Annotated in this window: 52 protein-coding genes, 1 tRNA gene and 1 pseudogene; 35 read left to right on the top strand and 19 right to left on the bottom strand. The window is 72.2% G+C overall.

The features are described from left to right. Nucleotides 1–76: 76 nt before the first annotated feature. The 8 genes from AQI94_RS15120 to AQI94_RS15085 all read left to right on the top strand — a co-directional run bounded on the left by AQI94_RS15120 (nt 77) and on the right by AQI94_RS15085 (nt 8320). Nucleotides 77–1219 (top strand): sensor histidine kinase, encoded by a 1143-nt coding sequence (locus AQI94_RS15120; RefSeq protein WP_031057857.1) that lies wholly within the window; start codon nt 77–79, stop codon nt 1217–1219. Between the two features lie 182 nt (nt 1220–1401). Then, nucleotides 1402–2034 carry a helix-turn-helix domain-containing protein gene (locus AQI94_RS15115; RefSeq protein WP_031057862.1) on the top strand — a complete coding sequence of 211 codons (633 nt, stop codon included), beginning with the start codon at nt 1402–1404 and terminating at the stop codon, nt 2032–2034. Nucleotides 2035–2105: 71 nt separating this feature from the next. Then, the gene (locus tag AQI94_RS15110; protein WP_031057865.1) at nt 2106–3464 is read left to right on the top strand and encodes a M24 family metallopeptidase; all 1359 of its coding nucleotides are present in this window, start codon (nt 2106–2108) and stop codon (nt 3462–3464) included. Continuing rightward, nucleotides 3451–4428 carry a thiamine pyrophosphate-dependent dehydrogenase E1 component subunit alpha gene (locus AQI94_RS15105; RefSeq protein ID WP_031057868.1) on the top strand — a complete coding sequence of 326 codons (978 nt, stop codon included), beginning with the start codon at nt 3451–3453 and terminating at the stop codon, nt 4426–4428. Before AQI94_RS15110 ends, AQI94_RS15105 begins: the two co-directional genes overlap by 14 nt. Beyond that, nucleotides 4416–5396, top strand: a complete 981-nt coding sequence (locus AQI94_RS15100; RefSeq protein ID WP_031057871.1) for an alpha-ketoacid dehydrogenase subunit beta — start codon at nt 4416–4418, stop codon at nt 5394–5396. The genes AQI94_RS15105 and AQI94_RS15100 overlap by 13 nt, the downstream gene beginning before the upstream one ends. Before the next feature lie 22 nt (nt 5397–5418). Continuing rightward, nucleotides 5419–6765 (top strand): amidohydrolase family protein, encoded by a 1347-nt coding sequence (locus AQI94_RS15095; RefSeq protein ID WP_031057874.1) that lies wholly within the window; start codon nt 5419–5421, stop codon nt 6763–6765. Further along, nucleotides 6762–7634: a cupin domain-containing protein gene (locus AQI94_RS15090; RefSeq protein WP_031057877.1), complete on the top strand. Its 873-nt coding sequence runs from the start codon at nt 6762–6764 to the stop codon at nt 7632–7634. Before AQI94_RS15095 ends, AQI94_RS15090 begins: the two co-directional genes overlap by 4 nt. Beyond that, the gene (locus AQI94_RS15085) at nt 7631–8320 is read left to right on the top strand and encodes an SDR family oxidoreductase (RefSeq protein WP_031057879.1); all 690 of its coding nucleotides are present in this window, start codon (nt 7631–7633) and stop codon (nt 8318–8320) included. Before AQI94_RS15090 ends, AQI94_RS15085 begins: the two co-directional genes overlap by 4 nt. Nucleotides 8321–8336: 16 nt before the next feature. On the opposite strand, the gene AQI94_RS15080 is transcribed toward AQI94_RS15085, so the two are convergent. Genes AQI94_RS15080 through AQI94_RS15055 form a run of 6 tightly spaced genes read right to left on the bottom strand, consistent with a single transcriptional unit; the run spans nt 8337 to nt 11764 of the window. Then, entirely contained in the window at nt 8337–9131 is a 795-nt protein-coding gene (locus AQI94_RS15080) for an SAM-dependent methyltransferase (protein WP_031057880.1), read from the bottom strand. 44 nt (nt 9132–9175) lie between these two features. Further along, a complete protein-coding gene (locus AQI94_RS15075) occupies nt 9176–9823 on the bottom strand; it encodes an HhH-GDP family DNA glycosylase (RefSeq protein WP_031057882.1) in 648 nt (215 codons plus the stop codon). Further along, complete coding sequence (locus AQI94_RS15070) at nt 9820–10152, bottom strand: DUF3140 domain-containing protein (RefSeq protein WP_031057885.1); 333 nt, start codon at nt 10150–10152, stop codon at nt 9820–9822. The genes AQI94_RS15075 and AQI94_RS15070 overlap by 4 nt, the downstream gene beginning before the upstream one ends. 33 nt (nt 10153–10185) lie before the next feature. After that, complete coding sequence (locus AQI94_RS15065) at nt 10186–10665, bottom strand: Dps family protein (protein ID WP_031057888.1); 480 nt, start codon at nt 10663–10665, stop codon at nt 10186–10188. Beyond that, complete coding sequence (locus tag AQI94_RS15060; protein ID WP_031057891.1) at nt 10662–10919, bottom strand: WhiB family transcriptional regulator; 258 nt, start codon at nt 10917–10919, stop codon at nt 10662–10664. Before AQI94_RS15060 ends, AQI94_RS15065 begins: the two co-directional genes overlap by 4 nt. A gap of 44 nt (nt 10920–10963) precedes the next feature. Continuing rightward, the gene (locus AQI94_RS15055; protein ID WP_031057894.1) at nt 10964–11764 is read right to left on the bottom strand and encodes an alpha/beta hydrolase; all 801 of its coding nucleotides are present in this window, start codon (nt 11762–11764) and stop codon (nt 10964–10966) included. Nucleotides 11765–11948: 184 nt separating this feature from the next. Here AQI94_RS15055 and AQI94_RS15050 point away from each other — a divergent pair, with 184 nt between their 5' ends. Continuing rightward, nucleotides 11949–12722 carry a sulfite exporter TauE/SafE family protein gene (locus tag AQI94_RS15050; protein WP_031057895.1) on the top strand — a complete coding sequence of 258 codons (774 nt, stop codon included), beginning with the start codon at nt 11949–11951 and terminating at the stop codon, nt 12720–12722. Here the strand turns inward: AQI94_RS15050 and AQI94_RS15045 are convergent. Beyond that, nucleotides 12708–13502, bottom strand: a complete 795-nt coding sequence (locus AQI94_RS15045) for an HAD-IIA family hydrolase (RefSeq protein ID WP_031057900.1) — start codon at nt 13500–13502, stop codon at nt 12708–12710. The two genes, AQI94_RS15050 and AQI94_RS15045, sit on opposite strands and share 15 nt — an antisense overlap. A gap of 139 nt (nt 13503–13641) precedes the next feature. On the opposite strand from AQI94_RS15045, the gene AQI94_RS15040 reads away from it, so the two are divergent. After that, nucleotides 13642–14388 carry a cobalt-precorrin-6A reductase gene (locus AQI94_RS15040; protein WP_062229761.1) on the top strand — a complete coding sequence of 249 codons (747 nt, stop codon included), beginning with the start codon at nt 13642–13644 and terminating at the stop codon, nt 14386–14388. Between the two features lie 32 nt (nt 14389–14420). On the opposite strand, the pseudogene AQI94_RS15035 reads toward AQI94_RS15040, so the two are convergent. The 3 genes and pseudogenes from AQI94_RS15035 to AQI94_RS15025 all read right to left on the bottom strand — a co-directional run. Then, nucleotides 14421–14777, bottom strand: a pseudogene (locus AQI94_RS15035) (MFS transporter); the annotation flags it as partial. Nucleotides 14778–14835: 58 nt separating this feature from the next. Next, entirely contained in the window at nt 14836–15609 is a 774-nt protein-coding gene (cobF, locus tag AQI94_RS15030) for a precorrin-6A synthase (deacetylating) (protein ID WP_031053814.1), read from the bottom strand. Between the two features lie 92 nt (nt 15610–15701). Continuing rightward, complete coding sequence (locus AQI94_RS15025) at nt 15702–16220, bottom strand: DUF309 domain-containing protein (protein ID WP_062229760.1); 519 nt, start codon at nt 16218–16220, stop codon at nt 15702–15704. A gap of 100 nt (nt 16221–16320) precedes the next feature. Here AQI94_RS15025 and AQI94_RS15020 point away from each other — a divergent pair. Continuing rightward, a tRNA-Pro gene (locus AQI94_RS15020) sits at nt 16321–16394 on the top strand. A 224-nt stretch (nt 16395–16618) separates the two neighbouring features. Here AQI94_RS15020 and AQI94_RS15015 read toward each other — a convergent pair. After that, nucleotides 16619–18496, bottom strand: coding sequence for an acyltransferase (locus tag AQI94_RS15015; RefSeq protein WP_031059166.1), 1878 nt, complete (start codon nt 18494–18496; stop codon nt 16619–16621). A gap of 143 nt (nt 18497–18639) precedes the next feature. Between AQI94_RS15015 and AQI94_RS15010 the strand changes: the two genes are divergently transcribed. Next, nucleotides 18640–19302 (top strand): NUDIX domain-containing protein, encoded by a 663-nt coding sequence (locus tag AQI94_RS15010; protein WP_031059164.1) that lies wholly within the window; start codon nt 18640–18642, stop codon nt 19300–19302. Between the two features lie 87 nt (nt 19303–19389). Next, a complete protein-coding gene (locus AQI94_RS15005; protein WP_031059163.1) occupies nt 19390–20373 on the top strand; it encodes an aldo/keto reductase in 984 nt (327 codons plus the stop codon). 40 nt (nt 20374–20413) lie between these two features. Here the strand turns inward: AQI94_RS15005 and AQI94_RS15000 are convergent, their stop codons facing one another. After that, nucleotides 20414–21148, bottom strand: a complete 735-nt coding sequence (locus tag AQI94_RS15000) for a TetR/AcrR family transcriptional regulator (protein WP_037945301.1) — start codon at nt 21146–21148, stop codon at nt 20414–20416. Nucleotides 21149–21319: 171 nt separating this feature from the next. Here AQI94_RS15000 and AQI94_RS14995 point away from each other — a divergent pair, with 171 nt between their 5' ends. Genes AQI94_RS14995 through AQI94_RS14970 form a run of 6 tightly spaced genes read left to right on the top strand, consistent with a single transcriptional unit; the run spans nt 21320 to nt 29807 of the window. Further along, on the top strand, nt 21320–24043 hold the full coding sequence (locus tag AQI94_RS14995; protein WP_031059159.1) for a DegT/DnrJ/EryC1/StrS family aminotransferase: 2724 nt from the start codon (nt 21320–21322) through the stop codon (nt 24041–24043). Next, nucleotides 24043–25095 (top strand): LCP family protein, encoded by a 1053-nt coding sequence (locus tag AQI94_RS14990; RefSeq protein WP_078902971.1) that lies wholly within the window; start codon nt 24043–24045, stop codon nt 25093–25095. The genes AQI94_RS14995 and AQI94_RS14990 overlap by 1 nt, the downstream gene beginning before the upstream one ends. A 4-nt stretch (nt 25096–25099) precedes the next feature. Further along, nucleotides 25100–26269, top strand: a complete 1170-nt coding sequence (locus AQI94_RS14985) for a glycosyltransferase family protein (protein WP_051832948.1) — start codon at nt 25100–25102, stop codon at nt 26267–26269. Further along, nucleotides 26260–27738 carry a Wzz/FepE/Etk N-terminal domain-containing protein gene (locus tag AQI94_RS14980; RefSeq protein ID WP_031059153.1) on the top strand — a complete coding sequence of 493 codons (1479 nt, stop codon included), beginning with the start codon at nt 26260–26262 and terminating at the stop codon, nt 27736–27738. Before AQI94_RS14985 ends, AQI94_RS14980 begins: the two co-directional genes overlap by 10 nt. A gap of 31 nt (nt 27739–27769) precedes the next feature. Further along, a complete protein-coding gene (locus AQI94_RS14975) occupies nt 27770–29044 on the top strand; it encodes an O-antigen ligase family protein (RefSeq protein WP_031059151.1) in 1275 nt (424 codons plus the stop codon). Between the two features lie 4 nt (nt 29045–29048). Then, on the top strand, nt 29049–29807 hold the full coding sequence (locus AQI94_RS14970) for a TylF/MycF/NovP-related O-methyltransferase (protein WP_031059148.1): 759 nt from the start codon (nt 29049–29051) through the stop codon (nt 29805–29807). 47 nt (nt 29808–29854) lie between these two features. Here AQI94_RS14970 and AQI94_RS14965 read toward each other — a convergent pair whose 3' ends face one another. Beyond that, nucleotides 29855–31351: an oligosaccharide flippase family protein gene (locus tag AQI94_RS14965; RefSeq protein WP_031059145.1), complete on the bottom strand. Its 1497-nt coding sequence runs from the start codon at nt 31349–31351 to the stop codon at nt 29855–29857. A gap of 7 nt (nt 31352–31358) precedes the next feature. Further along, complete coding sequence (locus tag AQI94_RS14960) at nt 31359–32363, bottom strand: glycosyltransferase family protein (protein WP_031059143.1); 1005 nt, start codon at nt 32361–32363, stop codon at nt 31359–31361. A gap of 54 nt (nt 32364–32417) precedes the next feature. On the opposite strand from AQI94_RS14960, the gene AQI94_RS14955 reads away from it, so the two are divergent. From AQI94_RS14955 to AQI94_RS14930, 6 genes are all read left to right on the top strand, one after another. Continuing rightward, nucleotides 32418–33257, top strand: a complete 840-nt coding sequence (locus AQI94_RS14955; RefSeq protein WP_031059141.1) for a hypothetical protein — start codon at nt 32418–32420, stop codon at nt 33255–33257. Nucleotides 33258–33281: 24 nt separating this feature from the next. Beyond that, nucleotides 33282–34523: a right-handed parallel beta-helix repeat-containing protein gene (locus tag AQI94_RS14950; protein WP_159050636.1), complete on the top strand. Its 1242-nt coding sequence runs from the start codon at nt 33282–33284 to the stop codon at nt 34521–34523. A 123-nt stretch (nt 34524–34646) separates the two neighbouring features. Beyond that, nucleotides 34647–35708 (top strand): glycosyltransferase, encoded by a 1062-nt coding sequence (locus tag AQI94_RS14945; RefSeq protein ID WP_051832946.1) that lies wholly within the window; start codon nt 34647–34649, stop codon nt 35706–35708. Next, nucleotides 35708–36673 carry a glycosyltransferase family 2 protein gene (locus AQI94_RS14940; RefSeq protein ID WP_051832944.1) on the top strand — a complete coding sequence of 322 codons (966 nt, stop codon included), beginning with the start codon at nt 35708–35710 and terminating at the stop codon, nt 36671–36673. The genes AQI94_RS14945 and AQI94_RS14940 overlap by 1 nt, the downstream gene beginning before the upstream one ends. Before the next feature lie 41 nt (nt 36674–36714). Next, nucleotides 36715–37404, top strand: a complete 690-nt coding sequence (locus AQI94_RS14935) for a sugar transferase (protein ID WP_051832942.1) — start codon at nt 36715–36717, stop codon at nt 37402–37404. Continuing rightward, on the top strand, nt 37404–38384 hold the full coding sequence (locus AQI94_RS14930; protein ID WP_063760215.1) for an NAD-dependent epimerase/dehydratase family protein: 981 nt from the start codon (nt 37404–37406) through the stop codon (nt 38382–38384). Before AQI94_RS14935 ends, AQI94_RS14930 begins: the two co-directional genes overlap by 1 nt. Here AQI94_RS14930 and AQI94_RS14925 read toward each other — a convergent pair. Continuing rightward, nucleotides 38347–39303, bottom strand: coding sequence for a class I SAM-dependent methyltransferase (locus tag AQI94_RS14925; protein ID WP_062229759.1), 957 nt, complete (start codon nt 39301–39303; stop codon nt 38347–38349). The genes AQI94_RS14930 and AQI94_RS14925 overlap by 38 nt on opposite strands. A 153-nt stretch (nt 39304–39456) precedes the next feature. On the opposite strand from AQI94_RS14925, the gene AQI94_RS14920 reads away from it, so the two are divergent. The 4 genes from AQI94_RS14920 to AQI94_RS14905 all read left to right on the top strand — a co-directional run bounded on the left by AQI94_RS14920 (nt 39457) and on the right by AQI94_RS14905 (nt 44988). Continuing rightward, nucleotides 39457–40722 carry a glycosyltransferase gene (locus AQI94_RS14920; RefSeq protein WP_051832288.1) on the top strand — a complete coding sequence of 422 codons (1266 nt, stop codon included), beginning with the start codon at nt 39457–39459 and terminating at the stop codon, nt 40720–40722. 44 nt (nt 40723–40766) lie between these two features. Then, entirely contained in the window at nt 40767–42080 is a 1314-nt protein-coding gene (locus AQI94_RS14915; protein ID WP_031047338.1) for a UDP-glucose dehydrogenase family protein, read from the top strand. Between the two features lie 89 nt (nt 42081–42169). Continuing rightward, nucleotides 42170–43189, top strand: coding sequence for a dTDP-glucose 4,6-dehydratase (locus tag AQI94_RS14910; protein ID WP_031047335.1), 1020 nt, complete (start codon nt 42170–42172; stop codon nt 43187–43189). Beyond that, entirely contained in the window at nt 43186–44988 is a 1803-nt protein-coding gene (locus AQI94_RS14905; protein ID WP_031047332.1) for a glycoside hydrolase family 15 protein, read from the top strand. The genes AQI94_RS14910 and AQI94_RS14905 overlap by 4 nt, the downstream gene beginning before the upstream one ends. On the opposite strand, the gene AQI94_RS14900 is transcribed toward AQI94_RS14905, so the two are convergent. The 3 genes from AQI94_RS14900 to AQI94_RS14890 all read right to left on the bottom strand — a co-directional run bounded on the left by AQI94_RS14900 (nt 44978) and on the right by AQI94_RS14890 (nt 48693). After that, complete coding sequence (locus tag AQI94_RS14900) at nt 44978–45763, bottom strand: GntR family transcriptional regulator (RefSeq protein WP_031047329.1); 786 nt, start codon at nt 45761–45763, stop codon at nt 44978–44980. The two genes, AQI94_RS14905 and AQI94_RS14900, sit on opposite strands and share 11 nt — an antisense overlap. Nucleotides 45764–45791: 28 nt before the next feature. Further along, nucleotides 45792–47666, bottom strand: a complete 1875-nt coding sequence (gene iolD, locus AQI94_RS14895) for a 3D-(3,5/4)-trihydroxycyclohexane-1,2-dione acylhydrolase (decyclizing) (RefSeq protein ID WP_031047326.1) — start codon at nt 47664–47666, stop codon at nt 45792–45794. 103 nt (nt 47667–47769) lie between these two features. Then, complete coding sequence (locus tag AQI94_RS14890) at nt 47770–48693, bottom strand: PfkB family carbohydrate kinase (RefSeq protein ID WP_031047322.1); 924 nt, start codon at nt 48691–48693, stop codon at nt 47770–47772. A gap of 259 nt (nt 48694–48952) precedes the next feature. Between AQI94_RS14890 and AQI94_RS14885 the strand changes: the two genes are divergently transcribed. The 6 genes from AQI94_RS14885 (at nt 48953) to AQI94_RS14860 (ending at nt 55053) form a co-directional block, all read left to right on the top strand. Further along, a complete protein-coding gene (locus AQI94_RS14885; RefSeq protein WP_037942708.1) occupies nt 48953–49972 on the top strand; it encodes a sugar ABC transporter substrate-binding protein in 1020 nt (339 codons plus the stop codon). Further along, entirely contained in the window at nt 49972–51051 is a 1080-nt protein-coding gene (locus AQI94_RS14880) for an ABC transporter permease (RefSeq protein ID WP_031047315.1), read from the top strand. The genes AQI94_RS14885 and AQI94_RS14880 overlap by 1 nt, the downstream gene beginning before the upstream one ends. Nucleotides 51052–51058: 7 nt before the next feature. Beyond that, nucleotides 51059–51976 (top strand): ATP-binding cassette domain-containing protein, encoded by a 918-nt coding sequence (locus tag AQI94_RS14875; RefSeq protein ID WP_031047312.1) that lies wholly within the window; start codon nt 51059–51061, stop codon nt 51974–51976. Nucleotide 51977: 1 nt separating this feature from the next. Then, the gene (locus AQI94_RS14870; protein ID WP_031047309.1) at nt 51978–52880 is read left to right on the top strand and encodes a sugar phosphate isomerase/epimerase family protein; all 903 of its coding nucleotides are present in this window, start codon (nt 51978–51980) and stop codon (nt 52878–52880) included. A 10-nt stretch (nt 52881–52890) separates the two neighbouring features. Continuing rightward, a complete protein-coding gene (locus tag AQI94_RS14865) occupies nt 52891–53910 on the top strand; it encodes a Gfo/Idh/MocA family protein (protein ID WP_031047307.1) in 1020 nt (339 codons plus the stop codon). Nucleotides 53911–54060: 150 nt separating this feature from the next. After that, nucleotides 54061–55053 (top strand): hypothetical protein, encoded by a 993-nt coding sequence (locus AQI94_RS14860; RefSeq protein WP_062229758.1) that lies wholly within the window; start codon nt 54061–54063, stop codon nt 55051–55053. 384 nt (nt 55054–55437) lie between these two features. Here AQI94_RS14860 and AQI94_RS14855 read toward each other — a convergent pair. After that, a partial coding sequence (locus tag AQI94_RS14855; protein ID WP_404817916.1) for a Gfo/Idh/MocA family oxidoreductase occupies nt 55438–55786 on the bottom strand: 349 nt, incomplete at its 5' end.

Raw genomic sequence — 55786 nt, 5'->3', positions numbered from 1 at the left:
GACCGCGGGCCCGGCACGACCGCTCCTCGGCCGTTCGGCCGATCCCTTCACTGTCCCCCGCGCATACGGTGATCGCATGAAGTCCGTTACCGCCCGAGGCTGCGTGTGGGGCGCAGGCATCGGTGCCCTCGTCGCGGCGGCCGCCGTCGATCTCCTCGCCTCCGGCACCGACCGCGGTGTCGGCTGGCCACAGGCAGTCGTGCTGCTGATCGGCGGCGCCGCCGTACTGTGGCCGGCCCACCGGCGCCCACTCTGGCTCACCCCTCAACTGCGCACCGTCGTACCGGCCGTGGGCTCCCTGCTGTGCACGGCCGACTCGGTGCTGCGCTCCGGCGCCCTGTTCGGGCCGGGTGAGCCGGCGATCCTGCTGTGCCTGCTGTTCGTCGCCGTACGGCACTGCCCGCGCACCTCGGTGATGCCGTGCGCGTCGCTCGTCGGGGCCGCCGTGCTCGCGCTGCCGGCGCGGCCGTTCGCCGACGACGAGGACTTCATGCTGGCGTACATGCTGATCGGGTTCGTCCTGATCGGCCTCACCGTGGCGTTCGCCGCGTACCTGCGCTCGCAGGACTACCGGCGGACCGTCGCCGTGAGCGAGACCCGCCGCTCCGAACGCCTGGCCATCGCCGCCGACCTGCACGACTTCGTCGCCCACCATGTCACCGGCATCCTGGTGCAGACACAGGTGGCCCGCATGATGGCGGACACCGACTCCGACGAGCTCGATCCGGTCCTCGCCGGGATAGAGCGCGCCGCGACCGAGGCGCTGGCGTCGATGCGCCGCACGGTCGGCGTCCTGCGCGACACCGCGGACGCCGCCGACCGGCGTCCGGTGGGCGACCTGGCAGGCATCGCCGGGCTCGTCGACGGCTTCTCCAGCCCCGTCCAGAAGGCCGCCCTGCACCGCGAACCCGTCGTGCCCGAGGACCTCCCGCACGAGGTCCAGGCGGCGGCCTTCCGAGTGGTCCAGGAGGCCCTGACCAACGTACGGCGGCACGCGGGCGACGCCTCCGAGATCGCCGTCGGACTGCGGTACGAGCGGGACCGCCTGGAGGTGACCGTCTCCGACGACGGCCGCGGCGGCAGCCAGTTGCCTCCGGCGGCTCACGGGGGCGGTTTCGGGCTCGTGGGCCTGAAGGAGCGGGTGACGGCACTGGGGGGCGAGCTGCATGCGGGGCCGCGGGCGGGGGACGGGTGGGAGGTGCGAGCGCTGTTTCCCTGATGGTGCGGCGGGGGTGGTCGGGGGGAGGGGGGCTTGTCCCGGACACATGTGTGCTCTGCGTCGGGTGGGGGTCGGCGTCCTGCCCGGGCGAAGGGCCCCGCTCGTCCCCGGGCGACCGGGCCGTCTTCCCCGGGCGGTGGGCCAGGTTGTTCAATGGGGCTGCACAGGAGAGGAGCCCGCCCGTGTCCCCTGCCCCCGTGCCGTCCGTCGGCGTACGTATCCGGCAGGCGCGGCTGGAGCGTGGCCTCGGCCTGCGTGCCCTGGCCCGCGAGGTCGGTGTCTCCGCGAGTCTGGTCTCCCAGATCGAGACCGGGAAGAGCCAGCCGTCGGTCAGCACCCTGTACGCGATCACCACGGCTCTCGGGATCTCCGTCGAGTCGCTCTTCGAGGCCCGGGAGACCGCCGCGGCGGTGGGTTCGGCCACCGTCGTGCACGCCCTGGCGGCCTTCGCCGCCGACCCCGGGCGACGGATAGGCCCCCTGGTCACCCCCGGTGAGCGGGAGGTGCTGGAACTGGATTCCGGCGTCGTGTGGGAGCGGCTCGGGCACGTTCCCGGCACGGACGTGGACTTCCTGCTCGTCACCTACCGGCCCGGCGGCTCCTCCTCCGGTTCGGGCGGTCTGATGCGCCACCCCGGCACCGAGTACGGCTATCTGACCTCCGGTGAACTCGTCCTCACCCTCGGCTTCGACGAGCAGGTCCTGCGTCCCGGCGACGCCGTCAGCTTCGAGTCCACCACCCCCCACCGCTACCGCAACGACGGCGACGAACCGGCCGTGGGTGTCTGGTTCGTGTCCAGCCACACCGTTCCATGACAGCCAAAACGTTCAGTGTCACTTGACACTCCCCGTGGACGGTCGTTGACTCGATGGTGGGGGTGGTCGCGATGGCGATCCGCACTTACGGCCCCAACGCCGTCGACTGGGAAGCGCGAGTGGACCTGGACCGGCTGCGCCGACAGCGCCTGGCCCGGCTCCACGACACACTGAACCGCTCCGAACTGGGCGCCGTGCTCAGCTTCGACTTCGCCAACATCCGCTACATGACCGCCACGCACATCGGTACCTGGGCGATGGACAAGCTGATCCGCTTCGCCCTGCTGGTCCGCGGCGGCGAACCGATCGTCTGGGACTTCGGCTCCGCGGCCCGCCACCACCAGCTCTACAACCCGTGGCTCGACTACAGCGACGGCAAGGAAGGCCCGCCCACCGGAGCCCGCGCCGGCATCTCCACCCTGCGCGGCGCCTTCCACCCGGACGCCGGGATCGCCGAGGACGTCGCCGCGAAGATCGCCGCCGAACTGCGCGCGCACGGCCTCGCCGGCGAACCGCTCGGCATCGACGTCGCCGAGATGCCCGTCCTCGCCGCCCTGCGCGTCGAGGGCATCGACGTGGTCGACGGCCAGCAGGTCTTCCTGGAGGCCCGCCGCGTCAAGACCGGCGACGAGATCTCCCTGCTCGCCCAGGCCTGCGCGATGGTCGACGCGGCCTACGAGGAGCTCTACGCCCACCTCCGCCCCGGCGTCCGCGAGAACGAGTGCGTCGGACTGGTCAGCAAGGTCCTCTACGACCTCGGCAGCGAGTACGTCGAAGGCGTCAACGCCATCTCGGGCGAACGCTGTTCACCTCACCCGCATGTCTACAGCGACCGCCTGATCCGCCCCGGCGACCCCGCCTTCTTCGACATCCTGCACAGCCATCTCGGCTACCGCACCTGCTACTACCGCACCTTCGCCGTCGGCAGCGCCTCCCGCGCCCAACGGGACGCCTATGTGCGCTGCCGCGAGTACATGGACCAGGCGATCGCCCTTGTGCGGCCGGGCGCCACCACCGCCGACATCGTCCAGGTGTGGCCGCGCGCGCAGGAGTTCGGCTTCGCCGACGAGACCGCCGCCTTCGCTCTCCAGTACGGCCACGGCGTGGGCCTGTCGATCTGGGAGAAGCCCATCTTCAGCCGCCTGGTCTCCCTCGACCACCCCGAAGTCCTCGAAGAGGGCATGGTGTTCGCCCTGGAGACCTACTGGCCCGCCGCCGACGGCTGGTCCGCCGCCCGGATCGAGGAGGAACTGGTCGTCACCGCCGACGGCTGCGAGGTCATCACCAAGTTCCCCGCCGAGGAACTCCTGGTCGCGGGCCGCAAGTACTGGACGGTGGGCGGCGAGCTCAACACCGCCCGGGAGGCACAGTCCCACCTGAACACCGGGACCGCGGACGGACACCGGGGGAGCGGCGATGGACACCGGTGAACTCCTCGCCCTGTACGAGCAGATGGCCCTCATCCGCCGTACCGAGAAGGCCGCCCACGACCTTTTCCTCCAGGGCCTCGTCAAGGGCACCACCCACCTCGCCGCCGGCCACGAGGCGATCGCCGTCGGAGCGAGCGCCGCGCTGCGCGACGACGACTACGTCTTCGCCACCTATCGCGGCCACCACCACGCGCTGGCCCGGGGTGCCACCCCCGAGGAGTGCCTCGCCGAACTCATGAGCAGGGCGACGGGGTTGTGCGGGGCCAAGGGCGGCTCGATGCACCTCACCAAGGCGGCCACCAACATGCTCGGCTCCTACGCCATCGTCGGAGCCCACCTCCCGATGGCGGTCGGCGCCGCCTGGTCGGCGAAGCTGCGCGGCACCGGGCAGCTCGCGGTCGCCTTCTTCGGGGACGGCGCCACCAACATCGGCGCCTTCCACGAGGCGTTGAACCTGGCCGCCGTGTGGAAGCTGCCTGTGCTGTTCGTCTGCGAGAACAACCTGTACATGGAGTACACGCCGATCGCCGACGTCACCGCGGTGCCCCGGCCGGCCGCCGACCGGGCTTCCGCCTACGGCATCCCCGGCGAGGTCGTCGACGGCAACGACGTCGTCTCCGTACTGGAGACCGTGGCCCGGCTGGCGCGGCGGGCCCGTGCCGGAGAGGGGCCCGCCCTGCTGGAGGCCGAGACCTACCGCCACTTCGGGCACAGCCGCACCGACCCGGCGACGTACCGGCCGGCCGAGGAGGTCGAACGCTGGCTCAAGCACGACCCGTTGGACATCGCACGCGGGCGGCTCGTCGAGGCCGGGGTGCCCGAGGAGACGGTCGCCGAGGCCGACGACCGCGCGCGGACCGTCGTACAGCGGGCGGTCGAGGCCGCGCGGAACGCGCCGTCGCCCGATCCCCGTGAGGCCTTCACCGACGTGTGGGCCGACGGAGGTGCGGCATGGCGGACGTGATCACGTACCGGGAGGCGGTCGCCGAGGGCATCGCGCGGGAGATGCGACGCGATCCGTCCGTGGTCTGCCTGGGGGAGGACATCGGCGAGGCAGGAGGGGTGTTCAAGACGACCGCCGGACTGCACAAGGAGTTCGGGTCCGAGCGGGTGTGGGACACCCCGATCTCCGAACAGGCCATCGTGGGCGCGGCGATGGGCGCGGCGATGACCGGGATGCGGCCCGTCGCGGAGATCATGTTCTCCGACTTCCTGGCCTGTTGCTGGGACTACCTCGCCAACGAGATACCCAAGGTGCGGTACATGACGGGTGGTCAGGTCACCGTGCCCCTCGTCGTGCGCACCGCCAACGGCGGCGGGCTCGGATTCGGCGCCCAGCACTCGCAGGCCACCGAGAACTGGGCCCTGACCGTCCCCGGGCTGAAGATCGCGGCACCCTCCACCCCCGCCGACGTCATCGGGATGATGGCGGCGGCGATCCGCAGCGACGACCCGGTCGTGTTCTTCGAGCACAAGGGGCTGCTGGCGACCAAGGGGCCACCTCCGCCGCCGGACCACGTGGTCGAGCTGGGGCGCGCCGCCGTCGTGCGTGAGGGCGCCGACGTGACGCTGGTGGCGCTCGCCTCGATGGTGCCGGTCGCGCTCACGGCAGCGGAGCGGCTCGCCGCGGACGGCATCGGCGTCGAGGTCGTCGACCTGCGCTGCCTGGTGCCCCTCGACATGGCCACCGTGCTCGCCTCCCTCGGCCGTACCTCCCGGCTGGTGACCGTCGAGGAGAACCCGTACCAGGGCGGCTGGGGCGCGACCCTGGTCTCCGTCGTCGCCGACGAGGGGTTCGGGCTGCTGGACGCGCCGGTGCGGCGGGTGGCCGGGGAGTGCGTGCCGCTGCCGTTCGCGGACGCGCTGGAGGAACAGGTCATTCCCACCGTCGACAAAGTCGTGGCGGCCGTCAGGAGCCTGGCCGCGTACTGAACACCCCTGAGGAGGAAGCGCGATGACCCATCGGATACTCCTTCGTGCCGGACACGTGCTCTCCATGGACCCCGCCATCGGGGACCGGCCGAGGGGGGACGTCCTCATCGAGGACGGGAGGATCGCGGCCGTGGACCGCGAGATCGGCGCGGACGCCGAGGTCCTCGACATGAGCGGCCGCATCGTGATCCCCGGCTTCGTCGACACCCACCGCCACACCTGGGAGGCGTCGATCCGGAACGTGGCGCCCGACGCCACCCTCGACGACTACTTCGTCGACATCCTCGACACCTTCGCACCCCTCTACACCCCCGAGGACGTGTACGCGGCCAACCTCGCGGGCGCCCTGGAGTGCCTCAACGCCGGTATCACCACACTCGTCGACTGGTCCCACATCAACAACACGCCCGAGCATCCGGACGCGGCGATCCGGGCCCTCGCGGAGACCGGCATCCGCGCCCAGTACGCGTACGGCAGCGCCAACACCTCGCTCGCCGACTACTGGTTCGAGAGCAAGATCGCGATCCCGGGCGACGACGTACGCCGGATCCGCAGCGAGTACTTCTCCGCCGACACCGGCCTGCTCACCCTGGGCCTCGCCACCCGCGGCCCCGGCTTCTGCGTCAACGACGTCGTCACCTCCGAGTGGGCCCTGGCCCGCGAGCTCGACATCCCGATCACCGTGCACGTGGCCATGGGACGCCTCGCCGGCCGCTTCGGCATGGTCAAGCAGCTCCACGACCTCGGACTGCTCGGCCCGGACACCACCTACGTCCACTGCTGCTACTTCAGCGAGGAGGAGTGGCGGCTGGTCGCCGACAGCGGCGGTACGGTCTCCATCGCGCCGCAGGTCGAGACGCAGATGGGGCACGGCTGGCCGCCGGTGATGAAGGCGATCGAGCACGGCCTGCGCCCCTCCCTGAGCATCGACGTCGTCACCACCGTGCCCGGCGACATGTTCACCCAGATCCGCGCGGCCTTCGGAGCCGAGCGCGCCCGGGTCAACGCGGCCAGCTGGCAGGCCGACGTCCCGGTCCCCGACACCATGTTGACGGCACGTCAGATGCTGGAGATCGCCACCCGCAACGGCGCCCATGTCGCCGGCCTGGAGGACCGCACCGGATCGCTCACGCCGGGCAAGCGCGCGGACGTCGTCGCGATCGACGCAACCGCCCTGAACGTGGCTCCCGTTCATGACGCCGCCGCCGCGGTGGCCCTCAGCGCCGACGTGTCCAACGTGGAGACGGTCCTCGTCGACGGCGTCGTCCGCAAGCGTGACGGCAGGCTCACGGCCGACGTGGCGCGTGCCCGGCGCCTGGTCGAGGAGTCCCGCGACCGGCTGCTGGCCGCGAAGGAGGCCCGGGCGTGACGCGACACCTGGTGCGCCGGGCCACCGACCTCCCCGAGCCGTCGTACGACGAACACGGCTACCGGCGGAGCGAGTTGGTCGGCGAGGCCGACGGCAGCTCGCACACCGGTTTCGGGGTGTGCGAGCTGCGCCCCGACGGGAGCGTGGCGGCTCATGTCCACTCGTACGAGGAGAGCTTCCACCTCCTCGACGGGACCGTGATCCTCGACGTGCCCGAGGGCTCGTATCTGCTGGAGGAGGGCGACTACGGCCTCCTGCCCGCCGGCGTCCCGCACGCCTGGCGCGGTACCGGGGACGGCGTCGCCCGCTGGGCGGACCTGCTCGCACCCGTGCCGCGGGCCCGGTACGGGTACGACACCCAGACGGTCTCCCCGTGGCCGGTGCGCCCGCCCGTCCGTATCGACGTCCGCGACCCGCGCACCCGCTCCTTCGGGCACTTCGAACCCGCCCAGATGGACCCCGGCAAGCAGTCCCAGGACCTGCTCGCGGTGTCGGCGAGCATGCGGACCGCGCTGCTCGTCTACAGCGGGATCACCGTGAAGATGATGGTCGACAGCGACCTGGGCGCGGTGGCCTCGACGATGTTCATGGTGCAGTACGCGCCCGACGGCGTCGCGGGCACGCACGACCACCCCTTCGAGGAGACGTACCTGTTCCTCCAGGGCGAGGTGGACGCGGTCTTCGACGGTTCGGCGTACCGGCTCGGTCCGGGCGACTGCGCCTGGGCGGGGGCCGGTTGTGTGCACGGCTTCTCCAACGCCGGTGAGGGGCCGCTGCGTTGGCTGGAGACACAGGCGCCGCAGCCGCCGGTGCGGCACTCCTACCGCTTCACACGGGACTGGGACTACCTGAGGGAGGCTGACCGATGAGCGGCGTGGTGGTGATCGGGGGAACCTCGGGCATCGGCAGGGAGTTCGCCCGGGTGCGTGCCGGGCGTGGCGACGAGGTGGTGATCACCGGACGGGACGCCCACCGCACCGACACCGCCGCCAAGGAGATCGGCGCCCGGGGGCTCGCCCTGGACCTCGCGCGCCCGAAGGGGATCGTCGACGCGCTGAGCGACGTGGGAACCGTCGACCACCTGGTGATCGCGGGCATCTCCCGCGACGAGAACCGGGTGAGCGCGTACGACATCGACGCCGCCGTCCACCTCGTCACCCTCAAGCTGGTCGGCTACACCGCCGTCGTGCACGCGCTGCAGAGCCGACTGCGCGACGACAGCGCCATCGTGCTGTTCGGCGGACAGGCCAAGGAGCGGCCCTACCCGGGAGCGACGACGGTGGCGACCGTGAACGCCGGGGTGACCGGGCTGATGCACTCCCTCGCCGTCGAACTCGCTCCCGTCCGGGTCAACGCGATCCATCCCGGGGTGGTGGGGGACAGCCCCTACTGGCGGGCCAAGCCGGAGGAGGTCCTGGCGGGACTGCGGGCCAGGACCCCGACCGGACGGCTCGCGACCGTGGCGGACGTGGTGGACGCCGTGGACTTCCTGCTGCGCAACGGCTCGGTCAACGCGGTGGAGTTGAGCGTGGACGGCGGATGGCTGCTGGGGTGAGATCCGGTCGGCGGGCTCAGCGCTTGATGCCGACCGCCCCGTACAGCGACACGGCGTCGCCCTCCTCGCGTGCGTCCGGACGCCACCGCGACAGGGACACGATCCCCGGCTCCAGCACCTCAAGTCCCTTGAAGAGACGGCTCACCTCGTCGTGCGAGCGGGCCACCAGGGTGACCCCGCTCGCCGTGTATGCCGCGATACCCGCGCGTACCCGCTCCGGATCGAAGTCCGCCGTCATCGCCGACAGCACCAGACAACTGCCCGGTGCCAGCGCGTCGACCAGGGTGTCCACCAGCTCCTGGGCGCCGTCCTCGTCAGAGATGAAGTGCAGCAGCGCGACCAGCGACAGCGCGACGGGCTGCTCGAAGTCGAGGACGGCGGAGGCGCCCTGGAGGATTCTCCGCGGCTCGCGGGCGTCCGCCTGGAGGTAGTGCGTCGCCCCCTCCGGGGTGCCGTGCAGCAGGGCCGCCGCGTGGGCCAGCACGATCGGGTCGTTGTCGACGTACACGATCCGGGCGTCCGGTACGGCGGACTGGGCGATCTGGTGGAGGTTGGGCTCGGTGGGGATGCCGGAGCCGATGTCGAGGAACTGGCGGATTCCCGCCTCCCGTACGACGACCCGGGTGGCCCGCTCCATGAACCGGCGGTTGGCACGCGCCTGCCGGGGAGCGTCCCCCTGCGCGGTGATCTGCCGTCCGAGCTCCTCGTCGACCGGGTAGTTGTCCTTCCCGCCGAGGAACCAGTCGTACACCCGGGCCGGATGCGGCCTGCTCGTGTCGATCCGCCGGCCGGCCGACTCGGTCCCGGTCACACAAAGCTCCTCTGCTCGACAGAATGTGCGAGCAGTGTGCCATGTCACCCGGCGCGACGGAGGCTGTCTTCGGCCACCTCGTCGTCGATCGCCGCACGCACCAACGCGGCGGCCAGAACGTCCGGTCGGACATCTCCGGCCAGCTCGATCAGCCGGTCGGGATCCTTCGGAAGGCCGAGCCGCTCGGCACCGGCCAGTGTCCTGCCGTCCAGCCAGGGCGCGACCTCCGGCCAGAGGCCCTGCACCTCGCGCAGGAAGATGTCGGCGCCGGCCGGGCCGATGCCGGGGAACTCCTGGAGCAGGCGCCGCAGTTCGGCGACGTCGCCGTCCGCCTCCGCGCGCAGCCGACGCAGATCGCCGCCCCACCGCTCGGTCAACAGCTCGGCGCCCCGGCCGAGTTGCGTGGCCGTGCGTTCGTCGTAGCGCCGGTAGCCGCCGCGGCCCAGCGCGTCCACCCGCTGCTGCCAGGTGGCCCGGGCCATGCGGCCGGGGTCGCGCAGTCCCGCCCGGTGCAGTTCGCGCGCGGTGGCGATCGCGACGGAGCCGCGGATGCGGGCACTGAGCAGAAGGGACAGCACCAGCAGCCGGTACAGGGGCTGCGGGGTGTCCTTCAGCGTGATGCCCGCCTCCGCGGCGTAGGTCCGCCCGTGCGCGCCGACGAGTTCCCCTACGACGCGCTCGGCCCTGGTCATCGCCTCAGCGGATCGTGTCCGACGGACATCAGGCGATGCCTGCGCAGGGTCTCCTCGGCCTCGTGTTCCTTCTCCGCGCCGGCCTCCGCGCTGACGGTGTCCACGACCTCGTACATCACCTCGAGGTCGTCGTCGGTCAGGTCCGTGCGCCGCTTCTGGAGGATCGCGAGGACATGCTGCCCGGTCGGCTCACCCGCGTGTTCCGGCAGCGGCTCGGCGGACTCGTCGGCCTCGCTGACCCGCAGCCAGGCGGCCAGTTCCTGCGAGGTCATGTTCACCGCGCGGTGGAAGTCCTCCCACAACGCGTCGAGTTCGAGAGCGTCGGTCATCGCATGCGCCTTTCGGTGGGTGTGTGCGGACGGTCAGTCCCGGGGCCAGTTCTCGGCCTCGAACATCCAGCGCTGCTTCTCCAGCTCGGCGGTGATGCCGATCAGCAGGTCCTGCGTGACCGGGTCGGCCTTCTCGGTGGCCTCGATGCGCTCGCGCAGTCGGCCGATGGCCGCCTCCAGCGTCTCCACGATCAGCCGGACGACCTCGTCGTCGCGGATCCAGCCGCCCTTCGAGCCGGGCAGCGTGTACGCGGCGGCGATCGACTCGGGCCGGCCGTCCGGCGGCACACCCAGGGCCGCGGCGCGCTCCGCCACCGTGTCGGAGAACGAGCGGGCCGTCGTCACCACCTCGTCCAGCTGCAGGTGGATGGACCGGAAACGCGGGCCCACGATGTTCCAGTGCGCCTGCTTTCCGATCAACGACAGACCGATCAGATCCACCAGGGTGTTCTGCAGGGCCTCCCCGGCCGTCTCGCGGGCCGAGTCGGACAGGGTGCTCCTGACCACAGTCATACCGTGCTCCTCCTTCTGGCATGGTCAATGCCCGTACGGAGCTGTTCGTCGCGTTCCTGTTCGCAGGTCCCGCCCCACACGCCCGAGGTCTGCCCACCGCTGAGCGCCAGATCGAGGCACTCGGGGGCGACCGGGCAGCGGGCGCAGACGCGCTTCGCCGCCGCGGTGTCCCGCAGCGCGGGTCCTTGCGTGCCCACGGGGAAGAACAGCTCGGGGTCCTCTCCCACGCAGGCCGCTCGACGCAACCACTCCATGGGGGCGCGGGTGCCCCGGGCGTACTCGTGCAAACTGTGGTGTCTCAGCCTGTGAGCACCTCGTCGAGGAAGTCCGTCACGTCTGCGAAGACGGCCGCCTTGTTCGTCTCGTGGAACACCTCGTGCCGGGCTCCGGAGTAGATCCGCTCGGTGAACGTTCCGCCCCTGATCCCCTCGATGCCGACGCGGCTCCCTCCGAGAGGTACCAGCCGGTCGTCGTCGCCGTGCAGCCACAGCAGCGGGAGCGGGCCGACGTCACCGCCCCCCGACACGGTCTCCAGGGTGCGGGCGAACGCCTCCACCGTCGGGCGCTTCATCGGGCCGTGCCAGACGAGGGGGTCCGCCCGGTAGGCGGCGCCCACCGCCGGGTCACGGGAGAGGGAGGCCGGGCTGACGGGCGTGTCCGGGATCTCGTCGAGGGCGAGCAGCGCCCCGGGCAGCTCCCAGGCGCCGATCACCGGACCCGACAGCACGAGCGCGGCGAGCTCGGTGCCGTACCGCTGGGCGAAGCGGGCGGCGATCAGACCGCCCATGGAGTGCCCGACCATGACGAGGGGGACACCGGGGTGGACGCTCCGCGCCAGGGCCGCCACCGCGTGCACGTCCGTGACCACGTCCTCGAAGTCCTCGATCAGGACCCGTTCCCCGGCGGACTTCCCGTGCCCGGCGTGATCGGGCCCGAAGACGGCCGCTCCGTGCGCCACGAGGACCCCGGCGAGTTCTTCGTACCGGCCGACGTGCTCCCCGTATCCGTGCACCACGAGGGCCAGGTACCGGGGGTGGTCGTGCGGCCACTCGCGCACGGCGAGAGGGCCGTTGCTTCCGGTGAGGACGTGCTCGGCCATGTCTGCTCCCGCTGCGTCGCAGTCCGAAACTCGCGGTGTCGATGCGGTGTCGATTAAAGCCGCTCCGTCCCTCGATGACGACGGCCGGGAGTCACGAGGGGGCCGAGTCCGACGACTCCAACAGGACCACTCGGCGAGACGGCACTGACAAGATCTCTTACCTCCACCTAGCATCGGTCTCCGCATGGACACGATGACGCTCTGGCACATTTCCGGCTGGGAGTTCGCCGCGCTCGCCGCCGCGGCCCTGCTCGTCGGCTTCTCCAAGACGGCCGTCAGCGGGGCCAACACGGTCAGCCTCGCGATCTTCGCCGCGGTGCTGCCCGCCCGCGCCTCCACCGGCGCGCTGCTGCCGATCCTGATCGCCGGGGACCTGCTCGCGGTGCTCACCTACCGACGGCACGCCCACTGGCCCACCCTCTGGCGCCTGTTCCCCGCGGTCGCGGTCGGCGTGGTCGCCGGCACGCTGTTCCTGCAGTGGGCGGACGACGGGATCGTCCGCACCTCGATCGGCGCGATCCTCCTCTTCATGGCCGCGGTGACGGTGTGGCGCCGCCGCACGGCCGACACCGAGGAGGAACCCGACTCGGTCGCCACCCGAACCGGCCGGATCAAGGCCCGCTCCTACGGTGTGCTCGGCGGCTTCACCACCATGGTCGCCAACGCCGGCGGCCCGGTGATGTCGATGTACCTGCTGTCGGCTGGCTTCCGCAAGCTCGGTTTCCTCGGCACCTCGGCGTTCTTCTTCCTGATCGTCAACGTCTCCAAGGTGCCCTTCAGCGTCGGCCTCGGCCTGATCGACGGCCGCTCGCTGCTGCTCGACCTCGCCCTCGTGGCGTTCGTGGTGCCCGGGGCGTTCCTCGGCAAATGGGCGGTGCACCGGATCAACCAGCGGCTCTTCGAACAGCTCGTGATCGCGGCGACGGTCGTGGGCGGCGTACAGCTACTGCTGCGCTGACGCGCCGAGCAGCGCCGGCAGGTCCGCGATGGAGTCGATCACGTGGTCGGGCCTGCCGCTCGCCGAGCGGTGGGTCTCCGGGAGGTACTTCCCGGTCCTCACGAGCACCCCGGTGAGCCCGGCGCGCTGGGCGGCCAGTACGTCCGACTCGATGTCGTCGCCCACCATCAGTGCCTGGTCCGCCCCGACCCCGAGCCGGGCGAGCGCCGCCTCGAAGAACGCGGGCGACGGCTTGCCGGTGACCTCGGCCTCGGTCCGGGCGGCCTGCTCCAGACCGGCCAGGAAGGCCCCGGCGTCGAGCTGGAGCCCGTCGGCGGTACGCCAGTACAGATTGCGGTGCATCGCCACCAGCCGGGCCCCGCGCTGCAGGTGCCCGAAGGCCTGGTTGAGCGCCGGGTAACCGAACTCGGGTCCCGCGCCACCGAGGACGACCACATCGACCTCCTCGGCCTCGCCGCCGACCAGCGTGACGTCCGCGAGATCCTCGGCGATGTCCCCGCTGTTCAGCAGCGTGCAGCGGGCGCCGGGGCAGTGCTCGGCCAGATATGAGGCGGTGGCCGCGGGCGCGGTGAGAATGTCCTGCGCCTGCACGGAAAACCCCGCCCCCGCGAGCACCGAGGCGATCGACGCCCGGGTCCGCGAGGTCGTGTTCGTCACCAGCGCCACGCCGAGACCGGCCTCCCGGAGCTCCCGCACCGCCGCCACCGCCCCCGGCAGCGGCTCCCACGACACGGTGAGAACTCCGTCGATGTCGATCAGGACCGCGCGCACGGATGCCATGCCCGGACCCTAACCAGGAACGGGTGGGAACGCCCGTTGCCGCGCGCCAAGGACGCCCTGCCAGGAGGAGCGCGGCCGTCGGCCGCAGTCGCCCACCCGCCGTGCCGTCTCGCGCCTGGGACCTCGTACGCTTCCCGCCATGTCCCCGCACATCCTCATCCTCGGCGGCACCACCGAGGCCCGCGAACTGGCCGCCGCGCTCGCGTCGCGGCCGGGGTGGCGCGTCACCACCTCCCTCGCGGGGCGGGTGACCCGGCCGGGCGCGGTGGCGGGGGAGGTCCGGGTCGGAGGGTTCGGCGGGGCGGAGGGGCTGGCCGACTGGCTGCGGGAGGAGCAGGTCGACGCACTGGTCGACGCCACGCATCCCTTCGCCCGCGCGATCACCGCCCACGCGGCCCGGGCGGCCGCGGCGACCGGTGTGCCCTCGGTGGTGCTGCGCCGCCCGGGCTGGCGGCCCGGACCGGGGGACCGCTGGCATCCGGTCGACTCCCTCGACGAGGCCGCCCGGTTGCTGCCGGGCCTCGGCCGGCGGGTGTTCCTGACCACCGGCCGCATGGAGCTCGCCGCCTTCGCCCCTCTCACCGCACTGCACTTCGTCGTACGGTCGGTGGAGCTGCCCGAGCCGCCCCTGCCCCCGCACACCGAAGTCCTCCTGGCCCGCGGCCCGTTCACGGTGGCCGACGAGTCGGCGCTCCTCCACGAGCACCGCATCGACGTCCTGGTCACCAAGGACAGCGGGGCAGCGGCCACGTCCGCCAAACTCACGGCCGCCCGCGAGCTGGCCCTGCCCGTGGTGGTCGTACGCCGACCGGCCCTCCCGGACGGGGTGACGGCGGTGCCGGACGTGGCGGGAGTACAGAGGTGGCTCGACCTCACCCCGCGATGACGGAGCCCGCACGCGGACCACGGCCCCGCTTTTCAGGCGGCCGCGCTGCCCGTCAACTCCCGTGTCCGCTGCGGCAGTCCGCTGTTGAGGTCCTCCACCAGGAGGCGCTTGGCGATCGTGTCCACCGCGGCCCGCAGATCCGCGTCCGACGGGCGGCCGAGGTCCTGCTGGACCCGCTCCGCCAGCCAGGAGCCCCACGCCTCGCCGATGACCCGGGCCTCTCGCGCACCCGCCCGGGTGTGCGAGAGGAGATGGCCGTCGCGGGTCAGGAAGCCTTCGTCGACCATGCGGTCGAAGACCGGCAGCAGCACCTGGGGCGGCAGCCGGCGGCGCGCGGCGATCATGCCGAGGCCGGCATGGCCGACCACCCGGGTGTGCAGTTCCACCTCGCTGGACCATCCGTGCATGCGGGGCGGTCCGCCCGGGTGCCCGCCGCCCTCCCGGTGCCTACCGCTGCCGCGGACGGCGGCGCAGCAGATACGTGTCCATGATCCAGCCCTTGCGCTCCCTGGCCTCGGCCCGCAACCGCTCGATCCGGGGCGCGGCCTCGGCGATCGGACCGGAGGCGAGGATCTCGTCCGGGGTGCCGATGTAGGCGCCCCAGTAGATGTCGATGTCCTGGTCGGCGTACGCCCGGAACGCCTGGTGGGCGTCGAGCATCACCACCACGTCGTCCACACCCTCCGGAAACCCCTCGGCCAGGCGCCGCCCGGTGGTGATCTGCACGGGCCGCGCGACCCGGTTCAGGCCGGTGCGATGCCGTGCCACCAGCGCCGACACACTGCTGATGCCGGGCACGACGTCGTACTCGAAGGACACCGAGCCGCGCTCCAGGATCTCCTCCAGGATGCCGAGGGTGCTGTCGTACAGCGCCGGATCCCCCCACACCAGGAACGCGCCGCTCTCCTGATCGCCCAGCTCCTCGGCGATCAGCCGCTCGTAGATGTCGGCGCGGGCGCTGCGCCAGTCGCCGACGGCGGGGGAGTAGGCGGAGCCGCCCGCACCGCGGTCCCGCTCCGGGTCCCGGGCCTCCACCACCCGGTAGGACCCCTCCGGTATGTGTGCGTCCAGCATGTCCCGGCGCAGCTGCGTGAGATCGCTCTTCACCTCGCCCTTGTCCAGGACGAAGAACACGTCCGTGCTCCGCAGCGCCCTGACCGCCTGGAGGGTGAGCTGCTCGGGGTCGCCCGCGCCGATACCGATGACATGAATCTTTCGCACACCCCGAGTCTGCCCCACGCCACTGACAGCGACGGCACCGCGTCCGGGCATCGCGCCCGGAGCTGCCCCGCGGCGCCCACCCTGCCCTCCCGTCACCCCCGCAGCCGAGGCCCGCGGACCTGTGCGTCCACCGCCGCTCCGGTCCGCTCCACCTCCTCCGCCAGCTGCCGTGCCCACTCGGTGAGCCCGGCCAGGTCCAGCCCGTACGGCTGCCCCCGCCCGGCGGCCGACGCGGCCCACTCCTCCACGGCCCCGGCGCCGCGCCGCAGCAGCCTCGCGCCGCCCGTGATGTTCCCGCGGGCCGCGTGGGTCAGCCCCACCGCCAGCTGGGCGAGCCCCCGCCACAGGGCCCGTTCCTCGTCGGGACCCGCCTTCCAGGCGTCCTCGAAGACCTCGTGCGCATGGAACGGGCGCCCCGCGTCCAGCAGTTCCTGAGCCTCGGCCACCGTCTCCCGCGGGGTGCGCAGCACCCCCTCCGGCTGCCGCGCGACGCCGTCGGCGCCATAGGGGAGCGGCCGTCCGAGCCCGTCCCGCGGCCGGGCGTTGCGGGCCCGTCCCTCGCTGTCGCGGTCCCGCGCGCCCGTCTGCCGTCCTGAGGATGTACTGGCCATACGTCGATTGTGCCGCGCCCGGCGCGGGCTTCGGTCCGGCCCCCGACGTGGGGTAAAGTTCGGTACGCGCGTTCCCGCGGTCCACCGCGGGGCAGCGCACCGGGACGTGGCGCAGCTTGGTAGCGCACTTGACTGGGGGTCAAGGGGTCGCAGGTTCAAATCCTGTCGTCCCGACGGTGCGAAGGGTCTTCGCGGGCGAGAGCCCGCGGGGGCCCTTTTCGTAAATCGGCGTGTCGCGGCGGCAACCTTTACGGGGCCGGCGGCGACTTGGCTGCGAAGGTCCGGACGGCTCCCGCCCCGGTACCGGTAAGGAAGCGGCTCGGTCCGTGGCGGGAGGCGCTCCGTACGGAGAGGACGCCGGGCGCTCCAAGGCGAGGACTGCCGCACCGGCGGCCTTCTCACCCAGGCCCCTCGATCCCCTGCCGGGCCGGTTCGGGGCGGTGGATGCCGCGGGGGCGGTAGCCGAGCTCGGCGGAGCGGCCCAGCAGGTCGGCCAGGTACCAGACGATGGCCAGCCACATCTCGGTGCCCTGGAGCCCGGGCTCGGGGCCCGGTCCCGCGGCGCCAGGACCGAAGCCGCAGCCCCGGCCGTCCTGCCAGCGCGGCAGCACCCCGGCCAGCTGCCGCTCGGCCCAGTCGCGGATCTCGCCGGACCGGTAGCCGTCACCGGCACGGCCGCCGAGCTGCTGGGTGCACAGCCACAGCGGATGGGCGACGTCGAGCACATTGCAGGCGTTCTCCCGCCCCGGACCGAAATGCCGGGCGTCGCGCGCGTGGTCCAGGACCGCGTCCACGACCCGTTCCGGATGAGGCACCGGCAGACCGAACTGTGCGAACGATCCCCGCGTCAGCCGGTAGAACCCGTTGACCACCTGGAGCCGGCCCTCCTCGGCCGACGGGCTGCCCCACATCCCGGTCCATGGATCGACCCGGGTCAGCAACCAGCCGAACAGCGACTCCGGCGCCCCGGACCCGCCGTCACCGTGCCGCAGGTTCCAATGGACAGCGGTGGCGAGGCTGTCGACCCAGGCACCGGCACCCCACGCCCCCGTACGCCAGGGCAACGCCTGCAGTCGCTCGACGAGTTGACGTCCCGTCATGTCCCGTACACCACGCACCGGATGAGGAAAGCCGGGGCCCAGCAGATCAAGGGCGTACCCCACGCACAGCACGTGATAGAGCGCCGCGCCCTCGCCGATGAACCCGTCGGTGTCCGCCACCGGAAGCGGTTCACCGAACTCCGGCACGAGACCGCTGGCCGGATCCTGGAGCCCGCTCAGCCGCCGGATGTGCTCCCCGGCGGACAGCTGCTCCGGCACGGCCCCGAGCAGCAGATCGGCGATCTCCACGGCGTCGCAGTGGGCCCGCACGGTGGGCACGGCACCGGGCCGGTCGACGTAGCGCTCCCCGTCCCAGCAACGGTCGAGGAGCTCGCCCACCTGGGCCCGGGCGGTGTCGGCGAAGACGGTCAGGCCGCGTGCGCCGGGGTCCGGGCCGAGGACGGGCACAGGACCAGGACCCCCTCGTGACGGTGTCCGCTGCCGAAGAGTGGCCGCCTCCGCGGGTCCGGCCGCGCGCGCCTCCCCCCGTTCCAGCGGTGCCCGCGCCGAGTCGCTCCCGGCCGGCGCGGCTGCCTCCGTCCGGTGGGCGCCGTCCGGCCGTGTCCCTGCCCCTGTCGTCACGGCCTGCGGGCCCCCGGCCGTCCGCGTCTCCCGCCGGTCCCGCAGGACCCGGGCCGGATTCCCCGCCGCCACCGACCATGCCGGCAGATCCCGTGTGACCACCGCTCCCGCTCCGATCACACAGTGGTCGCCGACGGTGACGCCGTCCACGACGATCACGTGCGAGCCGATCCAGACGTCGTCCCCGACCCGGATGCCCCGGCTGGTGAGCGGCTGGCGGAAGACGGGCCGGTCGGGTGCCATGGAGTGGTTGAAGCCGAGCAGCGAGGTGTGGGCGCCGATGCGGACGCCGGTGCCCAGTACGACGTTCCCGCGCACCGTGGTGAAGGGGTTGAGCGTGCAGTGGGAGCCCGTGCTCAGCTCCCCGGTGACATAGGCGTGCGCGGCGATGTACGAGTCGTCGCCGAGCCGCAGCCGGTCCGGGAACACCGCCGCGGACTCGGCGACGTAACACCGTTCGCCGATCCCGGTGTCGCCGCCGACCGCCCGCTGCACCTGCCGTTGCGCGGCACGCTGTTCCTCGGTCGCCTCGGCGGCGAAGAGCCAGGGGCAGTGGTCGAAGTGCCGTACGGACGGCCGCCGCGGATGATCCATGGCTGCACGCTAAGCAGCGCCGGGGCCACCGGGGAAGAGGTGGCGTACGCGACGCGGCGCGCGCCCGGATGGTAGAAGCGGGGCATGACCAACTCGCACCACGACCGCTGCTCCCCGTTCTCCTCCCGCCCGGCGGGTGTCCGATGACCGAGGGCGCCGACCTCCCCGACCGCCGGGGCCGCACCAGACTCGACCGCACCGGCCTGGACCTCACCCGCAACCCGCGCGTCAGGGTCCGCGAGGTGAAACTGCTGTCCAGCCACTGGTATGTCGAGCGGGCCACGACCTTCGACCTCCGGCGCGCCGACGGGACCTGGAGCACCCAGGAGCGCGAGACCCACGACCGCGGCAACGGCGCCACCATGCTGCTGTACGACACGGAACGCGAAACCGTCCTGCTCACCCGCCAGTTCCGCTACCCCGTCTATGTCAACGGGCACCCCGACGGCCTGCTGATCGAGACCCCGGGCGGACTGCTCGACGACGATGACGAGCACCCCGAGATCGCGGTACGGCGCGAGGTCGTCGAGGAGACCGGGCACACCATCGGCGAGGTCCACCACGTCTTCGACGTCTACATGAGCCCGGGTTCGGTCACCGAGCGGGTCAGCTTCTACGCGGCCGAGTACGCCTCCTCGACCCGCACCCACGAGGGCGGCGGGCTCGACGAAGAGGGCGAGGACATCGAGATCGTCGAACTGCCCTTCCCGAGAGCCCTGGAGATGATCCGGACCGGCGAGATCGCCGACGCCAAGACCATCATGCTGCTCCAATGGGCCGCACTGGAAGGCCCGTTCGCCAAGTGAGCACGCGGGCCCTTGACTTGAAGTGCGCTTCAAGATGAAGACTGCCGTGTGTGCCCCGAAGAGGGGTGCATACGGGAGGACATCATCATGAAGTACCGCACCATCGGCACCGACCCGGCCACCCGCCGAGAGGTCAGTGTGCTCGCGCTCGGCGCGATGCTCTTCGGCTCACGGACCGACGAGGAGACCTCCTTCGCCGTCCTCGACCGCTATGTCGAGGCCGGCGGCAACTTCATCGACACCTCCGACAACTACGCCTTCTGGGAGGACGGCGGCCAGGGCGGCCAGAGCGAGGAACTGCTCGGCCGGTGGCGGCGCAGCCGCGGCATCGGCGACGAGATCGTCATCGCCACGAAGCTCGGCGCCCGCCCCCTGGCCCCCGGCACGAGCTACGTCGACAACGCGGAGGGCCTGTCGGCCAAGGTGATCCGCGAGTCCGCGGAACGCAGCCGGGAACGCCTCGGCGTGGCCAAGCTGGACCTCCTCTACGCGCACATAGAGGACCACGAGGTCCCGCTCCAGGAAACGGTGGAGGGGTTCGCCGAACTGGTCGCCGAGGGCACGGTGGGCCTGCTGGGTGTGAGCAACCACGCGGTGTGGCGGGTGGAACGGGCCCGAGCCCTGGCCGCTGCGGCCGGTCTGCCCGCCTACGAGGTCCTCCAGTACGCCCACAGCCATCTGCGCCCCCGCACCGACGTCCCGGAGCCCTTGTTCCCCGACGGCAGCCTCGGCCACGCGGGCGCGGACCTGCTGAGCTACCTGCGCGCCGAGCCCGCCCTCACCCTGGTCGCGTACTCACCGCTCCTCAAGGGCGCCTACACCCACCCGGACCGCCTCCCCGCGGACTTCGACCACCCGGGCACCCCGCCCCGCCTGAAGGTCCTGGCCGAGGTGGCGAAGGAGACGGGCGCGACCGTCAACCAGGTGGTCCTGGCCTGGCAGATCGGCAGCGGTCTGCCTGTCGTCCCCCTCGCCGGGGTGTCGTCCGTGGCGCAGCTGGAGGAGAACCTGGCGGCGGTGGACTTGGAGCTCACGGGGGAGCAGCGGGAGCGGTTGGACGCGGTGGGCTGAGGCTGTCGGGGTCGTGCGGGCTGAGGGTGGCCGGGCGGGTTCACCCCGTTGCGGCGAGGCGGTCGAGCAGAGCGTCCAGCCCGGTCGCCAGTCCCTCGGTTCCGCCGCGCTCGGCGAGTGCGGCGGCCACGCCCCGCAGGACGGGCAACTCGTGGGCCGGCATGCGGTGCAGGCCCAGGCGGAACGCCGGTTCCTCCTCGTCGGGGTTGTCCACCATCGGCCGCAACTCCTCGGAGACGTAGCCGATCAGCCATGAGTTGAAAGCCCGGAAGAGGCCGACGACGGCAGCGTCGTCGAACCCGGCGCCGGTGAGCAGCGTCAGCACCCGCTCGTGGTTCCTCAGCACCGCGAGCGGGCGACGGGCCAGCGGGACCGCCAGCATCCGCGTCGTGAGCAGCGGGACCGCCTGAGGGTGGGCGAGACACACCTCGTAGGTCGCCCGCGCGACACGCTGGAGCTCGGCACGCCAGGACGATGCCTCCGCCTGCCCGGCCAGCCGCTCCTCCAACTCCAGGTACAGCGCCTCGACCAGCCCGTCCAGCAGGGCGTCCTTGCCCTCCGCGTACCGGTAGAGCGCCATCGCCTCCACGCCCAGCTCCGCCCCCAGCCGGCGCATGCTCAGCGCCGACAGCCCTTCCCGGTCCACCAGCTCCAAGGCGCTGGCCAGCACCCGAGCCCGGCTGAGCCGGCCGTAACGGCCCCGGTCGGCGGCCCGGCGTGCCGGTCCGGCCGTCCGGGGGTCCCCGCTCCGCGCCTCGGGCCTCTCACCGGCCATGCCTCGCCTCCAGTCGGTCGGTACGCGCCGTGATTCCGCTTGTGTTGACTGTACGCATGACCGGGGGCAAGGTGTACGTATACGGCGTAAACATACGCTGCTGGGTGCCCAGGGCGCGAGAGCCCGCTCGGAGCACCGTCCCCCGGGAGAGCCAGAAGTGGGGAGTACGAGATGACCGTCCATCGGCTGCGAGCCCGGCAGGAGCCCGTGGACCACCCCTGGCCCCCTCAGCACCGCCTCTCCGCCACCGGGCCCGACACGGACCTCCTCGACGAGCGGGACGTGCCCTTCGCCACGACCTGGATCAGCCCGGAGGCCCGGCGCGCCGCGCAGCGGGTGCTCTCCTCGGGCTGGGTCACGACCGGCCACGAGACCGAACGCTTCGAGGACGACTTCGCGGACTACGTGTCGGCCGCACACGCCGTCGCGGTGAGTTCCTGCACGGCCGCGCTCGAACTGGCGCTGCGCGCCCTCGGGCTCCCGGCCGGCACGCCCGTCCTGATCCCGGCGCTGACCTTCTGCGGAGCGGCCCAGGCGATCCTGCACGCCGGACTGCGGCCCGTCCTCGTCGACGTCGACCCCGGCACCGGGACGGCGACGCCCGCCACCGTCGCCGCCGCGACCGCGGCCTGCGGGCGCCCGGGGGCGATGATGGTCCTGCACTACACCGGGGCCCCCGCACCCGTCGCCGAACTGGCCGAGGCGGCCGGCCTCTCCCTCGCCGAGGTGATCGAGGACGCCGCGCACGCCCTGGGCGCCACGGTGGGAGAACGGGCCGTGGGCAGCGTGTCACGGGCGACCTGCTTCAGCTTCTACGCCACCAAGAACCTGCCGATCGGCGAGGGCGGCATGGTCACCACCGACGATCAGCTGCTCGCCGACCGGATCCGCCGCGCCCGGCTGCACGGCATGTCCGCCGACGCCTGGCGGCGCACACTGCCCGGCGGCAGCTGGCGCTACACCGTCGACGAGGCCGGCCTCAAGGCCAACATGACGGACCTGCAAGCCGCCATCGGACGGGCCCAACTGCGCCACCTGGACGACTGGCAGGAACGACGGCAGGCCCTGGCAGAGCAGTACGCGGCGGCACTGGAGGCCGTACCGGGACTCGAACCGCTGCACACCACGGCACCCGGCCGGCACGCCCGCCATCTCCAGGTCGTCCGGGTACTGGACTCCTACGGGACGGGCCGCGACGAACTCGTCGAGCGGCTGGCCGAACAGGGCATCGGCACATCGGTCCACTTCATCCCGCTGCACCACATGCCGTACTTCCGACGCGCCTCGATCATCCCGGCCGGCGGACTGCCGGGCGCCGACACGCTCTTCCCGCAACTGCTCTCCCTGCCCCTGTACCCGCACCTCACCGAGCGCTCGGTGAGCCGGGTCTGCGCCCAGCTCTCACGGCACGCGGCCGGCTCCCGCCGCCCCACCGGTCTGCGCACCCTGGTCATCGGAGCCGGTGAGGCCGGGCGGGCACTGGCCCGGGACCTCGCCCGCACTCCGCAGTACGGACTCCAGCCCGTCGGCTTCCTGGACGACGATCCGGCCAAGCGCCGGGCGGGCTCCGTCGGCGGCCTGCCGGTCCTGGGCACACTGGAGGACACCGGGACCGCGGTGTCGCTGCACCGGGCCGAAGCGGTGATCGTGGCCGTTCCCGGCCTGGCCCCGACCCGGTTCCGCCAGGTGGCGCGGGCCGCCGAGGCCGCGGGGGCCCGTGTGCGGTACCTGCCGTCGTTCATCGCCGCGCTCCGCCGCGACGTGGTCGGCGACGACATGCGGGAACTGGACGTGCGCGCGCTGATCGGCCGCGCCGAGATGCATGTGGTCAGTCCCGAGGCGGGCGCCACGATCGCCGGACGACGTGTCCTGGTCACCGGGGCCGGCGGCTCGATCGGCAGCGAACTGTGCCACCAGGTCCGCGCGTTCGGCCCGAGCCGTCTCTTCCTCCTCGACCACGACGAGTCCAACCTGCACCGGCTCGAACTGGAGCTGCACGGCGACGCCCTGCACACCGACGACATCGTCATCTCGGACATCCGCGACCGCCCCCGGATCGACCAGATCTTCCACCAGCTGCGCCCCGAGGTGGTCTTCCACGCGGCCGCGCACAAACACCTGCCGCTCCTCGAACTCCACCCCTGCGAGGGCGTGAAGACGAACGTGCGCGGCACCGAGAACCTGGTCAGGGCCGCCGCGGCCGTCGGCACCGCGCGGTTCGTGCTGATCTCGACGGACAAGGCGGCCGACCCGGTGTCGGTGCTGGGCGCCACGAAACGACTGGCCGAGCTGATCGTGCACCGCGCCCAGCAGAACGCCCCACCCGGGACGGTGTTCGCCGCCGTCCGCTTCGGCAACGTGCTGGGCAGCCGTGGCTCCCTGCTCTCCGTCGTGGCCCAGCAACTGGGAGCGGGCTCCCCGGTGACCGTCACCCACCCCGAGGCGACCCGCTTCTTCATGACCGTCGAGGAGGCCGTCGGACTGGTCCTCGAAGCGGCACACATGGCCCGCGGCGACGAGGTGTTCGTACTGGACATGAACGGCCCCGTGCGGATCGTCGACCTCGTCCGCGGCTACGCCAACTCCCTGCACGTCCCCGACGTGGACATCCGCTACACCGGACTGCGCCCCGGCGAGAAGCTCAACGAGACGCTGTTCTCCACCCGGGAGGACCACACCCGCACCTCGCACCCGGGCATCCTCGCCGCCACCTCCACGGACGAACGCTCCGCCGACCTCACCCGGCGCCTGCCCAAGCTGTACGCCGCCGCCGACAGCAACGACACCGACGAGCTGCGCCGCATCCTCACCGACCTCCTGCCCGGCTTCCCCGCCCCGGCCCCGACACCCGAGCCGCAGGCCGGGCTGGCCGATCCGTACCCGGACGACTTCTGATGTCCGCGCGCCGGGGATGGCCGAACTGGGAGCCGAGACCACAGGTCCGGCGCCGCCGCCGCCGGCTGCGCCGCATCCTGGTGCTCGCCCTCGTCACCGTCCTCGCCCTGCTCGGCCTCGGCGCCGGTGGCATCTGGTGGGCCACCGACCACTACGGCGACCAGGTCGCCCGCATCCCCGACGCCTTCCCCAAGGGCCCCCGCCCGCCCGAGTCCACGGGACACGACGGCGGTACGACCTTCCTGCTGGCCGGCGTCGACAGCCGCTCCCCGCGCCCGACCACCGGCAGCGACGCCACCGCCCAGCTGTGGAAGTACGGGGCGCAGCGCAGCGACACGCTGATGCTGGTGCACCTCGGCCACGACGAGAACAGCGCCTACACCCTGTCCATCCCCCGGGACAGCTGGGTGGCGATCCCCGGCCACGGCTCGGCGAAGATCAACGCCGCCTTCTCCTGGGGCGGACCACCCCTGCTCATCCAGACCGTGGAGCGCCTCACCGGCACCCGCGTCGACCACTTCGGTGTCATCGACTGGCACGGTTTCCGCTCCCTCACCGACGCCGTCGGCGGCGTCCCCGTGACCATCCCGCGCGACACCTACGACCCGGAGCAGAACCGCCACTTCCCCGCCGGCACCCACGTCCTGAACGGCGAACAGGCCCTGGCCTACGTCCGCCAGCGACACGGTCTGCCGGGCGGCGAACTGGACCGCATCAAGCACCAGCAGCAGTTCCTCCAGAGCCTGGTCGGCCGGATCCGCGCCGACATCAGCATCACCGACCCGCTCGGCACCGACCGGATGCTCGACGCGATCACGCGCGCGGTGAGCGTCGACGACCGGATGTCCAACGGGGACCTGCGCAACCTCGCCCTCGGCCTGCGCCATCTGAGCGGCGCGGACACCCGTTTCGCCACCGCGCCGATCATCCGGTCCGACATGATCCGCGGCCAGTACGTGCTGATCCTCGACAAGCCGGCGCTGCGCGCGCAGACCCGTGCCGCCGAAGCCGGCCGTCCACCGGGAGAGGAACCCGCCACCGCGAGGAGGTAATCCGTTGACCAGCGTGCCCACGAGGGCGACAGGAACGAAGCACGTCCTCGTCATCTGCCAGCTCGACGCCTACGCCAACGGCGTGAAGCCCGTCGAGATCCAGCGCTTCCTGCGGCAACTGGGCCACGACGTGCGCCTCGTCGACACCTATCACCTGAGCCGGTCCAGCCGCGCCCCGGGACGGTTCGCGGGCCGACTCCCCGCACCGAGCCCCCGCAAGGCGGCCCTCTACGCGACCGAGGCGACGGCGGCCGTCCTGACCCGGCGCTGGCGGTTCGGGCGGAGCCACCTCTCCTACTACCTCCTCCTGGCGGATCACCGGCTGCGCCGCGCCATCCTCAAGCGCACGCTGCCGCTCGACGACTACGACCTGGTGATCTGCGAGACCATCTACGACGCCGGAGTGCTGGCCGAGGCCAGGTCGGCCCGCACGCTCTACGACGCCCCCGCCCCCTGGGCCGACGAGGTGTACTTCGACGGCAGGGTGACGGACCGGCAGCACCGGAAGCTGCGCAGGCTGGAGACGGCGATCTTCGAGGGCGTCGACCACCTGGCCCTGCACTGGGACTCGTACGCGCGCTACGCCGTCGAGCACTACCGGATCAGCGGGCACAACCTGATGTCACTCAACTTCGGCTGTGTCCCCGCACCGCGGCGGGCGGACTTCGCCACCCCGCCGCGCGTCGTCTACCTCGGCAACGTGACCGCCGGTTTCAACAACCCGGCCCTGCTGTCCCGCCTGTCCCGGCTGTACCCCCGCATCGACGTGTACGGCGGCCCCCCGCCGGACCCCGCGCTCGGACTCAACTACCTCGGCTACGCGCCCTCGATCGACGTGCTGCGCACCTACCAGCTGGGACTGGTCACGTGCAGCGAGGACCAGTTGCGCCGGGACGGGTTCTCCTCCAAGCACGTCCACTACCTGTCGTACGGGCTGCCCGTGCTCGTCCCCTCCTGGCGGCGCCACCTCGACCTGCTGCGGGGCTCGGTGGTCTACACCGAGGAGACGTTCCGCTCCGTCGTCGAGGACCTGAGCGACGAAGGGCGGTGGCGGCGTGCCAGCGACGAGGCCTACGCCCAGGCCGAGCGCCTGAGCTGGGACGAGACCCTGCGTCCGCTGGAACATCTGCTCAGCGGTGATCCCCCTCTGCCCAGGGACCGGACATGGACCTGAAAGCCTACCGCCGCCTGCTGCGCTTCCACTGGGTGGCGATCCTCCTGTTCACGCTCCTGGGCGCGGCCGCCGGCGCGGCGGTGGCCCAGTCGCAGCCGCCGGTCTACGCGGCCAAGGCCCAGATGCTGGTGACCGTCACCGCCCCCGGCGAGGATTCGAGCCAGGCCTACCAGGGCGCGCTCCTGTCCCAGCAGCGCGCCAAGTCCTACACGACGCTGCTGACCGGCCAGGCGGTACTGCGTCAGCTCACTGACCAACTGGGGCTGCCGTACTCGGTCGAGCACATGAAGAGCCACATCACGGCGAGCAACCCGACCGACACGGCGGTCATCGACGTCACGGTCAAGGACCGTTCGGCCCAGCGGGCGCAGGACATCGCGCAGGCGCTGGGACCGGCGTTCTCGAGAATCGTCTCGTCCGCCGAGAACTCCGGGCAGCAGGGCGCCGGGCAGGCGCCGGTGATCAACGTCAGAACGCTGGATCCCGTCCAGCTCCTCGACCACCCGGTGTCCCCGCACAAGAGCTTCGACATCGTCCTCGGCCTCGCCGCGGGCCTCCTGCTCGGACTGCTCTGGGCGGTCGTCCGCGAGGTCACGGACACCCGGATCCGTGACGTCCAGGATCTGGAGCAGGGCACGGACGTCGACGTCCTCGGTGTCCTGCCCCGGGGCGGGCGCAACCGGGACAGGGAGTTCCGGTCCGGACTGCCCGGATCCCCGACGCAGGCCCAGGCCTACCGGTGGCTGGCCCTGACCACCGAGATCGCCGGCCGCGGCCCCGGACCACGGGCGTACGTGGTGACGTCACCCGTCCGCGAGGACGAGGCGGCCGCCGTCGCCGCCGGACTGGCGATCGCCCTGGCCGAGAGCGGCACGCCGACGATCGTGGTCGACGCCCAGAGCTCCCGGGGACGACTGGCCGACCTCCTCGGCCTGTCGTCGCCCTGGTCCCTCGCGGACGTCCTGGAGGGCAGTGCCGGCCTGGAGGACGCGCTGCGGGCGTGGCGTGAGGACGTGCCCCTGCGCATGCTCGCCGGGAGCGGGACGGAGCCCGGGACCGAGGCCGCACCGCTGCGGAAGGCGGACGTCGCCGAACTGTGCAGGCGGCTCATGCGACGGGCCGATGCCGTGATCCTCGTGGCACCCCCCGTGCTGACCCGGAGCGACGCGACGACCGTGGCCCGTGCCGTGGGCCAGGTGATCCTCGTGACCGAGGCCATGGCGACCCGGATGCCGGACCTCGTGCAGTGCGTCCAGCGCCTGCGCTCGGTCGGCGTCAAGATCCTGGGCACCGTGCTCAGCGGGGAGCGCGGACGGCGCAGCAGGCCGTACGTGTCGGCCGTCTCGGCCCCCACCCGCCTGGACGGGCGCCAGGTCCGGCGCGAGGACCACGGCCGGTCCCACACGGCCGAGTGGTCCCCGGGAAACGGTGCCGGGCCCCGGGGCGCGTCGAAGGCGGAACCCCGGTGAGCGGGCGCGGGAAGCGGAGCGGGGGCAGGTCATGACGACCGCACGGGCTCCCGCCCGGCACGACACCGGGGTGGGCCCCGGCGCCCGCCCCCGCGTCCTGCTGATGCTGGTCCTGATCGCGGCCGCGATGCCGATGCGCCTGGCCAGTTCCGTGCCGGGGATCAACTCGGTCTCGGTGCTGGACATTCTGCTGGGCGTCGTCGCGATCACCCTGTTCGTGGACCTGGCCTTCAGGCCGCCGGACGTCGGCTACCCGAAACTCTTCGCCCTGCTGTGCATCCCGGCCGTCATCTGCGGCATGTCGATGCTGTGGACGCAGGACCGGGGCGCGACGTTCCGTGCCGCGCTCGTGTACGCGGAGGGCATCGTCGCCTACCTCTTCGTCGTGCGGGAGCTGAGCGGGGCCTCGCCCGGCCGGGTCATGACGTACATCAGGCGCTACAGCTGTCTGCTCGTCGTTCCCGCCGTACTCCTCCTGCTGAGGGTCCCCGGCTTCGGTCCCGAGGAGACCGGGCTGCCCCCCGATTCCGACCGGTATCTCTCGTACTACACCAGGCTCTCCCACCCCGCCCTGGGGCCCTCGAACAACCTCGCCACCGTGCTGGCCTTCTTCGTCCCCCTCCTCCTGTACTGGGGCCATGTGCGGCACGACCGGCGGTGCACCCTGGCCGGCTGTGTCACGCTCGTCGCGGTCGTCTGCACGCTCTCCCGCGGGGTGATCCTCGGACTGGTGACGGCAGCGGTACTCGCGGGCCTGGGAGGCCTGTTGAGGAGACAGCACGCCGGCGGCCGGGTGGCCGGGAAGGTCCTCGCCGTCGTCGCGCTGGCCGCCGCCGGTGTGGCGCTGCTGTACCGGCTGGTGCCGGACACGCTGCTGGCCAGCCGCTTCAGCCTGGTCAACGTCTTCATCCGCTCGCAGTTCGCCGTCGACGCGATCGAGAAGATCGCGGACCGGCCGGTTCTCGGCTACGGCGGGGGAGCGGCGCCCGAGGGGATGTGGTTCCTGGCGCGGGTCCACAACACCTATCTCCAGCAGATGGTGTACTTCGGTGTCCCGCTGGGCCTCTTCGTCTCGGCCGTGCTGATCGGGACGGCCGTGTTCTTCTTCTCCCGGTGGCGCACGAGCGCGGTGGCCCGGGTCGTCGGCTTCACGCTCGTCGCCCAACTCTTCGTCTTCGCGGTCGAGTCGAGCTTCGAGGGCACGGTCCTTCGGGTGCTCTTCTACCTCTCCATCGGCCTCGCCACCACGCTGGTCCGCGCGTCCGAGGAGTTCCCGCCCGCGCTGTCCTCCCGCGGAAGGATCTGACGTCATGTCATGGACAGGAGCGGTGAACGCGAGACTGCGACGCGTCACGGGGTTCGAGGTCCACCGGGTGTCCCGGTCGGCCGTGCCCGACTACCCCGCCGACTACGACGAAGAGGCGAAAGCGGTGATCACGGCGGTCCGGCCGTACTCCATGACGCCTCCCGAGCGGGTCAACGCGCTGATCCTGGCGACCCGTTACGTCGTACGCCACCGCGTCCCGGGCGCGGTACTGGAGTGCGGGGTCTGGCGCGGCGGCAGCATGCACGCCGTGGCGCGCACCCTTCTCTCGCTCGGCGTCACCGACCGCGACCTGTACCTGTTCGACACGTTCGAGGGCATGCCGCCGCCGACCGGGCACGACCGCAGACACGACGGCGAGCCGGCCGACCGCCTGCTCGCGGACTCGGACCCGGACAGTCTGATCCGGGCCGTGGCGAGCCTTGAGGATGTCAGGTCCGCCTTCGCGCGCATCCCGTACCCGAAGGAGCGGATCCACTACGTGCAGGGCCTGGTCGAGGAGACCGTGCCCGACCGGGCGCCCGAGCGGATCGCGATCCTGCGCCTGGACACGGACTGGTACACCTCCACCCGGCACGAACTGGAGCACCTGTATCCGCGTCTGGTCTCCGGCGGCGTGCTGCTCATCGACGACTACGGCACCTGGCAGGGCTCACGCGAGGCGGTGGACGAGTTCCTGCGAAAGACCGGTGAACGGCTGCTGTTGCTGCGGATGGACGAGGGGCGGATCGCCGTCAAGCCGTGACAGGCCCCGGGGCCCGGCGTCGCTCGGGTTCCGGGCCGCTCCGGCGCTCACCCGCCGTCCTCCTCCCGGTCGCGGGAGAGCGCGGCACGTACCGAGCTGGCGGCGAAACCGCACGTCCGACGCACCAGCCGCCGGTCCGCGACGGTCATGCCGACGGCGAAGAGCACCGCGGAACAGCCGCCGCCGGCCAGGCCCGACCACAGGGTGCCGCCGCCCCGTACGGACACCGCCCAGCCCAGTGCCGACGAGCCCGTCCCGACGAGGACCGGGGCGAGCAGCGGGCGCAACAGCCGGACCGGGATCCTTCGGGTGGTGGCCCGGCCGAGCACCAGCGCCTCGACGACCGCGCCCGCGAACCAGCCCAGGCCCACGGACGCCACACCGAGCGGCACGAGCAGCGGCAGGGTGACGGCGAACCAGGTCACCGCCTGGAGGAGGCTCGCCCGCAGCACGGTGCGCGCGTCGCCGAGCGCGTAGAGGTATCCCTGGGTGGCCACCGAGACCGCCCCGCCCACGGCCAGTCCCAGACAGGCGCCGGGGACGACCGCGGCGGCGTCCCGCCACTGGGGTCCGAAGAGGCCGGGCACCAGCCCCGGCGCCGACCCCGCGAGGGCGGTCAGGACGAAACCCATCCCGACCGTGGTGATGTCGAGGGCCTGCTGGACCAGGCGCGTCGTGCGCACCTCGTCGGCGGCCAGCCGGGACATCGTGGGGAACGAGACCCGCCACAGCGACTGCAGAATCAGGTACGGCACCTCCATCAGCCGTTTGGCGAGGGCCCACAGGCCGAGCTGCGCGACCCCGCCGAAGGACGCGACGCACACGTTGAGGACCTGGTCGCGCAGCAGCCAGGTCGCGTTGACCGCCTGGAACCGCAGGCCGAACCCCACGAGCGGTCGGACGAGCCGGAACGTCGGCAGGGGCCGCACCAGTCCGGCGGGACACACGAACGCCATCACCACCGCTCCGGCCAGCGCGCGGACCACGGTCGCGGTCGCGAGCCCCCACACGCCGAACCCGGCCGCCACGGTGCCGATCGCCCATGCCTGGTAGCACAGCACCTGGGACATCTCCACCGCCACCAGCCGCCGGTAGCGAAGGGACCTCTCCAGCAGGATGCGGCCCGGGAACTGCAGGGCGACCAGCGGCATGGAGGCGACCATGACGGCGGTGACCGAGGCGACCCGGCCGAGCGGGACCGCCAGCGCCGCGGCGAGAGCGGCCATCGCCAGGGTCACGCCCAGTTGCAGCGCGCTCAGGGCACCGAGTTCCTGCCGGGTCGGGGGCTCCTCGCGCCGGATGAGCCCGGCGCCGAGGCCGCCGTCGGAGACGAGCCCGGCGAACAGCACGAAGGACATGCCGATGGCGACCACACCGAAGTCGTGGGGGTCGAGCAGCCGGGCCACGACCACGTTCCCGGCGAACCCCAGCAGAAGGATCACCAGGCCGCGGGTGCTGACGACGAAGACGCCCGCCTTGGCCCGTCGTCTCAGCTCGCTGCCCGAGAGAGCCTCGTCCTCACCGCGCGGCCGCCCGGCACCCATGCGGGGTTCAGCGCGCGGCTTGCCGTGAACGCCAACGGGCCAGCCGCGTCCTGATGCCGAACCGGCCGAGCTGGCGGCGGCCGTGGTCGTGGACGAAGGTCACCGCGTCGGCCCGGCGACGGTCGAGCGCGGCCGCCCGGCCCTCCCGCAGCCGGAGCGGCAGGCTGGGCGGGTCCAGCGGAAGGGCGACATCGGGTTCCAGGAGCAACCGCGTCATGAGGGTGGAGTAGAGCGTGTCCCGGGTGGCCTTGAGCCATGGCTTGGCCAGGACGTGATGGAGCAGGAAGGGCTCGGTGCCGTCGCCGTAACGGCACGTCAGGCGGTGCCGGTCGGCCAGCGTCAGGCCCGGGAACGGCGGATGCGGGGCCAACCGGTGGTCGAGGACGAGCAGTTCACCGGTCTCGAACCGGGCCGACAGCACCGCGTTGAGCACGTCCTGGTCGGCGAAGTAGAAGGGGTCGTCGAGCGTGGCACTGCCGTATCTGCTGTGCGCGATGCCGATGGTCTGCTGCCCCTGCGTCCACGGCGGCAGCAGGCGGTCGGTCAGCGTGTGCGGATAGGCCAGGAAGCCCGCGTTCAGATAGGGCCTGCGGTACAGCGGGCCGAGGCCGAGGGTGGTCTCCCACTCGGGGTGGAAGCGGTTGCTGTTGGGCAGGCAGTCGACGAACGCCGCGATCCGCCCCTGCCCCGCCGCCTGCGTGATCTCCGTCAGCGGCCGGGTGACGATGATGTCCGCGTCGATGAGGACCGCCACCTCCGCAGGGCACTGCCGGGGGCCGTAGGGGGCGAGGAACACCGCGGGCATGTCGGGCGAGGGCGGTTCCACGAGGGTGACGTGGTCCGCGAGCAGCTCCCGTTGCCCGGGCGACAGACCGATGTCCACGACGATCAGGGGCTCGGTGTGGCCCGTCAGTCGCAGGGAGTTGAGCAGTGCCACCAGCCCCGGGAAGAACCGCTGGTCGGCGACCGTGTAGAACGCGACGCCCGGAAGCGGGGCGGGGGAGTCGTCCACGATCCGATTCTAGGGCGAAATGTTCATACTGTCCTGTATGCCTAAAATTGCCCTATGTCCATCGAGCGGGTGGCCGTCTTCCGCTTCCATCGCGACCCCTTGATCAGCCGGGTCCGCGTCGGACTCCTGCGCCGGCTCAACCCCGGTGTGAGCGTGCACGGCATCTTCGGGGGTGGGGGCGGGGTGCGCGAAGCGGCCTGCAGGGCGACCGGCAGACGACTGCTCGGACTCGACACCCTCTACTGCTCCCCTCGCGACGGCCACTGGAACTGGAAGAACGGCGATCTGGTCCTGCTGGACTGGTACCGCGAGCAAGGTCACCGGCTCTCCTTCGACGTGCTGCATCTCGTCGAGTGGGACCTGCTGCTCACGGAACCGCTCGACCGGCTCTACGCCTCCGTACCGCCCGAAGCCGTCGGTCTGACCGCCCTGACGCCCCTGAGCGTGATCGGCGGGGACTGGCGCTGGCTCGCCGGGCGGGACGAGGCGCGGGAGTGGCGCGAGCTGCTGGGCTACGCCCGCACCGCCTTCGGCTACGACGGGACCCCGTACGGCTGTCTCGGCGTCGGGCCCTGCTTTCCCCGGGCCTTCCTGCACGACTACGCGGCGGCCGATCCCCCCGACCTCGGCAACGACGAACTCCGCTACCCCCTGTTCGCGCAGCTCCTGGGGCATCCGGTCGCCGACACCGGCTTCCGGCACGCGTGGCACTCCGCGGTCGACGACCGGTACTTCAATGCCGTGGGGGCGAGTGTCGACCCCGACACCGTCTCCGCGGAGCTGGCGGCTCCGGACGGCCGCCGCGCCTTCCATCCGGCCAGGGCGTCCTTTCGCGGGCTACGGCTGCCGGCGGCAGGCCCGTCGGGCGCCGCCGGCAGCCCGGAGAACAACTGACAAAGACATCGACCCGGTGCCGCTGTGGTCGACGCCACATTCCCTGTCAATCGGCAGTCCCGGCACGGTGATTCAGCCGGAATCGCGCTGTGCCGCGAGGGCGTGAAAGTTTCGGGAGTTCCGGTGTTCGGGTTGTCGCCATATGCTCCGAGGCTCGTAGACCCCGGCCGCAATTCGTTCAGGAGGTTGCCCGTGGGCATCTTTTCCAGGTCCAGCCCGCTGTCCCGCCGATCAATGCTGGGATTGATGGCCCTCCCGCTTCTCGCCGCGAAGCCTCCCCACCCCGCCAAGAGCGTGGTGGATACCGACGTCGTCCTGGTCACGGACTATGCGACACCGCAGCTCGCGGCGAACGCGGCCGCCGGCAAGCGGCTGCGGTTTCCGTCGGACCGGACGTACACCGTCAGTGATCTGCTGATACCGGCCGGGTGTTATGTCGAGGGCAACGGCGCGATTCTGAGGACCGCGAATTCGTCCACGACGGACAGCAGTGACGACGGCATACTTCGCGTGGGCGGAAACGGCGTCACCATCGACGGCCTGAAGTTCGACGGCAACAACCAGAACCAGGGCGGCACCTGGAACCAGCACCGTCACCAGGTGCGAGTGCACGGCAATTACAGCAACGTCCTGGTCACGGACTGCGACTTCTACAACATCATCGGCGACGGCGTCTACATCAACGTCGGTTCCGGCGGAAACACCGGACACACCATCGAGGTCCGCGACTGCACGTTCACCGCGGCCAACGACAACCGCAACGGTGTCAGTGTCACGTCCGGGACCAATGTCCATGTGCACCACAACACGTTCACGAACATGGCGCGGCCCGATATGCCGGGCGCGATCGACATCGAGCGGAACGCGGTCACCGACGTGATCGACGACATCCTGGTCGAATACAACACGATCACGCGTGCGGCCCTTTCCGGCACCGGTTCCCGGTACGGAATTCTGGCCTGCATGTTCAACTGCGTCGGCAGGAACATCGTGTTCAGGAACAACAATGTCAGCGGTGCCGGACTCAGCGCCGCGTGCCTGATCATCGGCGACAACAGCGGAACGCTCAACGCCAGTACGGTCACGGTCACGGGAAACGAGTTCCACGACGCCGGGGGAGCCGGCGTCGAGCTGAACTACGGCATCAGGCCCGACATCACCGACAACCGGTTCTCGAACCTGTCTCCGGGGATCCTGAACTACAACTCCTTCCTCGGGAACACGTCGGGCAACACCTTCACCAACGTCGCCCCCCAGATCTCCTAGGGCGATCTTCAGGACCGCGCGGTTGTCCCCCGCCGCGAGCTGTGCCTAAGCTGTATGTATACGTCGTATATTTACAGACACGTCGTATGGTGCAGACTCGGCTCACACTGGCGGTGAGGATCCGTGGATCACGGCTCGGACTGCTACGCCGTCACCCCCTACGGGCGGGGCGCCGGCAGCTCGCGGGTCCGTGTCTTCGAGTGGCTCGACCGCGTCGGCACGGACTTCGCCGTCGGCAGCTACCTCTCGCTGCCGGACGCCGCCCCCTCCCGTCTCGTACGGCACCCGGTGTCGCTCGCCCGCGCGGAACTCGGGCTCGCCGCCGTCGCCCGCGCCCGGCCGCGGCGACTGCTGCTGCACCGGGAGGCCTCTCCGCTCAGCCGCGGCTGGTGGGAGCGCAGGCTCCTGGCGAGCGCCGAGTTCGCCGTGTACGACTTCGACGACGCCCTCCAGTGGGACCGCGGCGAGGGCGGTCTCGCGCGCAGGCTCGCGCCGAAGGCCCCGAAGGCCCGGGCGGCCGTCCGCCAGGCGGACCGGGTCGTCGCGGGCAATGCCGTGCTGGCCGACTGGGCGTCCGGGCTCCAGCGGGACGTGGTGGTGATTCCCAGCTGCGTGGCGCCGGAGGACTACACGCCCAAGACCTCGTACGCCCTCCACGACCCGCCGCGGCTGGGATGGATCGGATCGGCTCACAACGAGGCGTGTCTGCTGCTGATCGCCGGAGCGCTCAAGGAGGTGCACCGGCGGACCGGCGCGCGGCTCACGCTCGTCGGGACGACCACCCCCCGCCTCGGCGAGCTGGAGGCGTTCGTCGACCGGATCGCCTGGAGCCCCGACAGCCAGCGCGGCGCGCCGGCCGGCATGGACATCGGCCTGATGCCCCTGCCCACCGACGCCTACAGCCTCGGCAAGTGCGGGTACAAGCTCCTGCAGTACGCCGCCGCCGGCCTGCCCGCCGTCGCCAGCCCGCTGGGTGTCAACGCAGGGCTGCTGTCGGAGTTCGGCATGCCGGCCCCCCGCACCGAGGACGAGTGGACCGGGGCGATCCTCGGGCTCATGGAGGGCCCGGCGGCGGAGCGGGAGCGCATCGGCCGGGCCGCCCGGGGGACCGCCGCCCGGCGGTACTCCTACGACGCGTGGCTGCCGGCGTGGCGGGCGGCCCTGGAACTGGGACCGGTGCCCTGATGACCCCGGCACCGCGGACCGTCCCGGCCGTCGACGTCGTGATCGTGAACTGGAACGCCGGTCACCACCTCCATGACTGCCTGCGCTCGGTCGTACAGGCCGATCGCTCGGAACTGCGGGTGGCCAGGATCGTGGTCGTGGACAACGCCTCCACCGACGGTTCCGCGGCGCGGCTGGCCGCCGCCGACATCCCGCTCGACGTGGTGCGCAACACCCGCAACCGCGGCTTCGCCGTCGCCTGCAACCAGGGCGCCGCCCGGGGCGACAGCGACCTGGTGCTCTTCCTCAACCCCGACACGGAGCTGTACCCGGACAGCCTGGCGGTCGTCGGCCGCGTGCTGCGGACACCGCCCCGGGACCGCATCGGGATCTTCGGGGGGCTCATGGTGGACGACCGGGGGAACCCGCAGATCTCGTGCTCGCGCTTCCCCTCCCTGCGCGTCTACCTCGGCAAGATGACGGGGCTCGACCGTCTCGCCCCCGGCCTCTTCCCGTCGCACCACCTCCGGCCCCGGGAGCTGACCGGTTCCAGGCCGGTCGATCAGGTCATCGGAGCGTTCCTCCTGGTGCGCCGAAAGGTGTTCGCGGAACTGCACGGCTTCGACGAGCGCTACTTCCTGTATCTGGAGGACGTCGACTTCGCCTGGCGTGCGCGCCGCGCCGGCTGGCTCTCCTACTACGTGGAGCAGGCCAGGGTCCACCACACGGGTCAGGTCAGCTCCTCCCAACTGGGCGCTTGGCGGCACTACTTGTTGCTGCGCAGCCGCACCACGTACGCGTTCCGGCACTGGACCGCGCCCCGGGCGTGGGCGCTGCTGGCGCTGACCCTGTCGGTGGAGCCGGTCGCCCGCCTGGCCGCCGCCGCGGTGCGGGGGCGGTGGACGGAGCTGGGACCCACGCTGGCGGTCTACCGGACGTTCCTGCGCTGGTTCCGTCAGGGGGGCCGGAGGTGTTCCGAGGGTTAGCTCGTGCGTCACGGACTTCGCCAGGAACGGAGGAGAACTGCATGGAAACCATCGAAGGGGTGCCCCGCCAGGCACTGTCCCCGGGACCCGCGGCACGGCTCGCGCCCGGGCGCCGGGTCCTCGACGTCGCCGTCGCCGTGCCCCTCCTGCTGCTGCTCGCCCCGCTGCTGGCGCTGCTCGCCCTGGTGGTGCGGGTGACGACCGGCCCGCCGGTGCTGTTCCGGCAGGCGCGGATCGGGGCGGGCGGGGAGGAGTTCACGTTCTACAAGTTCCGCAGCATGCGCAACGGCAGCGAGGGACCTCAGGTCACCGGGGACGCCGATCCGAGGGTGACGGGCACGGGGCGGCAGCTGCGCAGGCTCGGTCTCGACGAGCTGCCCCAGCTGTGGAACGTCCTGCGCGGCGACATGACGCTGGTCGGCCCGCGCCCCGAGGTCCCGGACCTCGCGCGCCGCTACCCGCCCGAACACCAGTGGGTGTTCCGCCACCGCCCCGGCCTCACCGGCCCCTGCCAGCTCCGCTCACGTGCCTACGCCGCCCAGCTGGACGGCTGCCCGGATCCCGAGGACTACTACCTGAAGGTGCTGGTGCCCCGACGCACCGCCCTGGACGCGGAGTTCCTGAGCCGGGCCACGGCGTGGAACGTCGTGCGGTACGTGGCGCGGACCGCCCTGTACCTGCTCCGCGCGCCGTGGGGCCGGGACCCGGAGTGCCGAGGGGGCGGTTCCTGATGCGGGCCGTGGTGACGGGCGCGGCCGGGTTCATCGGCTCGCACCTGTGCGCCCACCTGCTGTCACACGGGGACGAGGTCGTCGGGATCGACGCGTTGACGGAGTTCTACGACCCCGCCCGCAAACAGCGCAACCTCGACCGGCTGCTCGGCCGGGAGGGGTTCAGCTTCCGCCGCGGCGACCTCCTCGCCCTGCCCGTCCGGCCGCTGTTCGCACAGGCCGACGCGGTCTACCACCTTGCCGGCCAGCCCGGGGTGCGCGGTTCCTGGGGACCTGAGTTCGCCGTCTATCTGGAACGCAACGTCCTGGTCACCCAGCGGGTACTGGAAGCGGCGCGGGACACCGGACTGCGGCGCCTGGTCTTCGCGTCCAGCTCGTCCGTGTACGGCGACGCGGAGGCCTACCCGACCCCGGAGACCGTGCGCCCCCGGCCGGTCTCCCCGTACGGCGTCACCAAGCTCGCCGCGGAACAGCTGTGCGAGACCTATCGCACCGTCTTCGGCGTCCCCGCCGCCTCGCTGCGGCTCTTCAGCGTCTACGGCCCCGGTCAGCGGCCCGACATGGCCTTCGCCCGCCTCGTCGCGGCCGCGGCCGGCCGGCGTCCCTTCCCGCTGTACGGCGACGGTGGCCAGAGCCGCGACTTCACCTACGTCGGGGACGTGGTCGCCGCGATGCGTGCGGCGGCGCTCTCTCCCTGGACCGGTGTCGCCAACCTGGGCGGTGGCAGCGAGGTGACCCTGCGTCAAGTCATCGACCTGCTGGGCCGCTTGGGCGCCGCGGTACGGATCGTCCCCGGGCCGGCCTGCCCGGGCGACGCCCGCCGTACGGCCGCCGACATCAGCCTGGCCCGGGACGCCTTCGCCTACCGTCCGGCCACGGACATCCGCACCGGCCTGACGGCGATGCTGCGGGCCGAGCCGGCGCCGGCGGGCGCGCCAGATGTCATGAGGACCCCTGTGCCCCCCGGTAATAGGCGATGATCTCCGCCTCCGTCATCTCCCGGTCCCGTCTGCGGCCCAGGAAGTACAGCGCCGACGCGTCGTCCTGTGCGAAGTCCGGCGGCACCAGGCGGTCCAGGGCACGCAGCCAGCACAGGGCCGCCCGGGTCGCACGCCCCGCGAAGGCGCTGCGGGTCAGGCCCCGCACCAGGTGGTCGACGCTCCACACCAGCTGGGTGCCGGGGCCGGAGACGGGTCCCGCGGCGAGCTCCTCGAAGCGCCGGAACAGGTAGCGGTGGCCGCTCGCGGTGTAGCGGGTGAAGTCGTGGGCGCCGGCGTGGACCTGTTGCAGGAACGGTGTCTCCGCGTAGACCAGCCCGTCGTCCTTCAGGACCCGGTGGATCTCGGCGACCACCTGCGCGGGGTCCAGGACGTGCTCCAGCACGGCCTGCACCAGCACCGCGTCGACGCAGCCCGTGCGCAGGGGGATCCGATGGGCGTCGGCGACGAACTGCGTCACCGGGCTGGTGACGATGTCGAACCCGATCACCCGCACGCGCGCGTCCCGGTAGGCCGCGCCCACCCCGTTCCCGACCGTCGCGCCGCCCACGACGAGCAGTGTCGGCGCCGGGCCCGGCAGGGCGCGCAGCAGCAGGTCGATGTTGCGGGCGGCGACCCGGTTGGGCGGCTTGACGAGGCGCCGCAGGGGAGCGGGCAGGGCGTCGGCGCCGCGGCGGACGGACGGAGCCGGCGCGGGGGAGGCGACCGCCGCCCGGCCGACCACGCTGTGCTCGAAGTCGACTAGCACGGGCCGGCCCGCCGTCTCGGGAAAGGCCGGGGACGCGTGGTACGCGCAGTCCGGCGCCGAGCACCGCAGCCCTCCCGAGCCGGACTCCAGGTCCGAGCGGCAGCGCGGACACACCAACAGCGGCCCGATCAGGTCGGGTTCGGCCAGCACCATGGCTGCTCCTCCACTCGCCCGTCCGTCGACGCCTCCGGTTCTCCGGAGCACGCACCCCCTCGCATTTTTGTCCCGATTGACCAGGTTCGCCCGATCGGTAAGATGTACGTATACGTCGTAAATATACGGTATCTAGTCCGGGGGTGACGGATGATGCGGCACGGGACGCTGGTCCCCGGTGCGGGGCGGCCGGCCAGCGGATTCGACTGGTCGACGACGCCCCCGCCGGTGGCGCCGGTGGCGGAGCTGCCGCCCCTGCCGGCGCTCTCCCGCGTCAAGGTCCTCCATGTCATCACCCGTCTCCAGGCCGGGGCCGGCGGCAACACCCTGCTGTCGGCCCTCGGCATGGACCCCGCCCGGTACGAGGTCTGGATCGCCGGAGTCCCCGGCGGTGACCTCTGGGAGAGGGCCCGGGCGGCCGGGGTGCGCACGGTGGAGATACCGGGATTCCGGCACACCCTCACACCCCTGGACCTGGTGGTGCTGTGGCGGCTGACGCGCCTGATCAGGGGCGAGCGGTTCACCATCGTGCACACCCACTCCGCCAAGGGCGGCTTCCTCGGCCGCCTCGCCGCCCGGCTGAGCCGCACTCCGGTGGTCGTGCACACCTTCCACGGCGTGAGCTTCCACCCGTACCAGTCCCGCGCCCGGCGGCTGCTCTACCGCCGCCTCGAACGCGTCACACGCCGCTTCACCCACCGCTTCCTCGCCGTCGCGCCCCGCGTGGCCGAACAGGCCGTCGAGGAGCGCCTCGCCCCACCGGGGCACGTCGAGGTCGTACCGTCGGCGGTCGAGCTGACGCACATCCCCGAACGCTTCGATCCCCTCGCCCGCCGCGTGCTCGGAACACCGCGCGGCACGGCCCTCATCGGCACCGTCGGGCGGCTCGACAGGCAGAAGGCACCCCTGGACTTCGTCCGCATGGCCGCCGCGCTGCGGGCCGAGTGCCCCGACACCGCCTTCGTGATGATCGGCGACGGGCCGCTGGAGGGGGACGTCCGGCGGCTCGCCGCGGAACTGGGCGTCGAGTTGATCCTCACCGGGCACCGGACGGACGCCTCCTGGCTGGTGTCAGGACTCGACGTCTTCGTGATCACCTCCCTGTACGAGGGACTGGGCCGGGCACTGACCGAGGCCCTGGCCACCGCCCGGCCGGTCGTCGCCACCGCCGTGAACGGCGTACCCGACCTGGTGGAGCACGGCGCCACGGGACTGCTCGTCCCGCCCGCCGACCCGGATCGCGCCGCCCGGGCCGTCCGCTGGCTGCTCGACCACCCGCGGCAGGCCGCCGAGATGGGGCGCCAGGGGCAGCGCCGGGTCCGCGGTGGCTTCGGCCCGCAGGCCATGTGCGCCGCCCTCGACGCCTGCTACCGCGAGCTGCTGGGTCTGCCCCCACCCGGCCCGGCCCCCGGTCCGTGACCCGGGCCGCCCCCCACTCGCGCCACCCGCCCTGGGAGATCGACATGCGCCTCACCGTCATCGGCACCGGATACGTGGGAGCCGTCCACGCCGCCTGCATGGCGGACATCGGTCACCAGGTCCTCGGCGTGGACATCGACCCGGCCCGGATCGCCGCGCTCACCGCCGGCCGTACGCCGTTCTACGAACCCGGTCTCGCCGGGATGATCAAACGCACCGTGGACGCCGGCCGGTTGCGCTTCACCACCTCGACGGCGGAGGCCGCCCGGTTCGCCACCACGCACTTCGTCTGCGTCGGCACCCCACCACGGCCCGGCTCCGACGCGGCCGACCTGCGCCATGTCGAAGCCGCCGTCACCGGGCTGGCCGCCCACCTGCCGGCCGGCGCGGACGGCACGGTCCTGGTCGGCAAGTCCACCGTGCCGGTCGGTACGGCACAGCGGCTGGCCGACCGGCTCGGCTCCGCCGCCGACGTCGCCTGGAACCCGGAGTTCCTGCGCGAGGGCCGCGCGGTCCAGGACACGACGCGCCCGGAACGCATCGTGGCGGGCGTCCCCACGGCACGCGCCGAAGCACGGCTGCGGGAGGTCTACGCGCCCCTGACAGCGGTCGGCACACCCTTCATCGTCACCGACCCCACCACCGCCGAACTGGTCAAACTCGCCTCGAACTCCTTCCTCGCCACCAAGGTCTCCTTCATCAACGCCATGGCGGAGATCTGCGACGCCACCGGCGCCGACGTCCTGACCCTGGCCGAGGCCATGGGCGCCGACCCCCGCATCGGCCCGGGCTCCCTGAACCCCGGCCTCGGGTTCGGCGGCAGCTGTCTGCCCAAGGACATCAGGGCCTTCGCCGCCCGCGCCGAGGAACTGGGGCTCGGCGAGTCGGTGGCCTTCCTCCGCCAGATCGACGAGATCAACACACGGCAGCGGCGCCGGACGGCCGAGCTCGCCGAGCGGCTGGTCGGCGGATCGTTCGCGGGCCGTCGGGTCGCCGTCCTCGGGGCGTCCTTCAAACCCGGCAGCGACGACGTCCGGGACTCGCCCGCACTCGCCGTCGCCGAAGCCGTACGCGTCCGGGGCGCCCAGGTACGCGTCCACGACCCCGAGGCGGCCGACAACGCCCGCGCCGCCCACCCGGCCCTGCAGTTCGCGCCGGACGTGACCAAGACATGCGACCGGGCCGACGTGGTGCTGCACCTCACCGAGTGGCCCCAGTACCGGGAGCTCGACCCGGCGGCCCTGGCCCGCGTCGTGCGCACCCCGGTGATCGTCGACGCCCGCCACACCCTCGACCCGAAGGCCTGGCGCGCGGCGGGCTGGCGTCTGTACGCCCCGGGCCGCCCCAGGCTCGGCTGACAGCGACAAGGCGGGACAACCATGCGCACTCTCACCCCTGCCGGTCCCCGTCCGGCGCCCCGGGACGACGCCACGGCGCGGATTCCGTCATGACGACCACCCGCGTCCTCGTCACCGGCGGAGCCGGGTTCCTCGGCTCGCACTACGTCCGCATGCTGTTCGGTCCGGACGGCCCCCCGGACATCGCGGTGACCGTCCTCGACAGGTCCGGCTCCGCCGCCGGCCCGGCCGGCCTCGACGACATCCCCCGCTCGGACCGCTTCGCCTTCGTCCCGGGCGACATCTGCGACCGGGACCTCGTCGACGGACTGCTCGCGGCCCACGACCAGGTCGTGCACTTCGCCGCGGAGCGCCGGGCCGCGTGGTCCGGCCGGGAAGCCGAGGACCTCGTACGCACCAATGTGCTCGGCACCGAGATCCTGGTCGACGCCGCTCTGCGGCAAGGGCCGAAGAGGTTCGTCCACATCTCCTCCGACGAGGTGTACGGCTCGATCCGGGCGGGATCCTGGCCCGAGACCGACCCGCTGCGGCCCAACTCGCCCCGGGCCGCCACCAAAGCCGCCTCCGACCTGATCGCGCTGGCCTGGCACCGCACCCACGGCCTCGACGTCCGCGTCGCCCGGGGCTCGACCACCTACGGCCCCCGGCAGCTCCCCGAGCGGGTCGTCCCGCTGTTCATCAGCCTGCTGCTGGAAGGCAGACCGGTCGTCCTGCGCGGCGGCGGGCACGACGTCCGTGACTGGCTCCACGTCGACGACCATGTCCGCGGCATCGAACTCGTCCGGACCCTCGGCCGCCCCGGCGAGGTCTACAACATCGGTGCGGGCAGCGAACGGTCCGTCCGGGAGCTGACCCGCGTGCTGCTGCGCACCTGCGACGCCGACTGGGGCATGGTCGGGTTCGGGGCCGACCACGAGGTCCACGACCGGCGCTGCTCGGTCGACTTCAGCAAGATCCGTGACGAACTCGGCTTCGCTCCGCGCCGGGACCTGGTCACCGGCCTCACCGAGACCGTCGCCTGGTACCGGAGCCACCGCTCCTGGTGGGAACCGCTGCTGCGGCGGGCCGAACGGAACGAGGGGAGCGAGAGGATGCCTCTCCGGTCATGAACGCCCGCATCGAGGACTACGCGCTCCTCGGCGACCTGGAGACCGCCGCCATGGTCGGCAGGGACGGCTCCGTCGACTGGCTGTGCCTGCCCCGCTTCGACTCCCCGGCCTGTCTCGCCGCGCTCCTGGGCACCGCGGACAACGGCTTCTGGCGGCTGGCCCCCGTCACCGGCGGACGCTGCACCCGGCGGGCCTACCGGCCCGGCACGTTGGTGCTGGACTCCTGGTGGGAGACGCCGGCGGGCGAGGTGCGGGTCACCGACTTCATGCCGCCCCGGACCCAGCTGCCCAGCCTGGTGCGCGTGATCGAGGGGATCTCGGGTGCCGTGACCCTGCGCAGCGAACTGCGGCCCAGGTTCCACCAGGGCCGGGTCGTCCCGTGGGTCAGGGACACCGGCGCCTGCACCGTCGCGGTCGCCGGGCCGGACGCCCTCTGGCTCGGCGCGGACGGCCCGGTGCGGGTGTCCCGGGGGACGAACACGGTCGACTGGGAGGTCACCGTCCCGGCCGGTCACCGGCTGTCGCTCACCCTGGTGTGGGCGCCCTCGCACCTGCCGGACCCGCCGGCCCCCCTGGCCGTACCCGTCGAGACGGTCCTCAAGGCCGCCGTCGACGACTGGCGGGGCTGGGCCGCCCAGTGCCGTTACGAGGGGCCGTGGCGGGAGGCCGTCGTACGGTCCCTGATCACGCTCAAGGCGCTCACCTACGCGCCCACCGGAGGTGTCGTCGCCGCGGCCACCACCTCACTGCCCGGCCTGATCGGCGGCGAGCGCAACTGGGACCACCGGTTCTGCTGGCTGCGGGACTCCACGCTCACGCTGTCCTGCCTGTTGCGCAGCGGCTACCGGGACGAGGCCGCGGCCTGGCTGGACTGGCTCGTGCGGGCCGTCGCCGGGGACCCGGCGGACCTCCAGACGGTGTACGGCGTCCGCGGGCAGCGCCTGCTGCCGGAGACCGAGGCACCCTGGCTGGCCGGCTACGAGGGGTCCCGGCCGGTGCGGTTCGGGAGCTCGGCGACGGGTCAGTTCCAGCTCGACGTGTACGGCGAGGTACTGGACACCCTCTGGCTGTCGCTGCGGGCGGGCATTCCCATGCCGGGTCATGTCTGGGCGCTCGTCGAGGCGTTGATGAGCTTCCTGTGCCGGCACTGGCGCGAGCCCGACCAGGGGCTGTGGCAGGTGCGCGGACCACGCCGGCAGTTCGTGCACTCCAAGGTGATGGCGTGGGTGGCCGCCGACCGCGCCGTGCGGATGGGCGAACTGCTGGGACGCAACGGGTCCTCGGCCCAGTGGCGGACGATGCGGGACGAGGTGCACCGGGAGGTCTGCCGGGAGGGCTGGGACGGGTCCCGGCACTCCTTCGTCCAGTCCTACGGCTCCTCCACCCTGGACGCCTCGGCCCTGCTCATACCCCGGCTCGGCTTCCTGCCCGACGACGACGAGCGGGTCCGCGGCACCGTCCGCGCCATGCGGGGGCTGGGTTACGGCGGGTTCCTGCGGCGCTACGCCACGAACGGCGCCGGCGTCCACGCCGTGGACGGGATGCCCGGGTCCGAGGGCGCCTTCCTGGCCTGCTCCCTGTGGTACGCCCACGCCCTCGCCGAGACCGGTCACCCCGGGCAGGCCCATGAGGTCTTCGAGCGGGTCCTCGCCGTCCGCAACGACCTCGGGCTCCTCTCGGAGCAGTGGGACCCCGACACCGGCCGCCAGCTGGGCAACACGCCCCAGGCCTTCAGTCACGTGGCCCTGGTCGAGACGGCGTTCGCGCTGTCCCGCTCGGCCGGCCCCCTCACGGCCTGACCAGCAACTGGAAGTCGAACGCGTACCGCGACGCCCGGTAGATGTGGCTGCCGAACTCCACCGGGCGGCCCGTGTCGTCGAACGCCGTGCGCTGCATGGTCAGGACCGCCGCGCCCTCCTGTTCGTCGAGGCGGGCGGCCTCCTCGGCGGTGGCGGAGCGGGCACCGATGGTCTGGCGGGCACTGTGCAGGGTGACACCCGCGGAGCGCAGCATGCGGTACAGGCCGGTGGACTCCAGGCGGTCGGTGCCGAGGTCGAGGAGGTCGGTGGGCAGGTGGTTGCACAGGAGCGCCACCGGTTGTCCGTGGGTCAGGCGCAGGCGTTCCAGCACCGTGACCGGGCTGCCCTCAGGGAGGGAGAGCGCGGCGGCCACGTCGGGGGAGGCCGGCACGGTCTCGTTGCGCACCACCCGGGTGGCCGGCCCCTGCCCGGCCGCCTCCAGGTCGTCGTAGAGGCTGCTGAGTTCCAGGGGGCGCTTGACCTGGCTGTGCACCACCTGCGTGCCCACCCCGCGCCGGCGGACCAGCAGGCCCTTCTCCACCAGGGTCTGGATGGCCTGGCGGACGGTCGGGCGGGACAGGCCGAGGCGGATCGAGAGGTCGATCTCGTTGCCCAGGAGGTTTCCCGGGGCGAGCGCGCCGTGTTCGATGGCCGCCTCCAGCTGCTGGGCGAGCTGGTAGTACAGCGGCACCGGACTGCCCCGGTCCAGGGCGAAGTCCAGGCAGTCCAGCGCGGGCGCGGTCGAGGCACGTGACGTGTCGCCGGGCTTCGCCATGGGGAACCTCCCTCGAAGGGCCGGGTGATCAGAGGTGGGTGCGGCGGGCGGCCGTCTGGCGGTCGTACTCCGTCCGCGCCCTGACGGCGGCCTCGCGCGAGGCCGTCTCCGCCACCGGCACGTCCCACCAGGCCTCCGCCGGGGGAGCGGTCGCGGTCGCGGTGTCGGTCTCGACGTAGACGCAGGTCGGGCGGTCCGAGGCGCGGGCCGTGGCCAGCGCCTCGCGCAGCTCCCGGACGGTCTTGGCGCGCAGGACGTCCATGCCGAGGCTCGCCGCGTTGGCGGCCAGGTCGACCGGGAGCGGGGCCCCGCTGAAGGTGCCGTCGGCGGCCCGGTAGCGGTAGGCCGTGCCGAAGCGCTCGCCGCCCACCGACTCCGACAGGCCCCCGATGGAGGCGTAGCCGTGGTTCTGGATGAGGACCAGGTTGATCGGCAGGCCCTCCTGGACCGCGGTGACCAGCTCCGTCGGCATCATCAGATACGTGCCGTCGCCGACCAGCGCCCACACCGGGGTGTCCGGGGTCGCCTGCTGGACGCCGATGGCCGCGGGGATCTCGTACCCCATGCAGGAGTAGCCGTACTCCAGGTGGTACTGGCGCGGACCGCGGGCCCGCCACAGCTTGTGCAGGTCACCGGGGAGCGAGCCCGCCGCGTTGATCACCACGTCCTCGTCGCCCACGACCGCGTCCAGCGCGCCGAGCAGCTGGGTCTGGGTCGGTACGGCGCTCTCGTCGGCGGCGCGGTAGGCCCGGTCCACCACCTCGTCCCAGCGCTCCTTGCCGGTGCCGTAGGCGGCCTCGTACGCCGGGTCCACGCGGTGGCCCGCCAGCGCCGACGCCAGTGCCTCCAGACCCGCCCGCGCGTCGCACACGACCGTCCGCGCGGCCAGCTTGTGGGCGTCGAATGCGGTGATGTTGAGGTTGAGGAAGCGCACGTCCGGGTTCTGGAAGAGGGTGCCGGAGGCCGTGGTGAAGTCGGAGTAGCGGGTGCCCACGCCGATGACCAGGTCCGCGGTGCGCGCGAGGTCGTCGGCCACCGCCGTGCCGGTGTGGCCGATGCCGCCCACGTCGGCGGGGTGGTCGTGGCGCAGGGCGCCCTTGCCCGCCTGGGTGGAGGCGACCGGGATGCCGGTGGCGTCCACCAGCGCCTTCAGCGCCTCCTCGGCCTCGCTGTGGTGGACTCCGCCGCCCGCGACGATCAGCGGCCGCTGCGAGGACCGGATCGCGTTCACGGCCTCCGCCAGCTCCACCGGGTCCGGCACGGGCCGCCGTACCCGCCACACCCGCTCGGCGAGGAACTCCTGCGGCCAGTCGTACGCCTCGGCCTGCACGTCCTGGGGGAGGGCGAGGGTGACCGCGCCGGTCTCGGCCGGGTCCGACAGGACGCGCATGGCCTGCAGGGCCGACGGGATGAGCGCCTCGGGGCGCTGGACGCGGTCGAAGTAGCGGGAGACCGGGCGCAGGGTGTCGTTCACCGACACGTCCGCCTCGGTGGGGTGCTCCAGCTGCTGGAGGAGCGGGTCCGCGGCGCGGGTGGCGAAGTAGTCGCCGGGCAGGAGCAGGACCGGGAGGCGGTTGATCGTCGCCAGGGCCGCGCCGGTGACCAGGTTCGTGGCGCCCGGGCCGATCGACGTGGTGACCGCCTGGGCGGAGAGGCGGTTGAGCTGGCGGGCGTGGCCGACGGCCGCGTGGACCATCGCCTGCTCGTTGCGGCCCTGGTGGAAGGGCATCGCGTCCTCGCCCGCCTCCAGGAGGGCCTGCCCGACACCCGCCACGTTGCCATGGCCGAAGATGCCCCAGGTGCCGGCGATCAGCCGGTGCCGCACGCCGTCCCGTTCCGTGTACTGGACGGACAGGAAGCGCACCAGGGCTTGGGCGACGGTCAGACGGATGGTGGCGCTCATCAGGACTTCTCCGGGGCGGTGTGGAGGGGGAGGTGGGAGGCGGCCGGCAGGGCCCGCCAGGACGGCGGGGCACCGCGGGGCGCCGGGGTCGTCGTACGGCCGGTCACGGTGCGACCTCGTCGAGGAGGCCGTCGACGTCCGCCTGCGTCGGCATCGCCGTGGAGCAGGCCAACCGGGCGGCCACGTGCGCGCCGGCCGCGTTGGCGTACCGGACCGTCCGCTCCAGGTCCCAGCCGGAGAGCAGCCCGTGGCACAGCGCGCCGCCGAAGGCGTCGCCCGCGCCGAGGCCGTCGACCGCCTCGACCGGGACCGGCGGGACCTCGGCCGTGGTGCCGTCCCGGTGCACGGCGAGGACGCCCTCGGGGCCCTGCTTCACCACGGCGAGTTTCACGCCCGCCGCCAGCAGGGCCTCGGCGCACGCCCGGGGTTCGCGGACCCCGGTGGCGAACTCGCACTCGTCGAGATTGCCGACCGCGACGGTCGCGTGCCGCAGGGCCTCGGCGTAGTGCGGCCGGGCCTCGTCGGGGTCTGCCCGGCCCGGGCCGTTCCAGAGCGCGGGCCGCCAGTCGAGGTCGAGGACCGTGGTGCCCGACCTGTCGCGGCACTTGAGCGCGGCGAGCGTGGCCGAGCGGCTCGGCTCCTCGCTCAGGCCGGTGCCGGTGATCCAGAAGATCCCGGCCGCGCGGATGGCGAAGTAGTCGAGGTCGTCCGTGTGTATCTCCAGGTCGGGGGCCCCGGAGACCGGCGTCGAGGAGTCCGCCACCCGGGCCACCCAGCGGTTGTCGACGCCGTACTCCGTGAGGGTCTGGTGGAGATACGCGCCGAAGGCATCGGCTCCGGTGCGGCTGATGACCGCGGTGGAGCGGCCGAGCCGGGCGGCGACGACCGCGACGTCAGCCGCTGAGCCCCCGAGGAACCTCCCGGAGGACCCGCTCCGGGCCCGCGGGACCCCCGGTCGGTGCGGGTGGAGATCAACTCCGATACGGCCCATACTGATCACGTCGAACTGCTGCACTGGCTCGACCATGCGCGACGCTCCTCGGTCCGGACTGGGGATGCGAGGCCCTCCGGGCCCGTTGCATCCCAGGTGTAGGACTCGAAGGGTGACGCTGTCAATAGTTTGTACTTACATTCGGACCTGTTCGTGAAATGATGTCTTAACAAAGTATTGACAGCGGCCGCGCCAGGGGAGTTGGATCCCGTCCCAACGCAAGTTGGCGCGTTTTCACAGATCCCGCCCCCCTTTCCCGACGTTCTCCCCGTCGCACAGTGAGGTGCAAGGAAAGATGGACCGCTCTTCTCTCTCCCGTTCGCGGAGATTCGCTCCCGCCGTGGCCCTGGCTGCGGCCGCGGCCCTGACGCTCGCCGGCTGCTCCAGCAGCTCGGGCGGCAAGAAGTCCGAGGAGAGCGCGGACGGCGCCTCCGCGGGCAAGGCCACCACCCCCCGGATGACCATCGCGCTGGTGACCCACCAGTCGCCCGGTGACACCTTCTGGGACATCGTCCGCAAGGGCGCCCAGGCCGCCGCCGCCAAGGACAACGTCAAGCTGGTCTACTCGGCCGACCCGAGCGCGGCCAACCAGGCCAACCTGGTCCAGAACGCCATCGACCAGAAGGTCGACGGCATCGCGATCACCCTCGCCAAGCCGGACGCCCTCAAGGACGTCGTGGCCAAGGCGAAGAAGGCCGGCATACCCGTCGTCGGCCTCAACTCCGGGGTCAGCGACTGGCAGAAGCTCGGCCTGATGGAGTTCTTCGGCCAGGACGAGTCCGTGGCCGGCGAGGCGCTCGGCAAGCGGCTGAACGAGGCCGGCGCCAAGAGCGCCGTCTGTGTCATCCAGGAGCAGGGCAACATCGGCCTGACCCAGCGCTGCGACGGTGTGAAGAAGACCTTCACCGGCAAGCTGCAGACGCTGAACGTCAACGGCACCGACATGCCGTCCGTGAAGTCGACGATCACCGCCAAGCTCACGCAGGACAAGTCCATCGACTACGTCGTCACGCTCGGCGCGCCCTTCGCGCTGACCGCGGTGCAGTCGGCGTCCGACGCGGGCAGCAAGGCCAAGATCGCCACGTTCGACCTCAACAAGGACCTGACCGGCGCCATCAGCAAGGGCACCATCGAGTTCGCCGTCGACCAGCAGCCCTACCTCCAGGGCTACCTCGCCGTCGACTCGCTGTGGCTCTACAAGAACAACGGCAACTACATGGGCGGTGGCGAGCAGCCGGTGCTGACCGGCCCGGCCTTCGTCGACAAGTCCAACGTCGACGCGGTGGCCGCGTTCGCCGCGAAGGGCACCAGGTGATGGGTATGACCCAGCACGCCGAGCCGGCGGTGACCACACCGCCGGCCTCCGGCCCCGGCAAGGTCACCGACGGCCGGACCTCGGAACGGCCGCTCGCCCTTAGGCTGCTGGCGCGCCCCGAGGTGGGCGTGTTCCTCGGTGCGGTGGCGGTGTGGGTGTTCTTCCTGATCGCTGCTCCGCCGGTGCGCGAGGGCAGTTCGATGGCGAACATCCTCTACCAGTCCTCGACCATCGGGATCATGGCGTTGCCCGTGGCGCTGCTGATGATCGGCGGGGAGTTCGACCTGTCGTCGGGCGTCGCGGTGATCACGTCGGCGCTGACCGCGTCGATGTTCGCCTTCCAGCTGACGCTGAACGTGTGGGCGGGCATCTTCGTCGCCCTGCTGGTGTCGCTGGCGATCGGGTTCCTCAACGGCTGGCTGGTCGTCAAGACCGGTCTGCCCAGCTTCCTGATCACCCTGGGCACGTTCCTGATCCTGCAGGGCGTGAACCTGGCGGTGACCAAGCTGGTCACCGGGAACGTGGCCACCGACGACATCTCGAACATGGACGGCTTCGACCAGGCCAAGAAGGTCTTCGCGAGCTCCTTCGAAGTCGGCGGCGTCCAGATCAAGATCACCATCATCTACTGGCTCGTCTTCGCCGCGCTGGCGACCTGGGTGCTGCTGCGCACCAAGTACGGCAACTGGATCTTCGCGGTGGGCGGCAACAAGGACTCCGCCCGCGCGGTGGGCGTCCCGGTCAACTTCACCAAGATCAGCCTGTTCATGCTGGTCGGCTTCGCTGCCTGGTTCGTCGGGATGCACAACCTGTTCTCCTTCAACACCGTGCAGTCCGGCGAGGGCGTCGGCCAGGAACTCATCTACATCTCCGCGGCGGTGATCGGCGGCTGTCTGCTGACCGGCGGCGCCGGCTCCGCGATCGGCCCGGTCTTCGGGGCGTTCATGTTCGGCATGGTCCAGCAGGGCATCGTCTACGCCGGCTGGAACCCGGACTGGTTCAAGGCCTTCCTCGGCGTGATGCTGCTGGGCGCCGTCATGATCAATCTGTGGGTCAGCCGCACCGCGACCCGGAGGTAAATCCGCTATGACCACTGAAGAGACCGGCCCGCACGGCGCGATCATCCCCGACACCCCCGACACTGCCGCGGGCGGCGAGGACGGGGCGATCGTGGAGCTGCGCGGCGCGGGCAAGTCCTACGGCAACATCCGCGCCCTGCACGGCGTGGACCTGACGGTCCGTCCCGGACAGGTCACCTGCGTGCTCGGCGACAACGGCGCCGGCAAGTCCACCCTCATCAAGATCATCTCCGGGCTGCACCAGCACACCGAGGGCGAGTTCCTCGTCGACGGCACCCCGGTCCGCTTCAGCACCCCGCGTGAAGCGCTCGACAAGGGCATCGCCACCGTCTACCAGGACCTGGCCGTGGTCCCGCTGATGCCGGTGTGGCGCAACTTCTTCCTCGGTTCCGAGATGACCAAGGGCCCCTGGCCCGTCCGGCGTCTGGACATCGAGCGGATGAAGCAGACCGCCGACCACGAGCTGCGCGAGATGGGCATCGTCCTCGACGACCTCGAACAGCCCATCGGCACCCTCTCCGGAGGCCAGCGCCAGTGCGTGGCCATCGCCCGCGCCGTCTACTTCGGCGCCCGTGTCCTGATCCTGGACGAGCCCACCGCCGCTCTCGGCGTCAAGCAGTCCGGCGTGGTGCTCAAGTACGTCGCCGCCGCCCGCGACCGCGGCCTGGGCGTCATCTTCATCACCCACAACCCGCACCACGCCTACATGGTCGGCGACCACTTCAGCGTGCTGCGCCTGGGCACCATGGAACTGTCCGCGGCCCGCGAGCAGATCACCCTGGAAGAACTCACCAACCACATGGCTGGCGGTGCCGAACTCGCCGCCCTCAAGCACGAGTTGTCCCAGGTCCGCGGCGTCGACACCGAAGCCCTCCCCGAAGAGGGAGACCTCACCGCGGCCACCGCCGGCGAGGGGAAGTCCTGAGATGGCGGCCTCACTCGACCGTATCCGCGTCGGTTCCGCCCCGGACTCCTGGGGCGTCTGGTTCCCCGACGACCCGGCCCAGGTGCCGTGGGAACGCTTCCTGGACGAGGTCGCCGAGGCGGGCTACTCCTGGATCGAGCTGGGGCCGTACGGCTATCTCCCGACCGACCCGGCCCGCCTGACCGACGAGATCGCGCGGCGCGACCTCAAGGTCTCGGCGGGGACGGTCTTCACCGGGCTGCACCGCGGGCCCTCGGTGTGGGAGTCGACCTGGGAGCACGTCAGCCAGGTCGCCGCGCTCACCCAGGCGATGGGCGCGCGGCACCTCGTCGTCATCCCGTCCTTCTGGCGTGACGACAAGACCGCCGAGCTCCTGGAGCCGCCCGAGCTGACCCACGAGCAGTGGGCCCACCTCACCAAGGGCATGGAACGGCTCGGCCACGAGGTGAAGGAGGCGTACGGGCTCGACATCGTCGTCCACCCGCACGCCGACACCCACCTCGACACCGAGGACCACGTCGAGCACTTCCTGGACTCGACGGACTCCGAGCTCGTCAACCTCTGCCTGGACACGGGGCATTACGCCTACTGCGGCGGGGACAGCGTCAAGCTCATCGAGACCTATGGCGAGCGCATCGGCTATCTGCACCTCAAGCAGGTCGACCCGGAGATCCTCGCGGACGTCGTGGCGGACGGGGTGCCGTTCGGCCCGGCCGTCCAGCGCGGGGTGATGTGCGAACCGCCCTCCGGCGTACCCGAGTTGGAGCCGGTGCTGGTGGCCGCGCAGAAACTCGGCGTGGAGCTGTTCGCCATCGTCGAGCAGGACATGTACCCCTGCGAGCCGGACAAGCCACTGCCCATCGCGGAGCGCACCCGCACGTTCCTGAGGTCCTGCGGCGCCTGAAGGGAGCACCATGACCGAGCGAGCCACCCTCGGGGTCGCCGTCATCGGCACCGGCAAGATGGGCGCCGACCACGTCCGCCGTCTCCACGAGGTCGTCAGCGGCGCCCGGGTGAGCGCCGTCGTGGACCTCGACGCGGAACGCGCCAAGCAGATCGCGGCCCGCGTCGACGGCTGCACCGCCTACACCGACCCGGCCTCCGCGATGGCCGCGGCCGACGTGGACGCCGTCCTGATCGCCTCACCGGGCCCCGCCCACGAGGCGGCACTCCTGCAGGCCTTCGAGCACGACCTGCCGGTGCTGTGCGAGAAGCCGCTCACCCCCGACGCGGCCTCCGCGCTGCGGGTCGTGGAGGCCGAGCGGAGACTGGGACACCGGCGGGCCCAGGTGGGCTTCATGCGGCGCTGGGACGCCGAGTACATGAAGCTCAAGTCCCTGCTGGAGACCGGCCAGTTGGGGCGGCCGCTCATGCTGCACAACCGGCACCGCAACGCCGCCAGCCCGCCCTTCTTCACCAGCTCCATGCTGATCAGCGACTCCGTGGCCCACGAGGCCGACGCGACCCGCTGGCTGCTCGGACACGAGATCACGGCGGTCACGGTGCTGCGCCCGACCCCGTCGGCCAACGCCCCCGACGACCTCCAGGACCCCCAGTTCGTCGTCTTCGAGACCGACGGCGGCGCCCTGTCCGACGTGGAGATCTTCGTCAACTGCGGCTTCGGCTACCAGGTCCAGGCCGAGGCGGTCTGCGAACGCGGCACCGCCCGCATCGGCGACGGCCACGCCATGGTCACCAACATGGCGGGACGCTGGGGCGGCACCATCGCCCAGGACTTCGTCGAACGCTTCGCCGACGCCTACGACCGCGAGGTCCAGGCCTGGGTCGACGCCACCCGCCGCGGCGAGGTCACCGGCCCCGGCGTGTGGGACGGCTACGCGGCGGCCGCGGTGTGCGAGGCGGGCGTACGGTCGCTGAACGAGGGCGGCCGGGTGCCGGTGGAACTGGTGGAGCGACCCGCGCTGTACGGCTGACTCCCGCTGTACGTCCGACTGCGGGCCGTGCGCGGGGAGTTCGACGAAGTTCCCCCGTGCTCGCTACGTACGCGGTGAATCACGTCATCGGCGTGACCCCGTGTGCCACCATGGCGCGGCTGTCCTCGGCGGGGCGGCGAGGGGGTGGTCATGGGACTCGTACGGATATTCCTGCCGTTGCCGCGCGCGGCGGCCCGACTGGCGCCGGAGAGGGGCGGGCCGCTGCTCGGGGCGGCCCTGTCGTACTGCGTCACGCCCTCCTGGGCGGGACTGCGGTCACCGTCGCCCGCGCGGCGGCTCGCGTGGGCCGAGGAGGCCGTCGCGGTCTACCGCGCGACGGCCGACGCGGACGGGCTCGGCCGCGCCCTGGCTCTGCGCGCCCACGCGTTGCTGCTGTCCGGCCGGTACGAGGAGGCGTGCGCGGCCGTCGACGACGCGGTCGCCGTGCCGGGCGCGCAACCGTCCCCGGCACTGACCGCCTTCGCCGGCGACGTGCGGGCACAGGCCCTCGCGGGAGCCGGCCGCGCCGAGGAGGCCGTGTCCGTGGCACGCGCGTGCGTGGAGGCGTACCGCGGGCTGTCCGCCCCCGAACGCCGGGGGCGGGCGCTCGGCAGTCTGCCCGGTGCGCTGCGCACCTACGGGATGCTGCTCGCCGAGGTCGGCCGGACCGAGGAGTCCGTGGCCGTGTACGAGGAGTGCGCCGCCCTCCTCGCCGCCATGTCGCTCAGGGAGCTGTCCCAGGTCGAGCTGGTGCGGCCGCGGGTGCTGGCCGAACTGGTCGGCGGGCTGCGGGCGTCGGGCCGTCACGAGGACGCGCTGGGCGTGGGTGCCGAGGCCAGGGAGGCACTGCGGGGCCCCGTCGCCTGGGCCGCCCCCGAGATCGTGCTGCCCCTGCGGGTACGACTGCTGGTGGACCTCGCCCGCTGCCACAGCGCCACCGGCGCCCCGGTCGAGGCCCGCGCCTGCGCCGTGGAGGCGGTGGCCGAGGCCCGCAAGCCGCTGGGCGCGAGCGCCCTGCCCTCCGCGCTGACCTGCCTCGCCGACGTCCTCGCAGAACTCGGCGAGCAGGACAGGGAGTCGGGCATCCGTCGCGAACTCGATGATCTGCAACCCGACTTCACGACGGACCGGGCCGGGGGCTAGGGCGGACCGGCCGAGTGGGGCCGGCGGTTGGGGTGGCCTTCCGGAGGTGTCGCAGGTCCGCACGGAGGCGCGGCGGGACGTCCGCTCGGGGCCAAGGTCCGGGCCGGTCGGATGGACGCCCAGGGACAGGTGGCCTCCGGGCGTCGTTGCCGGCCCACCCGGAGGGTGCCGTGGGACTCCGGCCCGGTGCCGGCCGCAGGAGCCGGCCCGGCCACCGGATCAGCGTTGCCCAAGGCCCGCCGGACGCCTCGGCCCACCGCTGCGGACCGGTCTGACAGTCCCAGCGGTCGGGCGGCTCTCCGGTCTTCCTGAGCTGCTGTCGGATCACCCGGAGGCGGCGGCCGGACCCACGCCGTGTCAAGGCCCGGCCCCCACCGACCGCTCTCAGGACGTGACGTACCGGGGCCTCGGCTCGAATCCGGCCGCTCGGTACGCGGTGTCGATCAGGGTCATCGTCGACACCGCGTCGTCCGGGGCCAGCGGCAGCGGGGCGCCCCCGCGCACCCGGTCCGCGAAGGCCTCCAGCTGGTAGGTGTACGACGAGCGGGTGCCGAGCCGCTCGGTGCGTTCGCCGTCCGCCGTGCGCACCACGACCCGGTCGTCCGTGTGCGGCAGCACGAAGTTCGGCGCGAGCACCTCGCCCCGGGAACCGATGATCCGGCAGCTCATCTCCAGCCGGTCGTACGCCATGTGGCAGCGCGCCGACCCGGTCGCCCCGCCCGGGAAGGCCAGG

This window comes from Streptomyces pseudovenezuelae (genome assembly GCF_001513955.1).
GTDB lineage: Bacteria > Actinomycetota > Actinomycetes > Streptomycetales > Streptomycetaceae > Streptomyces > Streptomyces pseudovenezuelae.
The sequence above is the reverse complement of the archived record's forward strand: the minus strand, read 5'-3'. Positions and strand labels throughout refer to the sequence as shown.

Excerpts from the sequence above, each read along its gene's own strand:
- AQI94_RS14965 (WP_031059145.1), bottom strand. The coding sequence starts at position 31,351 with ATGGGTGCCGGGCGGCCGCGCGGTGAGGACGAGGCTCTCTCGGGCAGC.
- AQI94_RS15010 (WP_031059164.1), top strand. The coding sequence starts at position 18,640 with ATGACCGAGGGCGCCGACCTCCCCGACCGCCGGGGCCGCACCAGACTC.
- AQI94_RS14885 (WP_037942708.1), top strand. The coding sequence starts at position 48,953 with ATGGACCGCTCTTCTCTCTCCCGTTCGCGGAGATTCGCTCCCGCCGTG.
- AQI94_RS14865 (WP_031047307.1), top strand. The coding sequence starts at position 52,891 with ATGACCGAGCGAGCCACCCTCGGGGTCGCCGTCATCGGCACCGGCAAG.
- AQI94_RS14925 (WP_062229759.1), bottom strand. The coding sequence starts at position 39,303 with ATGGTGCTGGCCGAACCCGACCTGATCGGGCCGCTGTTGGTGTGTCCG.
- AQI94_RS14910 (WP_031047335.1), top strand. The coding sequence starts at position 42,170 with ATGACGACCACCCGCGTCCTCGTCACCGGCGGAGCCGGGTTCCTCGGC.
- AQI94_RS14995 (WP_031059159.1), top strand. The coding sequence starts at position 21,320 with ATGACCGTCCATCGGCTGCGAGCCCGGCAGGAGCCCGTGGACCACCCC.
- AQI94_RS14875 (WP_031047312.1), top strand. The coding sequence starts at position 51,059 with ATGACCACTGAAGAGACCGGCCCGCACGGCGCGATCATCCCCGACACC.
- iolD (WP_031047326.1), bottom strand. The coding sequence starts at position 47,666 with ATGAGCGCCACCATCCGTCTGACCGTCGCCCAAGCCCTGGTGCGCTTC.
- AQI94_RS15095 (WP_031057874.1), top strand. The coding sequence starts at position 5,419 with ATGACCCATCGGATACTCCTTCGTGCCGGACACGTGCTCTCCATGGAC.
- AQI94_RS15000 (WP_037945301.1), bottom strand. The coding sequence starts at position 21,148 with ATGGCCGGTGAGAGGCCCGAGGCGCGGAGCGGGGACCCCCGGACGGCC.
- AQI94_RS15050 (WP_031057895.1), top strand. The coding sequence starts at position 11,949 with ATGGACACGATGACGCTCTGGCACATTTCCGGCTGGGAGTTCGCCGCG.
- AQI94_RS14920 (WP_051832288.1), top strand. The coding sequence starts at position 39,457 with ATGCGGCACGGGACGCTGGTCCCCGGTGCGGGGCGGCCGGCCAGCGGA.
- AQI94_RS14935 (WP_051832942.1), top strand. The coding sequence starts at position 36,715 with ATGGAAACCATCGAAGGGGTGCCCCGCCAGGCACTGTCCCCGGGACCC.
- AQI94_RS15065 (WP_031057888.1), bottom strand. The coding sequence starts at position 10,665 with ATGACTGTGGTCAGGAGCACCCTGTCCGACTCGGCCCGCGAGACGGCC.
- AQI94_RS14930 (WP_063760215.1), top strand. The coding sequence starts at position 37,404 with ATGCGGGCCGTGGTGACGGGCGCGGCCGGGTTCATCGGCTCGCACCTG.
- AQI94_RS15085 (WP_031057879.1), top strand. The coding sequence starts at position 7,631 with ATGAGCGGCGTGGTGGTGATCGGGGGAACCTCGGGCATCGGCAGGGAG.
- AQI94_RS14990 (WP_078902971.1), top strand. The coding sequence starts at position 24,043 with ATGTCCGCGCGCCGGGGATGGCCGAACTGGGAGCCGAGACCACAGGTC.
- AQI94_RS15015 (WP_031059166.1), bottom strand. The coding sequence starts at position 18,496 with ATGGATCATCCGCGGCGGCCGTCCGTACGGCACTTCGACCACTGCCCC.
- AQI94_RS15045 (WP_031057900.1), bottom strand. The coding sequence starts at position 13,502 with ATGGCATCCGTGCGCGCGGTCCTGATCGACATCGACGGAGTTCTCACC.
- AQI94_RS15025 (WP_062229760.1), bottom strand. The coding sequence starts at position 16,220 with ATGGCCAGTACATCCTCAGGACGGCAGACGGGCGCGCGGGACCGCGAC.
- AQI94_RS14970 (WP_031059148.1), top strand. The coding sequence starts at position 29,049 with ATGTCATGGACAGGAGCGGTGAACGCGAGACTGCGACGCGTCACGGGG.
- AQI94_RS15120 (WP_031057857.1), top strand. The coding sequence starts at position 77 with ATGAAGTCCGTTACCGCCCGAGGCTGCGTGTGGGGCGCAGGCATCGGT.
- AQI94_RS15105 (WP_031057868.1), top strand. The coding sequence starts at position 3,451 with ATGGACACCGGTGAACTCCTCGCCCTGTACGAGCAGATGGCCCTCATC.
- AQI94_RS14900 (WP_031047329.1), bottom strand. The coding sequence starts at position 45,763 with ATGGCGAAGCCCGGCGACACGTCACGTGCCTCGACCGCGCCCGCGCTG.
- AQI94_RS15070 (WP_031057885.1), bottom strand. The coding sequence starts at position 10,152 with ATGACCGACGCTCTCGAACTCGACGCGTTGTGGGAGGACTTCCACCGC.
- AQI94_RS14975 (WP_031059151.1), top strand. The coding sequence starts at position 27,770 with ATGACGACCGCACGGGCTCCCGCCCGGCACGACACCGGGGTGGGCCCC.
- AQI94_RS15075 (WP_031057882.1), bottom strand. The coding sequence starts at position 9,823 with ATGACCAGGGCCGAGCGCGTCGTAGGGGAACTCGTCGGCGCGCACGGG.
- AQI94_RS14905 (WP_031047332.1), top strand. The coding sequence starts at position 43,186 with ATGAACGCCCGCATCGAGGACTACGCGCTCCTCGGCGACCTGGAGACC.
- AQI94_RS14980 (WP_031059153.1), top strand. The coding sequence starts at position 26,260 with ATGGACCTGAAAGCCTACCGCCGCCTGCTGCGCTTCCACTGGGTGGCG.
- AQI94_RS14870 (WP_031047309.1), top strand. The coding sequence starts at position 51,978 with ATGGCGGCCTCACTCGACCGTATCCGCGTCGGTTCCGCCCCGGACTCC.
- AQI94_RS15110 (WP_031057865.1), top strand. The coding sequence starts at position 2,106 with ATGGCGATCCGCACTTACGGCCCCAACGCCGTCGACTGGGAAGCGCGA.
- AQI94_RS14955 (WP_031059141.1), top strand. The coding sequence starts at position 32,418 with ATGTCCATCGAGCGGGTGGCCGTCTTCCGCTTCCATCGCGACCCCTTG.
- AQI94_RS14890 (WP_031047322.1), bottom strand. The coding sequence starts at position 48,693 with ATGGTCGAGCCAGTGCAGCAGTTCGACGTGATCAGTATGGGCCGTATC.
- AQI94_RS15060 (WP_031057891.1), bottom strand. The coding sequence starts at position 10,919 with ATGGAGTGGTTGCGTCGAGCGGCCTGCGTGGGAGAGGACCCCGAGCTG.
- AQI94_RS15100 (WP_031057871.1), top strand. The coding sequence starts at position 4,416 with ATGGCGGACGTGATCACGTACCGGGAGGCGGTCGCCGAGGGCATCGCG.
- AQI94_RS15005 (WP_031059163.1), top strand. The coding sequence starts at position 19,390 with ATGAAGTACCGCACCATCGGCACCGACCCGGCCACCCGCCGAGAGGTC.
- AQI94_RS14880 (WP_031047315.1), top strand. The coding sequence starts at position 49,972 with ATGGGTATGACCCAGCACGCCGAGCCGGCGGTGACCACACCGCCGGCC.
- AQI94_RS14940 (WP_051832944.1), top strand. The coding sequence starts at position 35,708 with ATGACCCCGGCACCGCGGACCGTCCCGGCCGTCGACGTCGTGATCGTG.
- AQI94_RS14860 (WP_062229758.1), top strand. The coding sequence starts at position 54,061 with ATGGGACTCGTACGGATATTCCTGCCGTTGCCGCGCGCGGCGGCCCGA.
- AQI94_RS15040 (WP_062229761.1), top strand. The coding sequence starts at position 13,642 with ATGTCCCCGCACATCCTCATCCTCGGCGGCACCACCGAGGCCCGCGAA.
- AQI94_RS14915 (WP_031047338.1), top strand. The coding sequence starts at position 40,767 with ATGCGCCTCACCGTCATCGGCACCGGATACGTGGGAGCCGTCCACGCC.
- AQI94_RS15055 (WP_031057894.1), bottom strand. The coding sequence starts at position 11,764 with ATGGCCGAGCACGTCCTCACCGGAAGCAACGGCCCTCTCGCCGTGCGC.